The sequence below is a fragment of the Dyella sp. AtDHG13 genome, from assembly GCF_003201105.1.
GTDB classification, from domain to species: domain Bacteria; phylum Pseudomonadota; class Gammaproteobacteria; order Xanthomonadales; family Rhodanobacteraceae; genus Dyella; species Dyella jiangningensis_B.
Genome location: NZ_QICJ01000006.1, coordinates 230,687 through 288,078, shown reverse-complemented (window position 1 = coordinate 288,078; position 57,392 = coordinate 230,687). Strand labels below are relative to the sequence as shown.

The window sequence follows — 57,392 nt, the reverse complement described above, 5'->3', positions numbered from 1 at the left end:
ATCTTGCGCAGCACGCCGAAGGTCTTGTTCGCCTCGGTCGGCTTGTAGGCCAGTTTCTCCATCAGCCCGGCAATGTCGGGCCGCTTCACGTCATGCACCTTCTTGCGGCCCAGCAGCGGGATGATGTTGCGGTCTATGACGCCCTGATAGCCGTCCTGCGTGCTGGGCTTGTTGCGCTTCTTGGAGTAGTCCTCCATGAACTTCTTGCACAACTCGGCCATCGTGGGCGCCTTGCGCGCCTCGGCCTTGGCGCCGCCGGGGTCGCCGCCCCGGCGAACCTCGGCCAGCCAGTCCTGTGCCTTGACTCGTGCCTGTTCGACGGTCAGCTCCCCGTACAGCCCCAGCGAGGGCTTGCGGGGCTGGCCGGAGTTCGTGCGGTACTGGAGCATGAACACCCGGCGGCCGGTCGGGGTAATCTTGCACAGGAAGCCGGGCACCACGGTATCCCGCAGTTCAACATCCTTGGCCTGGGGTTGGGCCGACTCCACGGCGGTCTTGGTGAGCTTGATCTTTGCCATGATGACTCCTCGGAACAACCCGGATTCCAGGAGCCAGATAGGAGCGGCGCGAGGGAAAACCGGGTCAAGTTTCAGAAAGCACCGGCATATGATGGACGCGCGTAAGTTATTGATAAACCTGCTGTATCTAGCTACGGCGCAGTCCAGCGAACTACCGGGCTGGAGTCATCGTGAAACAAAAAAAGGGCCGGGTACATACCCGGCCCTTTTTTGTTGGGAAGGAGTGGGCGAGCAGAACACCGGCTCGCTCCATTCCACCCAATGCAAGGTTAGAAGCGGTATTCCGCGCCCAGCGAAATCACGCTGGCGCTGCCGTCGCCCTTGAACTTGCTGCCCAGGCTGAGGCCGTAGTAGTCGTAATTGAGGCTCACGCCGAAATTGCGATTGAAGTCATAGCCCACGCCCACGCCACCGTACCACGAGGTGCTGTTGTCGCTGCCGCGCACGGGATCAGTGGAGTTGCCCAGCGTATCGCTGAGCGTGATCGTGGCGCGCGACTTGGTGAACGCCAGACCGGTACGAGCCTGGATGTTCCAGTTGTTTTCGAACTGGTACAGGTAGTTCGCGCCGAGGGTCCAGCCGTGGGTGGCCGCCTTGCCGGAGGTGGCAATGCCGTAGCCCGACTCGTAGTCCACGTAGCTGTTGTTCAACTTGGCCTTGCCGAGGTCGACGTAGCCTGCATCGATACCCCAGTTGCCGGACGGGGTTGCCCAACGATAGCCCAAGCCCAGATCCCAGCCGAAGCCGGTGTTGCTGGAGAAGTACTGGTTGCTGACGCGATAGTCGGACTGGCCGGCATTACCGCGCACGAAAAAGCCGCCATCATTCTGGTCCGCCAGAGCGGCGGTCAGGGGCGACAGAAGGGCCGCGGACAGCGCGACGAGGGGAATGAGTTTCTTCATGGTTTTATTCCTTTAAGGACTGGGGCAAGCAGATACCCCCAAGGCGCTACCGAAACCTTCCGATGCACGTTGCACGCGGCAGCCGCGTGTAGGGCGTCGATGCCAGCTCCAACACCGGCGCCCCATGAATACCTGCCACGCGTATTGAGCCCGCAAGAAAGCGGCGTCCGCTATCGGAATGAACGGAGATTTGAAGGAAGGAATGAAGGGAATCGCGCGGTTTCCGCTCCCGCGCCTTTCAGATACATCCGGTATGTGCCCTGAAAGACCGAACCTAAGATTCCCGCTTTGCGCGAAGCTAGGCCCCGATGTTCAAGGCATTCACTTCCAGGCTGCTGCCTGTCGCCGTCGCCGCGTTGATGCTGGGGTGCCATTCCCCGTCGAGCCAGCCAGCCGCACCCACGCCCAACGCCGAGGCGGAAGGCGTGGTGCTGACCACGCCCGTCAACAAGTATGCGTTGACCATTCCCGTCGTCATTGCCGGGAAGAGCTATACCTTCCTGGTGGACACCGGCGCCGCCTTCACGGTCCTGGACAATCAGATCGCGGCCACGCTCACCGAAAAAGCGGCGGACAACGACGTGCCATCGTTCCTTCTGGAAAGCGACACGATCGACACCGCCAGCGGCGTCATGAGCAAGAACGACGTGACGTTCTGGCGCTCGCTCCCCATGCGCATCGGCCATCGCGATGTTCACGACGCCATGCCTTGGCATGGGCTCGATCTGACCCACGTGACACAGGCTCTCGGGCAGCGGATCGACGGCATCCTCGGCGCCGAGGTCATACGCCAGTTGAACTGGCAGGTGGACAACAAGGCAGGCACGTTGACGATACGGGACGGTAGCCCGTCGCTCGCCAGCTACGACACATGCATGCCCTACAACTCGTCTTTCGGCAATGGTCCCGAAATTGCGGTGGATCTGCCTGAGGGGCAGTGGGCTCTCATGCAGATCGACACCGGATCGATGGACCTGTATGCGTCGCCCGAGTTGCTGGCGGCGCTCCGTGACGGCCATTCGCCGGCCGAGGCCCTTCCTCCGGGGCCATCATCCGAAATAGACGGCGTCTCCGAAAGCGCCCTGTATCGCATCAGCGGCCTTACGCTGAACGGGACGCGGCTTGGTGCGATGACGGCGGCCACGTCGCTCACGGGGACGAACAACATGGGCATGAATTTCCTTTCCCGCCTTGATCGCTATGCGCTGTCACCCAACCTGATGGTGTTTTGCTATACCGCCGCCAACCTTTCCCGTGATGAACCGAAGGCGGTTCGATCCGTCGGCATCGCATTCATCCATGGGCGCCTCGAAGTCGCCTACAACAACCCGGCGAGGATCCGCGGTTACGGACTGGAGAATGGCGATGTCCTGCTCGAGGTCAACAAGCAGCGCGCCAGGCCGGAAGAGATCCAGGCGCTCCGCCAGCAGGTCAGCAACACCCCGGCAGGCCGGCTCAAGCTGGTGATCGAGCGGCAGGGAACCCGCAAGACGCTGACCCTCTGACCCAGGCGGAAAGAACAAGGCGCCCGCCTGAAAGGCGCGTGACAGGGACGTAACCGGAACGGCCTTCCAGGCGAATAATCCGCTGAACACCACAGCGGACTATTCGCCCACATGCTCGTCCTGTTTCTTGCCTACCTTGGCGGCGTATTGACCATCCTCAGCCCGTGCATCCTGCCCGTGCTGCCTTTCGTATTCGCCCGCGCGGACCGCCCTTTCGCACGCAACGGCCTGCCCATGCTGGTGGGCATGGCCCTGACGTTCGCGCTGGTCGCCACGCTGGCGGCCGTGGGCGGGGGCTGGGCGATCCGGGCCAACCAGTACGGCCGTATCGTGGCCCTGGTGGTACTGGCCATCTTGGGCTTGACCCTGCTGTCGACGCGGCTGGCCGAATGGATCAGCCGGCCGTTCGTGACGCTGGGCAACCGGCTTTCCCAGCGCTCGGGCGATGACGACTCGATCTGGTCGGCGGCCGGCCTGGGTGTCGCCACGGGCCTGCTGTGGGCGCCCTGCGCCGGGCCCATCCTGGGCCTTCTGCTGACCGGTGCGGCGCTCAACGGGGCGAGCGTGCAGACATCCCTGCTCCTGCTCACGTATGCGCTGGGCGCGGCCACCTCGCTGGCGCTGGCCCTGGTCATCGGCGGCAAGGTCTTTGCCATCATGAAGCGCTCGCTCGGCGCGGGCGAATGGGTGCGCAAGGCGCTGGGCGTGCTGGTGCTCGCGGGCGTGGCGGCGATTGCGCTGGGGCTGGATACCGGCGTGCTGACTCGCGTGTCATTGGCCAGCACCGGCGGTATCGAGCAGAAGCTGATCGACGCCGCACGCCCTGCCCCGGCGCCGCAACCGGCTGTGAAACAGGGCGAACCGCTGCCGGTCGAGGGCCAGCTGCCCTCGCTGGGCGGCGCCATGCAATGGTTCAACACGCCGCCGCTGTCGGCGACGTCGTTGCGTGGCAAGGTGGTGCTGGTCGACTTCTGGACCTACTCCTGCATCAACTGCATCCGCTCGTTGCCTTACGTGCGCGGCTGGGCCGACAAGTACAAGGACCACGGCCTGGTGGTGATCGGCGTGCACGCGCCGGAATTCGCCTTTGAAAAAGATCCGCGGAACGTCGGCAAGGCGATCAAGGATCTGGGCGTGGACTACCCCGTCGCGCTCGACAACGACTACGCCATCTGGAAGGGCTTCAGCAACGAATACTGGCCCGCGCATTACTTCATCGACACGCAGGGGCGCATCCGCCATCACCATTTTGGCGAAGGCGAGTACGAGCAGAGCGAAGACGTGATCCGCCAGTTGCTGACCGAGGCCGGACAGAAGAACCTTCCGGGCGGTTACGTGCAGCCGGGCGCCCAGGGCGCGGAGGCCGCCGGCTCGGGCGATGCCATGCGCTCGCCGGAAACCTATGTCGGCTATGCGCGCTCGGAGAACTTCGCCGGCGGCAAGGTCGCGCACGACGATGCCTGGACTTATCACGCGCCGGACACGCTGATGCTGAACCAATGGGCCCTAGATGGACGCTGGACGGTACGCGATGAAAACGCGCGGCTGGACAACGCCAACGGCCGCATCGTGTACCGGTTCCGCGGGCGCGACCTGCATCTGGTACTGGGCCCGGGCCATGACGGCAAGCCGGTGCGCTTCCGCGTCACCATCGATGGCAAGGCGCCGGGCATCGATCACGGCATGGATATCGACGCCGACGGCAACGGCGCGGTGACCTCGCAACGCCTCTATCAACTGATTCGCCAGGCCAGCAGCACCGGCGAGCGCACCTTTGAAATCACCTTCCTCGACCCCGGCGTCCAGGCCTACGCCTTCACCTTTGGCTGATCGACCTCATGGAGGTTGCCATGTCACGCACACAGGACATCGTCAAACTGGAGCGCCGCCGTTTTCTGTGCGCGGCACTGACCGGAGGAGCGGTCGCGGCTATCGGAGGCTTTGCACTGCCTGCCTTGCTGAAGCGTGGAGCCCTGAGCGGTGCGGCGATGGCCGCCACGCCAGCGGCGGCGGGCGCGGACGTGCTGCTGGTCTGTTTCGCCGACGATGGCCACAAGCTCGGCGTGTGCCATGTACGCAAGCTCGTGCTCAACGATGCGCAATGGCATGGGCGGCTCAGCGACGAGGCGTACTACGTGATGCGCCGCGCGGGCACGGAGCGCGCCTTCAGCGGCTCGCACGAGAAGACCGGGCCCGGCCTGTACCGTTGCCCCGCCTGCGACACCGCCTTGTTCGATGCCGCCACGCAATTCGATTCGGGTACGGGCTGGCCCAGCTTCTGGCAGCCCATCGCCAAGCAGAACGTGATCGAAACGCGCGACAGCACGTTCGGCATGGAGCGCATCGCCGTGAGCTGCGCCGGCTGCGACAGCCATCTGGGCCATGTGTTTGACGACGGCCCGCCGCCGACGGGATTGCGCTATTGCATGAACTCGGTGGCGCTGAGGTTTGTGGCGAGGACTTCGTAGGTCGCCGTTGCAACTCCTAAGCCGTTCAAAATCCCGGAGCAGTATCCATTTCCTCACCGTCATTCCGGCGAAAGCCGGAATCCAGCGATTTTACGTGCCGCGAAAAAGCAAAAAGGCACTGGATGACCAGCCATTCGGCTGTTGATGAAGCGCCTCCGGCCTTCGCCGGAATGACGGTGAGGAATATGAGCGCTCATGCAAGATGGTGAATAAGCGCCAAGGCGCAAGCGCGCTTCTACAGCACCAACTTCGTCCGGTAAGGCGCAAGCACCGACGGATCATCGAACAGCCCACAGGGAAGCAGATAACGCGGATCGCGGCCTTCGGCGAGCAGTTCACGGATGCGAGTGGCCGAAATCTCCAGCGGCGTTACCGACAACTCGATGACCTTGCCCGCTGGGTGCTCGTGCAAGAGCTTTGGATCCACCGTGCGGCGAGGAAGGATTTCCACGGCAAGGTCCACTGACCACGCCGCATCGATGCCGGGACGGCTGAGCACGCCGATGTGCGCATACTCGAACAGGTCGCGCCAGCTCTGCCAGCTCGGCAGGCCCGCGAAGGCATCCGCGCCCAGCAGCAGGATCAGCGGGCGCTCGCCCAGTTCGTCGCGCAGTTCGCGCAGGGTATCGATGGTGTAGGACGGACCTTCGCGGCGCAGCTCACGTGTGTCCAGGCTCAACCGGTTCTGCCCCTGCAGCGCGGCCGTCAGCATGGCCACGCGCTGGGCGGGCGTGGCGGTGGGTGCGTTGCGGTGCGGCGGTACGTTCGCCGGCATCAGGCGCACGTCGGCATCGAGCAGTTCGGAGGCCTCCCAGGCCACGCTGAGGTGCCCCAGGTGCACCGGATCGAAGGTGCCGCCAAAAAGCGCGAGTGGCTTCATGCCAGCGCGCCGGCCGCCCGCGGTTCGGCGATGGCGGCAATCAGGCGCTCGGCCTCCAGCCAGGCATCGCCCTGCTCGCGTCCCTTCGCCATGCGGTCGATGCGCGCGGCGCGTGCCAGGCACTGCAGCCAATGCTCGCGCGGCGCACGGCGCAATGCCTTGCGGAACAGCTGCTCGCGCGCAGGCCACAGGCGCTCCGCGCGCGCCTGCGCGGCGAAGTCGCGTGCATTGGCGAGGCGCAGCGCAAGCTGCAACTGGTTCACCAGCCAACCCATCAGGCCGATCAGTTCCTCGCCCTCCGCATGCAGGCCGGCGAGGATGCGCAGTGCACGCCCCCCCTCGCCCGCGAAAGCCGCGTCGGTGAGCTTGAAGGCGTCGTAGCGGGCGCTGTCGGCGACGAGGTTTTCCATCTCCTGCGCGTCGATCTTGCCCTGGCCGTGCAGCACGACCAGCTTGTCGATTTCCTGCGCGGCGGCCAGCAGGTTGCCCTCGACACGCTCGGCCAGCAGCATGGCCGCATCCGGCGTGGCCGATAGGCCGCGCGAGGCGAGCCGCGCGCCGATCCAGGAGCCCCACTCGTTCGGTCGCGGCGCGTTGAACACCACCAGCGCACCGGCCGCGTCGAGGTTCTTGGTCCAGGCGCCTTCGTGCTTGCTGCTCCACTCGGTCGCGGTGATCAGCAGGGTCACGTCCGGCGGCGGATTGGCGCAGAACTCGTTGATGGCCTTGGCGCCTTCCGTGCCGGGACGTCCGGTGGGCAGGCGCAGATCCAGCAGGCGGCGCGTGGCGAACAGCGACATGCCCGCCGCGGAACGCGCCAGCTCGTCCCAGTCGAAATGATGGCCCACGTCCAGCACCTCGCGCTCGGCGTAGCCCAGCTTGCGGGCCTGGGCACGCAGCGCATCTGCCGCCTCGAGCACCAGCAGCTCCTCACCTGCGAGGAGGTACGCCGGCAGCAGGCGATCGGCCGTCAGCGACTTCTGCCATTGCGCGGCATTGAGCGGCATGGTCGGGCGAGCTGCTCAGTGCGTGCTGCTGGAGGACGCCGGCGCGGGCTGCGCTTCCTGCGCCGCAGCCGCCGCGGCGGTCTGGCCGGGGTGGCGGCCGGCCGCCTGCAGTCGCAGCAGGATGGCGGTGATCATGTCGTCGTTGAGGCTGCTCTGGATGGCATCCACCTGCGCCGCCGTACCGATGGTATTGGTCGGGTCGTAGCTGAAGTCGCGCTGCAGGTCGATGCGCTGCCGCGGAATCAGCGGCTGGCCCGTGCCGTCATGCACCTCGAACTGCACCTGGTAGCGCACGGTGTATTCCGTGACGCGCGCGGCACCGTTGATCGTTAGCGTATCCGTGGTGAACTGCGCCACCGGAATATTGAGTTCGGCGATGTCGGGCGCCTTGTGGTCTTCCACGTTGATGCCCGACGCCACCAGCGAACGCTCGAGGCCGCGCTGCAGGTTGAGATTGCCGGTCACCACGTGCACGTGCTGCATGGCCGGCGGCAAGGCCACGTTCTGGCGCAGATGGAATCCGCACGCCGCCAACGTAAGAGTGGACATCAACAGCAGCGAAGCTTTGAACACACGGCTCATGGATTTCATCCTGCAACGATGTTGACGATCTTGCCCGGCACCACGATCACCTTGCGCACGGTCTGCCCTTCCAGGAAGGCCGCTACGTTCGGTTGTGCCAGCGCCAGCGCTTCGGCTTCTTCCTTCGATGCGTTCGCGGCCACCTCGATAGTACCGCGCAGCTTGCCGTTGACCTGAACCGCGAGCGTCAACGAATCGCGCACCAGCGCGGCGACGTCCACCTGCGGCCAGGGCTGGTCTTCCAGCACGGACTGCGGATGGCCGAGCACCTGCCACAGCGCGTGGCTCACGTGCGGCACGACCGGGTTGAGCAGCAGCACCATCGCTTCCAGCGCCTCGTGGCGCACGGCGCGGCCCTGCTCGCTCATGTCGTTGAACTTGTTGAGCGCGTTGAGCAGTTCCATCAGCGCGGCGATGGCGGTGTTGAAGGAATGGCGGCGGCCCAGGTCGTCGCTGACCTTCTGGATGGTTTCGTGCACCTGGCGGCGCAGCGTCTTCTGGCCCGCATCGAGCTTGGCCGGTTCGACCACCGGATGATCCGGCTGCGATGCGTGCGTGGTCACCTCGCGCCAGAAGCGGCGCAGGAAACGGGCCATGCCTTCCACGCCCGCCTCGCTCCATTCCAGCGACTGCTCCGGCGGCGCGGCGAACATGGAGAACAGGCGCACCGTATCGGCGCCGTACTTGTCCACCATGGCCTGCGGATCGATGCCGTTGTTCTTGGATTTGGACATCTTCTCGGTACCGCCGATCTTCACCGGCTGGCCGTCCTTCTTCGAACGTGCGCCGATGACGCGCGCCTTGTCGTCACGCTCGATTTCCACGTCGGCGGGGTTGAGCCAGTCCTTCGAGCCGTCGGCGTTGTCGCGGTAGAACGTCTCGGCGATCACCATGCCCTGGCACAGCAGGTTGGTGGCCGGTTCGTCGGCCTTCACCAGGCCCGCGTCGCGCATCAGCTTGTGATAGAAGCGGAAGTACAGCAGATGCAGGATGGCGTGCTCGATGCCACCGATGTACTGGTCCACCGGCAGCCAATAGTTGGCGCGCTCGTCGACCTGATCGTGCGCACCCGGGCTGGTGTAGCGCGCGTAATACCAGCTCGACTCCATGAAGGTGTCGAAGGTGTCGGTTTCGCGCTCGGCCGGGCCGCCGCACTGCGGGCAGGTGGTCTTGCGCCACTCGGGGTCGGCCTTGATCGGCGACTGCACGCCGGAGAAGGCGACGTCTTCCGGCAGCACCACCGGCAGCTGGTCTTCGGGCACCGGCACCGCGTCGCACTTGGCGCAGTAGATGACGGGGATCGGGCAACCCCAGTAGCGCTGGCGGCTCACGCCCCAGTCGCGCAGGCGCCAGTTCACGCGGCGCACGCCCTTGCCTTCGCGCTCGAAACGCGCAGCCATGGCCTCGAAAGCCTGGTTGTAATCCATGCCGTCGAATTCGCCGGAGTTCACCAGGTAGCCGCGCTCGGTGAAGGCGCTGTCCTCCTGGATGCTCTTCTCGAACGATTCGATCAGCTGCACCGCCGCCGAGGTTTCATAGGCATCGATGTTGCCACCACCCAGCGCGGCGCGCATCGGGTCGGCGCCCACGCCCTTGGACAGGTCGTGGTTGATCTCGGCCACAGCATCGAGCACGGCGCGATCGACCACCACCATCTTGATCGGCAGGCTGTATTTCTGCGCGAATTCCCAGTCGCGCTGGTCGTGGCCGGGCACCGCCATCACCGCGCCGGTGCCGTAGCCCCACAGCACGAAGTTGGCGACGAACACCGGGATCTTCTCGCCGGTGAGCGGATGCACGGCTTCGATGCCGGTATCCATGCCGCGCTTTTCCTGCGTTTCTAGCTCGGCTTCGGACACGCCGCCGTGCTTGAGTTCCTCAAGGAACGCGGCGAGCTTCGGGTTGTTCTGCGCGGCCTTGATGGCCAGCGGATGTTCGCCCGCGATGGACACGAAGGTCACGCCCATCAGCGTGTCGGGGCGCGTGGTGAACACGGTGAGCGGTTCGCTCTCGCCTTCCACCTCGAAGTGGATCTCCAGGCCCTCGGAGCGGCCGATCCAGTTGCGCTGCATGGTCTTCACCGCGTCGGGCCAGCCGGGCAGCGTATCCAGGCCGTCGAGCAGTTCCTGCGCGTAGTCGGTGATCTTGAGGAACCACTGCGGAATCTCGCGCTTTTCGACCAGCGCGCCGGAGCGCCAGCCGCGGCCGTCGACCACCTGCTCGTTGGCGAGCACGGTCTGGTCCACCGGATCCCAGTTCACCACGGCGTTCTTGCGGTAGGCCATGCCCTTCTTCGTCAACCGCGTGAACATCAGCTGTTCCCAACGGTAGTAGTCGGGGCGGCAGGTGGCGAACTCGCGGGTCCAGTCGTAGGCAAAGCCCATGCGCTGCAGCTGGCCGCGCATGTGGTCGATGTTCTGGTAGGTCCACTTGGCCGGCGCGGTGTTGTTCTTGATAGCGGCGTTCTCGGCGGGCAGGCCGAACGCGTCCCAGCCCATCGGCTGCAGCACGTTCTTGCCCTGCATGCGCTGGTAGCGGCTGATCACGTCGCCGATGGTGTAGTTGCGCACGTGGCCCATGTGCAGCGCGCCCGAGGGATACGGGAGCATGGAGAGGCAGTAGAACTTGGGCCGCGAGGGGTCTTCCTTCACCTCATAGGCGCGCTGGTCGCGCCAGAACGTCTGGGCGGCGGTTTCCACCGCCTGCGGCTGGTAGCCGTGCTCGTTGGCCTGGTCCTGGTTACCTACTTCCTGAATGTCCTGCATGTGTCCGGCGCCGTGGTTTTTTTGCGCCAACCCCGGCCTTTCCGGCGGTCAGCTGTGAACGGGGCAGACTAGCAGAATTGGGGTCCGTTCAGCGCCAAACGGTGGCAAAACCGCGCCGGAACGCGGCCTTCCGCGGGAGCGCCATCGCGCTCCCGCACGGCTGGCGCCTCAGCCTTCGGGGCAGCGGGCCGGCTGCCCCGCCGCCAGCGCACCGGCCACGGCGCCGATCTGGCCGGCGAGCCGGTTGATCGCCTGCTGATGGCCTTGCACCAGGGCGTCGTAGCCCTCGCCCACGGTTTCGCTGATGCGGCTGGCGCACGCCACCGGCTCGCCGCCCTTCAGCGGACGCACGCTCCAGGCGGCATCGATGAAGGCATAGCTGCCCGGCACGGAATCGAAACGGCGCAGATCGAGCTTGATGCGCACGGTGGCATGGCCTTCGCTGGGCAGGCCAGTGATGTCCTGGGCACGGAAGTCGCGGACGAGATCGGCCGACAGCGCCCCGCGCACCTCGTCGCCCAGCGGCGCGATCCAGCGCTGCCCCTGCAGCACGGCCACGCCCTGCCCGCCCTGCCGCACCACCATCTGCGGCTGATCGACCTGAGCCGGCACGGTGACCGGCAACAGTTCGAACTGGAACGATCGTGCCGCTGGCGCCGAGACCTCGCCGCCCGGGGCCGGCACCAGCGTGTAGTAGCGCACCGGCGGCACGGAACCGCAGGCGCCCAGCACCAGGGCCAGTGCGGCGATGGCCACGTTCAGCGTTCCCCAGCGGTTCATGGCTTGCTCCCTTGTGTCGGCGCGTCCTGCGGCGGAGGCGGCGTTGGTGCTTGCTGTTGCAGTGGCTTGTCGTCGGCGCGGCGGCCGCGCAGCAGCGCGTCCGGATGGTCGCCCAGGTAATCGGTGAGCACGCGCAGCGAGCGCGCGGCGCGCTGCAGTTCCTGCAGGCTGCCGCCCAGGTTCTGTTGCAGCTGCGAGTCGGGCGCGAAGGCGTTGTTGGCGTTACCCAGGGTCTTCTGCGCGCCCTGCAGCGTGGTCTTCACCTCGGGCAGCACGCTGCCGTTGACCTGCTGCAAGGTCTTGTGCAGTTCGCTCAGCGTGTCGTTGAGGTTGTTGCCTATGCTGTCGAACGGGACTTTCTGCACCTTGCCGACGATATCGGCGATCTGCTGCTGGATCTTGTCGAAGTCGCCCGGCGCCGTCGGGATTTCCAGCGGCTTGCTGCGCCCATCGAACTCGACCTTGGGCGCCTTGGGCAGGAAATCCATGGCGATGTAGAGCTGCCCCGTCAGCAGATTGCCGGTGCGCGCCTGCGCACGCAGGCCGTGCTCCACCAGGCGGCCCATCATCTGCGACATCTGCTCGTCGTCGCCCTGCGCCTTGGCCAGCGCCACCAGCTTGTCGTGGGCCTTGCCCAGCCGCGCGGGGTACACCACCGCGCCCACGATGGTGGGGAAGGTCTGGGTCTTCTCGTCGAAGTCGAGGTTGATCGACACCACGCGCCCGAACGGCACGCCCAGGAATTCCACCGGCGCATCCACCGCCAGGCCACGCAGCGACTGGCTGAAGCGCATGCGGATGTAGCGCGGCTCGCCATCCGGCGGCGCCATGGCCGTGGCCTTGTCGTTGAACAGGGTGAAGGCGTCGTTCTCCTGCGCGGGCGAGGCGTCGTGCGGCCCCGGCGGATCCTGGAATGCCACGCCGCCGGCCAGCACCGTGGCCAGCGATTGCGTGTTCACCTTCAGGCCGTCGGCGCCCAGCGACACGTCCACGCCGCTGGCGTTCCAGAAGCGCGACGAGGTGTTGACGAACTGGTCGTTCGGCGCGTCGATGAAGATCTGCAACGTGACGCCCTTGCCGTCCTTGTTGAGGTGATAGGAGGACACCCGGCCCACCTGGATGCGGCGGAAATAGATGGGCGAGCCGATGTCCAGCGAGCCGAGGTCGTCGGCATGCAGGTCGAAGGTCTTGCCCGGCGCGCCATGCGTCACCGTGGGCGGGGATTCCAGGCCGACGAAATCGTCCTTGGGCTCCTGCGACTGGCCCACGTCCGCGCCGATGAAGGCGCCGGACAGCAGCGTGTCGATGCCGGATACGCCGCCCAGGCCGATGCGCGGACGCACCACCCAGAAGCGCGAGTCGGCGGTGGCGAAGCTCTTGGCGCTCTTCTCCAGCGCCACCTTGGCCACCACGTGGGTGCGGTCTTCGCTCAGGCGCACGGTGGTGACCTTGCCGATCACCACGCTCTTGTACTTCACCGGCGTCTTGCCCGGATCCAGGCCCTCCGCGCTCTGGAAGCTGATGCTGATGGTGGGGCCGGCCTCGGACCAAGCATGGATCACCAGCGACAGGCCAACCAGCGCCGCGATGATCGGCACCAGCCACACCAGCGAGGCATTGATGCGCGGCCGCTGCACGACCGGCTCGGGCAGGCCTTCGGCGATCTTGTTTTCGTCAGTCATCGAAGTCCCTGCCATCCCAGATCAAGCGCGGATCGAACGTCATCGAGGCGACCATGGTAATCACCACGGTGAGGCCGAAGAACACCACGCCAGGCAGGGGTTCCACCTGGCTGAAGAAACCGAATTGCACCAGCGCTGTGAGCAGCGCCACCACGAACACGTCCAGCATCGACCAGTAGCCGATGAACTCCACCAGCCGGTAAAGCTTGGAGCGCTGCCGCTGGGCCCAGGTGCTGCCCCGCTGCGAGCTGATCAGCAGCAGGCCCAGCGCGAAGAACTTCAGCACCGGCACCATGATGCTCGCGGTGAACACGATAACGGCAAGATCGGGCGAACCCTTGACCCACAGCTCGATGATGCCGCTCAAGATGGTGTTGTCGTCGACGTCGCCCAGGCTCACCGTGCGCATGATGGGCAGCACATTGGCCGGCACATAGAACATGAAGGCCGCGATCAGCAGCGCCCAGGTGCGGGTATAGCTGCTGGACTTGCGCTTGTGCAGCGGCGAACCGCAGCGCGGGCACACGGCGTTTTCCGCCTTCACGTCGCGGCAGACCATGCGGCAGACATGGCAACCGATCAGGCCGAGGTCGCTGGCGCGGGGCAAGTCGGTCATGCCGGCGCCTCCTCGGTGAGGTCCCACAGGCGACGCACGTCGATGCTGGAGAACGCCGTGATGATCAGCATCAGCACGCCATAGGCGAAGATGCCCGGATTGGGCAGCACGTCGAAATACATGTGCGCCTTGACCACCGCCACCAGCGCGCCCAGCACGAACACCTCGCTCATCGTCCAGGGGCCGATGCGGTAGAGCAGCACCATCACCGCGCGGAAGCCGGGCGCACGGCGCCGCCTGCGGGCATACAGCAAGACCCAGAACAGCAGGCCCATCTTCATGATGGGAAAGAAGAACAGGGTCAGCGCGGCGATCACCGCCACCACCTGCGAGTGCTCCTGCCACATCATGGTGATGCAGCCCCACAGCGTGGTGCTGATCAGCTGGCCGTTGAGCCCCAGCGTCACGATGGGCCAGATATTGGCCTGCACGAAGGCGATCATCGCCGTGATCACCAGCGCCAGCATGCCGCTGACGCCAAGGCTGTGGTGGCGGGCGAGGATCGCGTCGCAGCGTGCACAGCGGGCCACTTCGCCACAGGCCAGCTGGCGACGGCGGTATACCGTGTCGCAATGCTCGCAGATCCACAGGGTGGGCGGCGCGATGGCGGGTTTGATGCCTTGCGATGGCATGGTCATGTGATGATTTTCGCAAATATCGGGGCTTTCGCCGATAGGGCCCGTTCCAGTGGCCTTTCCTGGGCCCACGGCGGGCCCCGCAACCTTGATATGCTGGACGACGCCCTGATGTGAAGGGCATCCGTCAACGGGAGTTTCCAGTGAGTGCCACGACCGCCGATACGCATGTTTTTGACGTGCGCGAGGACAACTTCGAAGCCGAGGTGCTGCAGGCCTCGCTGACCACGCCGATCCTGGTGGATTTCTGGGCGACCTGGTGCGGCCCGTGCAAGACGCTGGGCCCGATGCTGGAAAAGCTGGCCGGCGAGTTCAACGGCGCGTTCCGGCTGGCCAAGGTCGACGTGGACAAGTCGCAGCAGCTGGCGGCCATGTTCGGCATCCGCAGCATTCCCACCGTGATGCTGGTGAAGGACGGGCAGATCGTCGACGGCTTCGCCGGCGCCCTGCCCGAAGGCCAGCTGCGCGAATTCCTGCAGAAGCACGTACAGGCGCTCGACGGCGCGGCCAACGACGCGGACGTGGCGCCGGAATCCCCCGAGGAAGCGATCAACCGCCTGCAGCAGGCCATCGCCGCCGAGCCGGATCAACCCGAGCTGAAGCTGGATCTCGCACTGGCGCTGATGCGCGCCGGCCACGCCGACGCGGCCGAGGCCGAGCTGAGCTCGCTGCCCGCCAACCTCGCCACCGACGCCCGCGCCGTGCGCCTGCGCAGCCAGCTCGACCTTGCTCGTGCGCTGGCCGGCGCGCCGTCGCTGCCCGAGCTGCAGCAGCGCGTGCAGGCCGATGCCACCGACTGGGCCGCCCGCGACCTGCTCGGCGTGCGCCTGCTGCTGGAAGGCGACGCCACCGCCGGCCTGGACCAGTTCCTCGTCATCCTGGAAAAGGCACGCGACTGGAACGACGGCCAGGCCAAGAAGCGCCTGCTGGCCGCCTTCACCACGCTGGACGATGCCGAACTGGTTGGCCGCTATCGTCGGCGCATGGCGTCGCTGGTGTTCTGATGTCATCCGGGCGGCGCATGCCGCCCGATCACCAAGCCGCATCCGTCAAGCCCATTCCCGCGAGGGAATGGGCTTCGCGTTTCTTTACGGCGCGCTGGCCGTCGCACCGTTGCTGCCGATGTTCTGATCCAGGAAGCGGACAACACGCTCGAACAACTCGGCACGGTTCTGCTCGTCATAGAACCCATGCCCCTCGCCTGACTTGTACAGCCATTCGTGGGCGATGCCGCGCTTGAGCAGTGCCGCGTGCATCGATTCACCCTGGATCGGTGGCACGCGCTCGTCCTGCCCGCCGACGATCAGCATGACGTTTGCCTTCAACCGGTCCAACTGGTTGATGGGTGAATGGGCGGCCAGCTCCGCCGGGTCGGTACCGAGCGTCGTGCGCAGATAGTTTTTGCCGGACGTGCGATCGGAGATATCGCCGTCCGTATACATTTTCGCCAAGTCGTAGACGCCGACGTAGCCGATCGCGCAACGATAGAGGTCGGGCTCCTTCACCGCGCCCTCCAACGCCGCGTATCCACCGTAGCTGCCGCCGAAGATGCAGATGTGGCCCGGCATCGCAATGCCCTGCTCGATCGCCCAATGCGTGGCATCGGTAACGTCGTCTTGCATCTTGCCGCCCCATTCCCGATAGCCGGCATGCTCGAAGGCATGACCGTAACCGCCGGAGCCGCGGAAATTCACCTGCAGCACCGCGTAACCCCGCGTAGCCAGCGCCTGCACGGTGGGATCGAACTCCCAGTTGTCGCGTATGCCGAACGGGCCGCCATGCACCAGCACCACCATGGGCAGATGCTTTGCCTGCTCGCGCCCCGGAGGCATGCTGAGATAGCCATGGATGGCGAGCTGGTCGCGCGATTTGAATTCGACAGGCTCCATCTGCGCCATCCTGTCGGGCTTGATCCAGTCCGCACGCTGCAGCAGCGGCTCAGCCTTGCCTGTCGTCTTGTCCCACAGAAAATAGGTACCGGGATCCATGTCGGACGAAGCCAGCGCCACGGCCTTTTCGCCGTCGTCTGTGCTGGAAACGATACGGATGCTTTCGCCGGGCAGCGCCTTGGTCAACGCGCCGATCGCCTTCATCGTGTCCGACCCCGCCACGAAGGCCGAAGCCGACGGCCTCGCCGGCATGCCATACACGCCGACGACATCACGCCGATCGAGACTGCGCATGAGGTCGCTGCCATCGGAGTCCGGACTGGTCCACACGGGCTCCTTCATGGACCGTGTCGCCACGTCCCATGGACACAGCGCTCCGACGGCGCCTTTTGCCTGACACCACATGAAAACCTGTGAATCCTCGCGGTTGAAGGCCTCCGGCCAAGGCACGCTTCGCTCGGCCGAGCCCTGGAACAGGAGCTCCCACGACTGGCCCTCGCCACTGCGGTAATACACGACCGGGTAGGCATGGCTGTCGATGCCCTTGGCGAAGCGCGCGACGCCCTGGTTGTCCACCACGAAGGACGCGTTGCGAATCGGCGCGGTACCCACGGGGCGCTTGGTCCCGTTATTCACATCCATCTGGAATATCTGTGTGTACGCGCCATCCGCGCCACTGTCCCAGGGCGTCACCGCGATCAGCACGCGATTGCCGTCACCGTTGCGTAGCGTATCTACCAGTTCGGCCGATGCGCGCTCAGCCTGCGCCTGCTGGATGTGCGTCGCCTGATTCGAGTTGCCCGCGCGGTAGCCGAACAGAATCTGGGCACCCGTGCCATCCCCGTTCACGCCGAAGATTTCGCCGGTGGCGAAGGGCCGATCCCAACCGCTCACCTTGGTGCCTTCGGTATAGAGCACCCGGCGGTTGTTAACCCACCAGAAATCAACCACCTGGTTGCCTTCGCGGGGTTTGAGCATGGTGCCCTTGTGATTGACCAGATCCACCAGCGCCAGCATCGGCTTGCCTTTCACCACCGTGGTGGCAGCCAGGTAGTGACCGTCGCCAGAGATTTTCACGCTGTCGTATTGCTCATGCCGTGCGAGGTCATCCAATGACACGGTGTTGGCGGCAAACAACGGGTACGACAAGACGCTGAGCGCGCAGAAGGCTGCGCGCCGGATTCCGTTTTTCATCTTTCCCCCAAGTGCGGGCGCCCCTCGCGCCATCGCTGCGGCGGAGTATAGGCACGGAATGCGGCCTCCCCGAGGGCAGCATGCGGACAATCTGCACTTCCCTGCGGACAAATCAGCGAATACACACAAATCCATACGCATGCGTATGTTTAGGTTATATTGGGAGCCCTTGCCATTGCCCCGTCCCGCCCATGCGCGCCTCCACCTTCCGCCGCCTGATGAACCTGTGGCCGCCGTTCCTGTTCAACAGCATTCGCGTCCAGTACGTGTCCGAGGACTGGTCGGAACTGCGCGTAGTGCTGCGCCTGCGCCCCTGGAACCGCAACTACGTGCGCACACAGTTCGGCGGCAACCTGTTCGCCATGACCGACCCCTTCTGGATGCTGTTGGCCATACACCAGCTGGGCAACGACTACTTCGTATGGGACAAGGCGGGCGCCATCGAGTTTGTTGCACCGGGTCGCGAGGATGTCTACGCGCACTTCAAGCTGGAGGCTTCCGTGGTCGACGAACTGCGCGCGGCGGCAGCGGGCGGAGAGAAGGTGCTGCGCTGGTTCGACGTGGACGTCGTCACCCGCGGCGGTGAAGTCGTGGCGCGCGTGCGCAAGCAGCTGTATGTGCGGCTCAAGCCCAAGGCGCGCGCCGATGCCCCGGACAACGCGCAGTCGCGAGCTGCATAACCGGCGCTCCAAGGCGACCGCGGAAGCGAGGTAGCCATGGATCGCCTGCGGCGCAAAGCGGGTTGCCGTGGGACAATGGCGTGTCCCCTCCTTCTTCGGCCCCGCCATGAAACGCCTGCGCATCAAACGTTACCTGTTCACCGGCCTGCTCACCTTCATTCCGCTGTGGGTGACGTGGGTGGTGTTCAAGTTCGTGCTGAGCATGCTGGCTGGCATCGGCACGCCGCTGGCGTCCGCGCTGCTGACCACGCTGTCTTCCGCCACTCCGTGGGCGGGTATCGCGCTCAATAATGCATGGCTCACCTTTGTGGTGGCGCTGCTGCTGACGCTGGGCGTGCTCTATTTGCTTGGCTGGTTAGCCAATCGCGTGATCGGCCAGCGGCTGATCGACGGTTTCGACGCCTTGCTGGCGCGCATTCCGCTGGTGCAGACCATCTACGGCGGCACCAAGAAGCTCATGGCCGTGCTGCAGCAGAAGCCTTCGGGCGTGCAGCGCGTGGTGCTGATCGATTTCCCACGCCGTGGCATGAAGGTGGTGGGTTTCGTCACGCGCGTGATGATGGAAGAAGGCACCGGCCGTGAAATGGCGGCCGTCTATATCCCCACCACGCCCAATCCCACCGGCGGCTACCTGGAAGTGGTGCCGGTGGACGAACTGACGCCCACCGACTGGACCATGGACCAGGCCATGGCCTTCATCATTTCCGGCGGCGCGGTCGCGCCGGATACCTTGCCGCCACCGCCCGCCGCCCTGCGCGATGCGCCGCAGGACACCGAATGACGACATCCACCGAGGCGTTGAACTAGGCCAGCACCTCGAACGGCCGCATCATTTCGTTCGAGGCATGCTCCAGCAGGTGGCAGTGCCATACGTAGCGGCCGGTGTAGCCCTCGAAGGTGATGATGTAGCGCGTCACCATGCCGGGATAGACCTGCGCCGTGTCTTTCCAGCCGGCTTCGTGCGGCGGCGGCGGTTGCGCGGGGCCGGTGTAGCGCAGCGTCCTGGATTCCAGGTACTGATCCACGTCGAAGGGACGGCGGTCGAGAATCTGGAAGCGCACCAGATGCAGATGGATCGGATGCGTGTCCCCGGTCAGGTTGAGGAAGCTCCAGATTTCCGTGCTGCCCAGGCGTGGCTTTTCGCTCACCGGATCATGCCAATGCTTGCCGTCCAGCAGCATCAGCATGGGTTCGGCCACGCAATCGGCGTATTCGTCGATGGTCAGCACGCGGGTGTTGGTCGCGGCCGATTCGGGCATGCGCGGTACGTCGCGTAGTACCGCCGGCACGCGGCTGGTGTCGTCCACCTTCCCCGCCGCCACCTTGAACTGCATCAACGGCAGGGCATCGGTCATCAGTTCGATGGCGCTACCGCCGAGGCCGGCAAAATCCATCACCAGATCCGCCCGCTCGCCCGGCGCAAGAAACAAGCTGGTCTGCTGCACCGGTGCGGCGAGCAAGCCCTGATCGCTGCCAATCTGCAGGAACGGCCTCTGGCCGCGCAGGCTCAGACGGAAGAAACGGCCGTTCGCGGCGTTGAGTACACGGAAGCGATAACGGCGCGCCTGCACGTCGAGCCGGGGCATCAGTGCGCCGTTCACCAGCATCACGTTGCCGAACACCTCGGGCACCCAGGGCGAATCGCTCACGCCGGAGACCGGGTAGTAGAGCTGCCCGTCCTCGGTCAGCAGGCGATCGGTGAACACCAGCGGCAGTTCCTGCTCGCCGTGGGGCAAACCCAGCGACAGTTCATGCTCATCGCGCAGCAGGTACATGCCGAACAAGCCGGCATAGAGATTCAAGCGCTCGATGCCCATGGTGTGGTCGTGATACCACAGCGTCGCGGCATCCTGGCGATTGGGATAGGTCTGCTTGCGCGATTGTCCCGGCACGAACCAATCGGTGGGATAACCATCGTCCGTCGCGGGAACGCGCGCGCCATGCACGTGCACGACACCGCGTACTTCCGGTTTGTCCGGCTCGGCGCCGCAGACGTGGTGATCGATGGGCAGGAAGTGTTGCGATGGCAGGCTGTTGCTCCACTCGACGTGCGCCGCCTCGCCGCTGCGTGCCTCGATGGTCGGCCCCGGCATGGTGTTGCCGTAGGTCCACAACCGCGTGGGCGGCAGATCGCGATGAAGGCGCTGCGCGCTTTCGCGCATGGCGATGCGCAGTGGCGTTCCCGCCTTGGGATGCAGTACTTCGGGCACCGGCAACGTGTCGACAAACGGCGTCAGGCGCGCGGGATCGAGCAGCTTCGGCACGATGGTCTGGTCGGCCACGGCATGCTTGCAAAGGCTGCTCCCTTTCGTGGGATGCATGGCCATGTGCATGGGCACACCGAACGCGCGCAGCGCGCCCGCGCCGGCGATCCACCCCATGCCCTGAAGAAAACGACGACGCGAGGGATGCAAGGTTCACCGCCTCCGTGAGAAAAAGGAAACGCCCCGGGGCGACGCCCGGGGCGTTGGATCGCACTTTGCTTAGCCGCGCGGCGTGTGCGGCTGGCTGGCCCACGGCCACGGCTTGGGCTGCTTCACCGGCTTGCCGGTCTGCTCGTCCAGGATCAGCTTGCGATGCTCCGGGAACGGCTGGAAGAAGTCGAACATGTGCTCCAGCGAACCGGCCACGGCGTCGAACGAACCGCCGCCAAGGCGCTCGCCATGCAGCCAGTTGTCTTCGATGAAGCGCGTCACCGACGACTGATCGGTCAACGTGTGATCCACGTCGTTGCTGCGCGCCCACGGCGACACCACCAGCAGCGGCAGGCGCGGACCGTAGCCGCAGCGTCCCTGCACCGGCTGGCCCTTGCTGTTGGTGCCCGCCAGCGTACCGCGTGCCTTGCAGAGACCCGCGCCATCCAGGGCGTCTTCCGACGTGGCCGACGCATTCACGCGCGGCGCCGCCTGGTGGTCGTACCAGCCATCGGAGTCGTCATAGGCGATCACCACGGCCGTGTCGCGCCATTCCGGACGCTGCTGCAGGAAGTTGATCACGTGCACGATGAACTGCTGTTCGTCCAGCGGATCGGAGTAGCCGGCGTGGCCATCCTGATAGCCCGCCGCCTTGAGGAAGCTGACCGCGGGGAAGTTGCCCGCTTCCACGGCCGCGTAGAAGTCCGTCATGTCGTACTGATGGTTCGCCGCGTCGCCCTGGTGGCCGATCATGGCGACCGAGGTCGGGCGCACGTGCGTCGGGTTGGCGGTGGAGGCGTAGTACTGGAACGGCTGGTGATGCGGGATGTAATCCGCCTTCACCGTCTGTGTCACCGCCGACTTCGTGCTGCGCTTGCAGCCCGTGGTGCCGTTCGCATTCACCTGGGTAAGGTCGAAACCGCCCTCGAAAAGGCCCCAGGTCACGCCCTTCGCATTGAGCAGGTCACCGACGTTCTTGCCGCCGAGCTGCACCTGATTGCCGCTGGGCGACGAGCACACATCACCGATGGGATCGGCATCGCTGACCAGGGTCAGGCCGCCCTGGCCATCGTCCACCACGGCGCCGGTGCCGTTGAGCGTCTGCGTCACGCCGTTGGTCTGACCGGAAACAAGGTTGATCGCACCTGGCGTGGAAGGACCGAACGTGGTGCCGTAGCTGTTGTCGCTCATCGCGAACCACTGCGCGTAGTTCCACAGCGCGGTGACAGTGTTGCCGTCGTAATAGCCCATCACCTGGCCGTTGCCTTCCTCGTCGGCCGGCGCACCCGGCAGGGTTTCGCCCGAGCCGGTGTACTTCGGGAACAGGTCCATCGCGCCGCCATCGAAGGCCTGCTGTTCCGGACCGTAGTCATGGTCCTGGTCAGCAGTCGCGGCCTGCGCGCGCGACAGGCGGAACGGATTGATCGCACCGGTGCCATTCGCGGCGTTGTTCTTGTTCGGGTTGTTGGTGAGCAGCGCGTTGCTCAGGCCATTGACCTTCGGCGTGAACGGACGCGCGTAGAAGCTCGGCTCACCCACGCCGTTGGCCGCATTCGGATAGGTGCCGAAGTAGTGATCGAAGGAGACGTTCTCCTGAAAGATCACCACCAGATGCTTGATCGGCGTGGCCGTATGGACGTCCCCGCGATGCCAGCTGGCATCTTCGGCATGGACAGGAATCTGGGCCAGTGAAATGGCAGAAGCGCTTAGAACGCACGCGGCAAGACAGACTGCGAGTTTGTTTCGCATGGAGGGCTCCCTACGGTCGCGGTGGTGCGCTTCCCCTCAAGCGCTGATGCCGCGGACGATAGGCTTGCAAGGTGACAGGCGAGTAACAGAAGTCGCCGCATTTTCCTGCGATTGGCGCGATGAGACATGCAGCGCAAAAGTGCAGCCAAGGTCGGCACCGGCATACGTGGAGCAAGCCACCAACAGCGTCGCAAGACTGGCGACGCTGCCTTCTTCCTAAGCGACGTCGTACGCCTTCGCGGTACGTGCGCCATGCGCACCCACGCCGAACGACGCGCCGCATGCCGGCGAGGAACGCAACGGCATGAAGTGCAACGTCAGCTCGTCGGCCTTGCGCCCGTCGTGGTGTGATCCCGCGACAAACCGTGCGCGGTGCCCAGGTGGATTTCATCCTCGCGCTCGATGGTGCCGTCCTGCTCCCGCAACCGGCTGCAGAAGGGCGCTCACTGAGCGGCCTTGCCGCACTGGCGCCGGCCGGCCACGGCCTGCGCTGGGCAGAAGATGCCGGACGGGCGGCGCGGCAGCGTCTTGTCCCCACCGCCCGCCCTTGACTGGCCGGGTTGCAGGCAAGCCCCCTGACCTTTGACACTGTCTGTACCGTGACTTGCGGCCTAGCCTGAAAAGTCATCCATGCGATGCCGGGTAGCGTCAGGGGCCAGGCGATCGCTGCCACCTTGGCCGTCCCGCGGCCGCCGAACCTACAGAGGGAGTTCCATGACCAAACCGTATATGAAGCCCATCGCGCTCGCCGTGAGCCTCGCCCTGTCGCTCAGCGCCTGCGGCAAGCACGAGGACGCCACGAACGCACCGGCCGCCAGCAGCACCGCGCCTGCCCCGGCCAGCACCGCCGCCATGGCGGCCGCCGCGCCCAAGAGCGTGTTCGACATCGGCGAGCTGGACAGCAACATCCAGGCCTGCCAGGACTTCAACGGTTTCGTCAACAGCAAGTGGATCGCGGCCAACCCGATCCCGAACGACCGCACCCGCTGGGGCGCGTTCGACAAGCTGGCCGAGGACAGCCTGAACACCCAGCACGAGATCGTCGACGCCGCCGCCAAGGACGCCGCCAGCGCCAAGGCCGGCTCGATCGAGCAGAAGATCGGCTACCTGTACGCCTCGGGCATGGACGAGGCCGCCATCGAGAAGGCCGGCTTCGACCCGATCAAGCCCAAGCTCGACGCCATCGCCGCGCTGAAGTCGGGCAAGGACGTCGCCGGCTACCTCACCCAGAATTTCGCCACGGGCGACATGCAGGTGTTCCAGTTCGGCTCCGGCGCCGACTTCAAGGACGCCAAGATGCAGATCGGCTTCACCCAGCAGGCCGGCCTGGGCCTGCCGACCAAGGATTACTACAGCGACGCGAAGTACAAGGACATCCGCGACGCCTACGTTGAGCACATCACCAAGACGCTCGAGCTGACCGGCGTGCCGGAGGCCGACGCCAAGAAGCAGGCCGGCCAGGTGCTGGCGTTCGAAACCGAGCTGGCCAAGGCCTCGCTGGCGCCGGTGGAGCTGCGCACGCCGGAGAACCAGTACCACTTCGTCACCGTTGCCGAAGCCAACAAGATCACCCCGCACTTCAACTGGGAAGACTTCTTTAAGGCGCAGGGCGTGACCGTCGACAAGGGCTTCTCGCTGTCGCAGCCGAAGTTCTTCGCCGAGTTCGACAAGCTGCTGGCCAGCGCGCCGATCGACCAGTGGCAGGCCTACCTGCGCTTCCACACCATCGACGATGCCTCGCCGCTGCTCAGCAAGGCCTTCCAGGACAACCGCTTCGACTTCTACGGCAAGACGCTCTCTGGCCAGCCGGAACAGAAGCCGCGCTGGAAGCGCGTGCTCGGCGGCGTGAACGAGTCGATGGGCGAAGCGCTTGGCCAGCTGTACGTGGCCAAGGTGTTCACGCCCGAAGCCAAGGAGCGCGCGCAGGTGCTGGTGGACAACGTGCGCAACGCACTCAAGACGCGCATCCAGAACCTCGATTGGATGAGCGACGCCACCAAGGAAAAGGCCATCGCCAAGTGGAACACCTTCCTGCCGAAGATCGGCTACCCGGACAAGTGGCGTAGCTGGGACGGCCTGGACATCAAGCCGGGCGACTACTACGGCAACGTGATGGCCGCCGCCAAGTTCAACTACCAGTACGACCTCGCCAAGATCGGCAAGCCGACCGACCGCAAGGAATGGGGCATGACCCCGCAGACGGTCAACGCGTACTACAACCCAACCGACAACACCATCAACTTCCCGGCCGCGATCCTGCAGCCGCCGTTCTTCTATGCCAACGGCGACGACGCGATCAACTACGGCGGCATCGGCGCCGTGATCGGCCACGAAGCCAGCCACGGCTTCGACGACGAAGGCAGCCAGTTCGACGGCGAAGGCAACAACGCCAACTGGTGGACCAAGGAAGACCGCGAGAAGTTCGACCAGCGTACCGACCGCCTGGTGCAGCAGTTCAACGACTACACCCCGGTCAAGGACAAGCCGGATGCGCACGTCAACGGCAAGCTGACCCTGGGCGAGAACATCGCCGACCTGGGCGGCCTGAACGTGGCCTACGACGCCCTGCAGGAAGCGCTGAAGAAGAACCCGCAGGAAGCCAACGAGAAGATCGACGGCTACACCGAAGACCAGCGCTTCTTCCTCAGCTGGGCCCGCGTGTGGCGCAGCAATATCCGCGAGAAGGAAGCCCTGCTGCGCCTGAACACCGACCCGCACGCACCGGCCTCGCTGCGCGCGATCGGCGCTCCGTCCAACATGGAAGCCTTTGCCACGGCGTACCAGTGCAAGCCGGGCGACACCATGGTGCGTTCGGGCGACAAGCAGGTGAAGATCTGGTAATGCTTCGCTGACGTTTGGACGTCTGTAACAGGAAAGGGCGCTGCATGATGCAGCGCCCTTTTTTTGGCCGGGCATTAGGGGCTGTTCACGATTTCCGTGATGCTCATCCCCCTCACCGTCATTCCGGCGCAGGCCGGAATCCAGTGACGAAAGTGGTCGGTTATCGCGCGACGCCAAATCATTTGGCTCTTCCGCGAAAACCGCGCAACGAGGCCACTGAATTCCGGCCTGCGCCGGAATGACGGCGAGGGGGACTGAGCGCTCGCACGAGTTTTTGAATACGCCCTCACTGCCCTCGCATGCGCCGCGCCTCATACGCCTTCAAATGCGCATACGCCGTGCGCAGCATCGGCAACGCCGCAGACGCGCTCGAACGCGTCAGCAGATCACCCACCACGTGATCCGCTTCGATCGGCCCGCCCTGCTCCAGGTCACGCATCATCGATGCACTCAGCGCGGAACCCTGCTCGGTGAGCACGCCGCGCGCACGCGCCAGCACCGCTTCGCTCGGCGCATGCCCGTTGTGTTCCGCCACGCTGCGACAGTCTTCCAGCAATTGCAGCGTGGCCTGCTCACCGCCTGCGGCAGCCATGATGTCGCCCACCGGCGCGCGCATCAGGCAGGTGATGCCGGCGAGCGAGGCGAGGAACACCCACTTGTCCCACATGTCCTGCAGGATGGTGGGGCTCAGGCGCGGCTCGAACTTCGTTTTCGACATGGCCGCGAGAATGCGCTCCGCACGCTCCGAACGCGAACCGTCGCGCTCGCCGAAGGTGACGCTGTGCGACTGGTTGAGATGGCGCACCGTGCCCTGCGCATCCAGCGTGGCGGCAATGACGCATTGGCCGCCCAGCACACGCGCCTTGCCGAAGCGCGCATCCAGCAGATCCAGATGCCGCATGCCGTTGAGCACGGGAAGGATGGCCGTGTCGGAGCCCACCGCCGGCGCCATGTCCTCGATCACCTGCGGCAGGTGATAGGCCTTGCAGCTCAGCAGGATCAGGTCATAGGGCTCGCGCAGATCGCTGGCCTGCACGGTGGAAGGGTTTGGCCGCGTGACGTCGCCAAGAGCGCTGCGTATCACCAGGCCATGCTCGGCCAGTTGCGCGGCGCGCTTCTCTCGCACCAGAAAGGTCACGTCCTCGCCGGCCTCCAACAGGCGGCCGCCGAAGTAGCCGCCCGTGGCGCCCGCGCCGATCACAAGAATTCGCATCGTTCCGCTCTCCTCGACCACAAGCAGGCAAGCGTACGCCAGACCGGCCGGCCGCCCTAACGGCCAAGTTGGACGGCGCCGCATCGGCAAGAACTTTCGACTAATTGCAACTCATTCTCATTGCCAATAACATTTGCGGACCCGCTGGCGGGCTTCCGCTGGTGATGGATCACCGGATCACGCAACCCACTGACGAAAGTCGGTTTTTCTGATCTCCCCGCAATCGACGCCCGCCGCCGCCATTCGTCGATTCGCCTGGTCCCGCTTCGGCTGGGCCGGACAACTCACCCATACGACGAACCTTCATGGCCTACATCACCAGTCGCAAGCATGCTGTTACCCGTAACGCGCTGAACGCCGCCGCCACCACCTTGATGACCGGCCTGGCGCTCGCGCAACCGGCCCTGGCGGCCGACACGCCGGCTGGCAGCGGCGACGCCACGACCACACCCAAGACGCTCGACGGCGTGCAGGTGCAGGCATCGACCACCAGCGACTACAAGGTCGACAACCTCTCCTCGTCCAAGTACACGCAGCCCATCCTGGACACCACGCAGACCGTCAGCGTGATCAGCAAGGACCTGTTCCTGCAGCAGGGCGCAACCACGTTGACCGAAGCGCTGCGCAATACGCCGGGCGTGGGCACGTTCTATGTTGGCGAGAACGGCACTACCTCCACCGGCGACGCCATCTACATGCGTGGCTTCGATACTTCGGGCAGCATCTTCGTCGATGGCGTGCGCGACCTCGGCACCATTTCGCGCGATGTGTTCAACACCGAGTCGGTGGAAGTGATCAAGGGACCGGCCAGCACCGACAACGGCCGCACCGCGCCCACCGGCGCGATCAACATGGTGAGCAAGCAGCCGGAGCTGGGCAACGGCATCAGCGCCTCGCTCGCGTACGGCAGCGCCAATCAGCGCCGCATCACCGCGGACTGGAACCAGGCCGTGAGCAACACCGCGGCGTTCCGCCTCAACGTGATGGGCCAGGATTTCGGCGTACCGGGCCGCGACAAAGTGGAAAACAACCGCTGGGGCGTCGCACCGGAATTCGCCTTCGGCCTGGGCACCGCCACGCGCGTGTACCTGGACTACCTGCACATCAAGCAGAACAACGTGCCCGACGGCGGCGTGCCGACCATCGGCCTGCCCGGCTACAGCAGCCCCGACCCCACGCGCTCCTTCCTGGGCACGGCGCGCGAAGTCGATTCGTCCAACTTCTACGGCACCACCGCCGACCACGACCACGTCACGGCCGACATGTTCACTGCGCGCATCGAGCATGACGTCAACGACCAGCTCACCGTGCGCAACACGCTGCGCTGGGGCCGCACCTTCGAGGATTACCTGCTCACCTCGTTCATGGGTACCGCGGCGAACCTGCGGACGCCGAACCCGAATGATCCGTCCACGTGGACCATCGCGCGCAGCAACCCGACGTTCAAGCATCAGGCCAACACCATCCTCACCGACCAGGCCAACGTCACCTACAACTTCGACACCGGCGCGATCACGCACAACCTGAGCAGCGGCATCGAGCTGACCCGCGAAAAAGCCACCACCATCGGCTACGTCGCCCTCAACGGCACCACCTGGCCGGCCGCCAACCTGTACGACCCGAACTGGGACGTGAAGGGCCTGATCTACGGCCAGAACGGCGCCTACACCGATGGCAAGACGGATACCGCATCCGCCTATGTGTTCGACACGCTGAAGTTCGGCCCGCATTGGCAGGTGAACGCCGGCGTGCGCATGGACCACTACGACACCGACTACGCCAGCGCGGTGGCCTGCGGCGGCAAGAGCGGCCCCGCCTGCGGCACGCTGGCGACCGGCAGCGTCGTGCCGGGCCTGACCACCCAGGTGAGCGATAACCTGTGGAACTGGAAGCTCGGCGTGCTCTACAAGCCGGTGCCCAACGGCTCGGTCTACATCAACTACGCCGTGTCGGCCGAGCCGCCGGGCGGCAACACGCTCACCCTGTCCAGCTCCTCCAACAGCCTGGACAATCCCAACCTGCAACCCGAGCGCGCCCGCACGTATGAGGTGGGCACCAAGTGGGATCTGCTGGACGACAAGCTGCTGCTCACCGGCGCGCTCTACCAGACCACGGTGAGCAACGACCTGGTGCAGGATCCGGTCACCCTGCTCTACTACCAGATCGGCAAGAAGCGCGTGCAAGGCGTGGAACTGAGCGCCGTCGGCAAGCTCACCGAAAACTGGGCGGTGAGCGCGGGCTTCACCACGATGAACGCCAGCGTGCTTTCCGGTTCGGCCGTGGCCCAGGACGGCTCGTCCGATCTTGCCTATACGCCGAAGAAAGCCTTCACCAGCTGGACCAGCTACCTGCTGCCGTTCGGCCTGACCATCGGCGGTGGCGCGCGCTACAACGGCGAGATGCTGCGCGGCACCGACAGCGCCATCGGCACGCCCGCCTACACCAAGGCGTACTGGGTGTTCGATGCCATGGCGTCCTACCCGATCAACAAGAACATCGACGTGAGCCTCAACCTGTACAACCTGTTCGACAAGGACTATGTCGCGGCGATCAACAAGAGCGGCTACCGTTACACGCCGGGCACGCCGCGCTCCGCGATGATCACGGCGAACGTGCGGTTTTGAGGATATGCGAGGGCTTTTATGCTCGTCATCCCTGCGAAAGCAGGAGGCGTTTTTCAACAGCCGAAGGGCTGGTCATCCAGCGTCTTGCACTGATGACTGCGAGGAACAACGAGTGGATTGACAACATGCGCGTATCGACAAACAAACGCTATCAATGAGCACGCAACCCACGCGCTGACGCAGGCACCGAGAGCCCACCATGCTGCTGCACCTTCCCAACGTCCTCGATCACGCGCAGATCCGCGCCATGCGCCAGGCGCTGGATCAGGCCACATGGACCGACGGACGCGAAACCGTCGGGCCGCAGGGCGCGAAGGTGAAACGGAACCTGCAACTGCCCGACGCCTCGCCGCTGCGCGCGGAGCTAGGCAAGATCGTGCTCGACGCACTCGCCCGGCAACCGCTCTACCACGCCGCCACCCTTCCCCTGCGTACCCTCACGCCCCGCTTCAATCGCTACGAAGGCGGCGGCCAATACGGCTTCCACGTCGATGGCGCCGTGATGTCGCTACCCGGCGGCGAGCAACTGCGCAGCGACATCTCCTGCACGCTGTTCCTCGCAGAACCCGAGGAATACGATGGCGGCGAACTGATCGTCAGCGACACCTACGGCGAGCACGAAGTGAAACTACCCGCCGGCGACGCCATCCTCTACCCTTCCAGCAGCCTCCACCGCGTGGCGCCAGTGACACGCGGCGCGCGCATCGCGGCGTTCTTCTGGGTGCAGAGCCTGATTCAGGACGACAGCAAGCGGCGATTGCTGTTTGAGCTGGATGCGGCCATCCAGACACTCACCCGCACACAGGCCGACCCGCAGGCCCTGCTGCAACTGTTCGGCGTGTATCACAACCTGCTCAGGCAGTGGGCCGAAACCTGAAACACGCGCCTGCCTGAGCAGCGATGATTACCAGCAACCCGATGTCGTGGGCGAGCGGTTACCGGCCTGATCCAACGACAATGCGCTGCACTGCGTGTCGCGCTTAAGCTGCGCTCCAATCGGCGTCGCCCGGACGGTGAAAGCCGTCGCTGAAACCGCCGGCACGGTATAGGCGTAGCTGGTTCCGGTCTGCGACGCCGCCGCACAATCCAGCGTCACTGTCGGTGGCGTAGTGGTAACCGGGTTCTGCACCGCAGCCGCTGTTCCCGAACTGGCAGGAGCCTGGTCGTAACGCAGGTTGGTGGTGTAGTAGCGCTCCATGTAATTGGAGTACTCCGACAGGCAACCCTCGGCGGCAACACGGTTGGTCTTCGTGACGTAATTGATGTACGAGGGATAGGCGATAGCGGCAAGGATCGCAATGATCGCCACCACGATCATCAGCTCGATCAGGGTGAAGCCCGCCACCGAATGGCCTTCGATCCGCCCGTGACTGTTCATGCTGTCATTGCTCATGGATTCACCAATTCCTTCCAAGAAACGCGCTGCGGTATGCCAGCGGCGCCGTTGGTGCTGATGCTGGAGGTCGAACCGTTGTCGAAGCTCATCAACATGTCACCGCCGACGAAGATCGGATTGTTGGGCAATGCGCTGAAGCCTACGCCTGCCACCGGCAGCGTCTTTCCGCTGGGTAGCGTCACTGAGCCGGTGCCGCCGTTGACCATGAAGAAATTGCCGCTCGGGTTGGTGCCGGTGAATGGATCGACTGCCATGACCCAGCCATTGCCCGACGCATTGCAGATATCGGCGCTGGACGCGGCCGACGGAATGCGCGTGGTGCCCAACAACAGGTTCCCCTGGAACTGGCTGGGCGTCACCATGCGTTCGCCCTGCGCGTTGTACCCGGTCACCACGCCAGTTTTGCTATCGACGGTGGGCTGCTCCAGGTTCATGTACCAGCCGCGCTTGCCCGACATGTCATTGGGCACGGGGTACGATGTCACTGTACGAACTCCCAAGGTGGGCGGTGTGGCAGTGGAATCACCATCCACCTCGTAGGTGATAGAACGCTGCACCATAGGTTCTTTGGCCAAATCCGACGCACTGGTACTTCCTGCCTGCACGATCACGCCATACCAGCTTTGCACCTGTTTGCTGGTGGTATCGCCACTGCTCAAGTACTGGCCAGTGCCAAAGAACACCCACACGTAGCCCGACACGGGATCTCGGCCAGCGAGCATACCCGCCGTGATGGGTTGCGCGGTACCGCCAGAATCGGTAGCGGTAAACTCAATCGTGCCTGCCGTACTTAAATCAGCAGCAGCATTGGTTGTGTCGTACAGAGGGAACATCCAAACGCGCCCGTCCAGATCACCCGCATAGGCCTCGGTGCTGACACCAGTGGCCGGGTTATCCATCCATGTCACGGGCGCCGCGAGACCATTGGCTGCCGTCGAATCGGTGGTGTGTACGTTGAGCGTCCCATCGGCAAGGTTGAACTCCAGCAGCGCCGCTGTACCGTTGCTGCTGTTGTAACCATTGCCGATCAGTACCTGCCAGTCGGCAGTCGTACCCTTGTCCTGCACCTTGGCGATCACCGGCTTGCCCACCATCTGGCCGATATAGCCACTGTTGGTCATACCGTCGCCAGCGGAACGCTCCCACAGCGGCGTGATGTTGGCTGGATCGGTGATATCGAGCGCATATATCGCCTTGGCCAGGCCACGCCCCGTCGTGCCCACCAATACGGTGTGCCAGGCCGAGCTGAAGAACGCATCCGCAATGGTCAGCTCACCGTCGTTGAAATACTGATGCGGTACGGTGGTACTCGTCGTCGAGCCGTAGTTGGGATCGGACAGGTTCTTTATGTTTCCTGCCGTGATGACCGCACCCGGCAAGTAGGCAAACGTCTCCGCACCGGTGCTGGCATTGAACGCATGCAGCATGCCGTCGTTGGCAGCCACAAACACCAGCGCCGTACGGGTAGAGGCGGCACTTGGCGTGGAAACGCCATTAGTGGTCGTGCCAACCGCAAACGCCTGGAAGGAATTGTTACCAGTCGTCGCGGTGTTGCTTATCCCGGTGAACGACTGGTTCTCGAACTCGTTGGGGTTGGGCGCGCCCGAATACACCGGCTGCGAGTCCACGATATCCCCAAGCGGCGTAGTGCGGGTGCGATAGATACCGCTGTTCGCCTGTTCCAGTGTGTTGTCGCCGCGGAGGTAGTTCACCATCGCCGCCTGGGTTGCGGAGCTGCCCAGCGCCGCCAGTTGCGTACTGCTAAGCGAGGGCGGCGAGCCACTGCTGCTGTTGATGAACTTTACGAAGCTGCCGGCTGCGGCAGCTCCTGGCACGTACGTCCAGATGTTTCGATTGGGGTAGGTGCTGAACTTGCCGACCGCAGTGGCGCTGGCGAGTAACTTCGACGATGCAGACCAGCTGGCTGTCGAGCTGATGGCTCCCGTGCTTGAGTTGATCGACAACGCCAGCAGATCGCCGGTCCACTGCACCGTGTGGTACTGGGCCTGATAAGCCACAGTGCCGTTGGTGAGCTGGGTTGAGTTGGCCGCCAGGCTCGCGCCGCTGCCGACACGCGCGGCGGCGCGGTTCAGGGCGTCGGTCAAGCCGCTGGTGAACGTCGCGGGGCTGGTGGCGGAATAGAAACCGCCGTGGCCGTTCAAACCGGCGTGTTCCAGATCAGCGATATTGTTGATCGAGCCATTGTTGCTTGGCGAAGGCGTCGGCCAACTGAAGTTGGAAATTGCCGTTCCGCCATTGGCCCAGCTGAAGATCTGTGCCTGTGTAGCCGTGGACGGGCTGATGTTCGTGGGCGTGAAGCCCAGGCCCATGGTGAACGTCACCATATGCTGCCAGAACGCAGGGTCGGCCGAGTTGGTCGGTACCTCGTTGGGGAAGCCCGTGCCGGTCTGCAGGTCATGCTCCCAGTAGTACATCGCGACATCGGCGAGCGACGGGCCTTGACTACTCGTGCCACCACCGGAATAGGGTTGAACGGGCGAGCTGTTGGCGGTAGTGGGCCACGATTGGCCATTCGGACCGGAAATGGACGGCCACTTGGCGCCGCTCGCGCCACTTATGGCGGAACTATCCGATGAACTGTAGCTCTCGTTCCAGAAACCGTCGGTGGTCAGGATGGTGTAAGCCTGACGGCACGCAATGTTCGAAGGCTGGGTGCTGGTGCCGTAGTTCGGATCGCTCGACATGACTTCCCACGGCTGGGAGGTCTGGTAGTACTGACCCACCTGATCCAGCGCCATACGGAGCGGTGTGCCGCCGCTTGGGGACAATGCAGCCACCCAATTCCAGAAGCCATTCTTCCAGTCGGAACTGGAGGAGCCATCGCCGAATGGCTGTAGTGGGGCGATCGTATTGGTCGATGTTCCGCCACTGCCGCAGTTATAGGTATCCGTATACGTATAGGCAGTTGCGGACGAAGCCGGCAGATTGCCGGAATCACCATTGCAACCACCATCGATTGAACCAAAACCGACACGGAACTTTGGATCGACCGTAGAGAAGGCTGACATCAGGCCACTCTTGGCCATCTGGATGCGCGTTCGGTAGTACGAGAACCAATTGGCCACGTTCTGCTGCGTCGCTGCATCCTCGACGCACAGTGACTTGTCCACCGGTGTCGGGCTTGCCGTCGCCAGCAAGGCGCAGGTACCGGTCGCACCTACGTAATACTCGGTACTGTTGGAGCCGGTGGTGTAGGTGAAGTAACGCCTGGTGCCCTGGACGCTGCAGGTGGTTCCGTTCAGCACATCCCTGTTGTTACACGAATATGGAGCGCCCACAGACGTAGTGTAGGCCACGGTAACGCGAGATACGGTGCCTGGACTTGTGGTCTTCTTGCCATTTGTGCAGATATATGACGATGACTTGCCGCTAGTTTGCAGCGTCAGCGTATAACCCGACGGACATGTGTAGCACGTGGCCGGATTTTTGTTGTCTGATGTAGACCCACTCGGGCACGTATTCGTATAGCACGTTGGGGGCGTATTTCCATCCGAGGTGGAGCCGCTCGGGCAGGAATAAATTGTCGTTCCGTTGGCCGCATAGGTGGAAGTGGTCACCTTGAACGCCGTGTAGTACGGAAAGTTGCCAGTAAACCGCGTTATGTCCGTCGCGGTCTGGTTAGTAAAACCGTCGGCATAGGCATTGGTCAGACCGGGCGAGGCCGGATAGAGATCCGGAGAGGCTGCCGTACTGTCCGCCTTGGGCGGCGGCGAATATGTAATGGCCGGGTTGTAATACGCGCCGTTGATGGCCGAGTTGCGCGCTTGGTCATTGGTCGGGCTGCCATTGCCCGTGGATGACGTTAGGTAACCCCAGTCGGGCATGTAGTCCCACGCCATCGAACCTGAGTCATCGAGCATCAACACCACATCCGGCGGAATCGTCGGCTGCACGGTCAACGGTTGCTGGTCGACCGTCACCCCCGTGGAAGTCGCGGCCACGGCAGGCATGTAGACGACACCCAGCATCCATACGACCAGCATGGTGCCCAGCGCCCTGATGGCGGCGGAGCGCCTGCTGCGCGGTGTTTGCGGCTTCATGTTCATCGCGGTCAATCCTGAAATCGGTCGGTTTGTCGCTCGCTGCCCTCGGGCAGCGGTCGCGGTAAGGGATCAGCCTTGCTTGACGATGGCCTGGATGGTGACCACGGCGCGGTCGCCCACCACAGCGGGATCACCGCTGCGCGCGGTGATGCGGTAGAACACCGCCGTGCCGGAATTGCCCTGCACGCCGTAATTGCGCGAGTTGCCGGTCTGGCCGAAGCCTGTATTGGTGGTCTGGTCCACCCAGTTGCCCATGTTCTCCACCACGAACTGCGGCTGGCTAGCGGCGGTCGAAGTCGCGGTGTAGTTGCCAGCCGCCGTGCCCTTGCTCACCGTATTGATGCTAGCCGCGGTCAAGGTCGGATCGTTGAACGGGTTGGGCAAGCATGTGATGCCGCCGGCTTGGCAGTTGTGCCAGATCACCGGGGGCGTAGTCGCAAGTTGCGCGCTTGCTGCGCGTATTGCCGCCTCTGCACTCTGGAAAGCCTGCTCACGGTCGTACTGATTGGCCGACATCCTCTGCTGCATGATGGTGCTGTGCACGGAGGCGAGCCCCACCAGGGTAATCAGCACGAGCAGGATCAAGGCCACGACCAGCGCAACGCCACGCTGCGTGCGCGCGCCAGAAGATAACCGCTGGGTACGATGGGTATACAAAAGGTTTGGCGCGTTCATCTCATTGCACCCGGTTGCGCATGGTCGCGGTGTAAGTGAAATTGCGCACGAGCGGACCGGTGCCCGCATTCTCACTGGCGCGCGCATACGTGCTCTGCACCTGAAGCGCGACCTGCGCGGCATTGACCGCCGCCCAGCTGGTCACTCCTGCAGCGTTGGTCAGGGCCGTACCCGTCGACTGCAGGTAACTAATCTGCATGCTGTTGACGTTACGCACCATTTCCTGTGGCGTTGCCGCTGAGGCTCCAGCCGCGGTATATGTCACGGGCAACCGGTACAACGAATTGCCGCCCACGGCGTTCCTGCCGATATACCAGTCGACCGCCGTCAGCAGGTTCACGCGCGCATTGGGCAGGAAACTGTACGCATTGCCCGTGGCATTGCAGATCGTGGGATAGCCCAGGCCGGAAGAGCAGTTACCGGGCGTTGGCGTGGTGGCGGTGGCAACCCCCACGGACGTTCCGCTGTACGACGTGATCTGCAGCAGCGTGGCATGATCGAAATCGCACACCATGACGATGTCGCCAGCCGCCAACTGCGTGCTCGCGGCGTTGATATTGAGGCTCGTGGGGCTGCCCGACACAGCGCCGACCGATACATCCGTAATCGCCGTGCCAAGCACGCTTACCGAGCTTTGGCCCGCAACCGGTGCCCCGGCGCCCGTGAGCCCCGTCAGGGCGGGATCCTTGCTGGCATCGTCGTAGCCCTGCAAGGGCAGCGCCCAGTTGGCGTACCAAAGGGTCGTATTGTTGTTGACCACGTTGGCCACGCGGCCACTGGTGTTGTCGCAACCGTTGAAGCCCGCGTCGCGCAAGTCGCGCGCCATCATCTCGAAGGCGGTACGCGAGCTGCTTTCCACATCGCTCAATGCCTCATTGGAGCGATAGGTCTGCTGGCCGGCGAGGAACACACTCATGACGCCACCAATCACGATCAAGCCAAGCAGCATGGCCACCATCAGCTCGATCAAGGTGAAGCCGCGTGCGGACCCCACAAAACGCCGCGATTGGCCGCGGGGCATGAATTGCGCGCTCATAGCATGGCCTGCGTGACGACTTGCTGATTTGTGCTTCCGCCCAGGCCAGCACGGCTATCGTCGAACTGGACGGTGACGGTGCAATAAGCCGTGGTCGTGCCGGTAGCCGCGGTGCAGTTGATCGTGCCGACCGTGCTGGTGCCAAGCGGAACGAGTTGGGTCTTGCACCACTGGCTGACCTGAGCGTTGGCCAGGCCTCCCGATGCGGCCGGACAGGCACTTGCCTTGACGGGAGAAAGACCGTTGTAACTCCCGCCTACCGCATTGGTGAGGTCCGCGCGCATCGCATCGAGAATGGAGTAGCTCGCCACCGTTGCCAGGCTGCGCGACATCGCACTGTTGTTGGTGGACAGTGAGCGTGCCTGCAGCGCAGCCACACCAATAAAGCCGATGGACAGTACCAGCACCGCCACAAGCACCTCGATGAGCCCCACACCGGACTGATGGGCCGCCGCCTGACGTAGGCCCCTGCGCCGCCCAAATCGGACCGATTGCATGCGCTGTGTCATGGGCAAGTCACCGTGGCGGGAGAGGACGAGGTGATGATGCTGCCGGTGGCCATGTTGACCTTGATGTCGTTGTTGCTCTTGAGCGCTGTCGAGCAAAGCTCCACGACGGCGTTACCCGTCGTCGTGGTGTCGAAAGGTGTTGTCGAGCCTGGGGCATAGCCAAGACCGGTTCCATTGAAGCGGATCGCCGCGACGGTGCCACGCACCTGTATCGAGGGGATCGACAGCGCCGACGGCGCTGCAAGCAGCTGGGTAGCCGTGGTGCCGGTGAGCACGAAAACCGCACCGGCATTCGTGGCGCAAGCCGTACCCAAGGTGTCGGAGGTGTTGGTGGCGGCTGCGTTGCTGCAGAACTGGACGGAGCCGTTGCGTTTGATCGCTTCCATCCGGGCGCTGTTGAGCGCGCCGACCATGGCGTTGGTCGCGGTCGTCAGCCGGTTGCTATTAATCATGTTGCTGAAGCTCGGTACGGCAATCAGCGTCAGGATGGCCGCCACGGCAAGCGTGATCATCAATTCGACCAGACTGAATCCGCGCGCAGTCCCTTGGGGCACACGCGCCTGTAAAGGCATGCGCCAACGCCCGGCCATAATGCCGAATGGCATCCGATTCACGTTACCCCCTGATCAAAGAACCGCCAGCGCTGCATCCGCTGACGCGATAGGGCGGACCTGACAGCCCACCCTCTTGATGCGAACTCTAACCAGCCGCTTTCGCCCGACCAGCGGGCAGCCGACCATTGGAGGGATTTTCCCGACGAGCGGTCAGCGTTAGCCGCCCATTGGTGACGTTCATCACTGACGCCGGGGCAGCCAAACGGGGTTTCGCTAGGCATCCACAACCACAGAGCGGATAATTGGCGCCCCTTGCAACCTGCGGCCCCGCTTACCGATGTTTGTTCCTGGTCAACGTTGGATCTCCACCGCCGAGCCCGAGCTCGGCCTTGGCACCGTGCTTCGCGTCGAGGGACGCGGTGTGCAGGTGCTGTTTGCCAAGGCGGGGGTGCTGCGCCCTTATGCCATCGACTCGGCGCCGCTGGTGCGCGCGGAGTTTCGTCCCGGTCAGCGGGTGGCCGGCAAGGGCATTGCCTTTCTGGTGGAGCGCGTAGAAGTACGCGAGGACCTGCTGGTCTATCGCGGCGAGGGTCGTGAGCTGGAGGAAGGCCAGCTCGACGACGAACAGAGCGTGAGCCAGGCGGATGACCGCCTGATCGGCGGCCGTACCGACCCTGTCGCCCATTTCGAACTGCGCCTGGAAGGTCTCAAGCGCCGCGCCGAGGCGCGTCGCTCGCCGGCCTGGGGCCTGGGTGCCTCGCGCATCGGTCTGGTGCCGCACCAGTTGCGCGTAGCCGGCATCGCCGCCTCGCGCCGGCCGCCCCGCGTGTTGCTGGCGGACGAAGTGGGCCTGGGCAAGACCATCGAGGCCGGCATGATCATCGCCCGCCAGCTGGCCACCGGCCGCGCCGGGCGCGTGCTGGTGCTGCTGCCCGACACCCTGGTGTACCAGTGGTTCGTGGAGCTGCTGCGCCGCTTCAACCTGAGCTTCGCCATCTATGACGAGGAACGCTGCGAGGCGCTGGAACAGTCCGGCGACGGCGCCAACCCGTTCGAGGATGAGCAGCTCGTCATCGCCGATTTCACCTTCCTGGAGCAGTCGCCCAAGCGCGCGCAGCAACTGCTGGACGCCCGCTGGGACCTGCTGGTGGTGGACGAAGCCCATCACCTGGCCTGGACGCCCGAGGCCGCCAGCCCGCGTTATACCCTGGTGGATCGGCTCGCCGCCGCCACGCCGGGCGTGATCCTGCTCACCGCCACGCCGGAACAGCTGGGCCGCAGCGGCCACTTCGCCCGCCTGCGCCTGCTCGACCCACAGCGCTACCACGACCTGGATGTCTACCTGTCCGAGTCGGACCGGTTCCACAACCTGTCGAAGGTTGCCGACCGGCTGCTGGCGAATGAGCCTCTTGATGAGGCGCAGCTCGCCACGCTGCGCGACGCCTTCGCCGGTGATGACGCCCTGCTCGCCCGCCTCGCCGACGCCACCAAGCCGGACAACGCCCGCGAGATTCTCGCCGCACTGATCGACCGCCACGGCACCGGGCGCGCCATGTTCCGCAACCGGCGCGCCAGCATCGGCGGCTTCCCCAAGCGCGTGCCCGTATGGCACCTGATCGACCAGGACACGCTCAGCGAGGACGGCCGCCAGGCATTGCTGGCCGAGTTCCACGCCGACATCCAGCAGCCGCCGCCAGCCATCGAGGTCGACTACGCCAACGATGCGCGCATCGACGCCCTGGTCGCCCTGCTCGAAGCGCATCCACAGGACAAGTTCCTGCTGATCTGCCGCAGCCAGGCCAAGGTGCTTGCACTGGAAGAAGCCCTGCGCACGCGCACGGGCGCGGGCATCGCCCGGTTCCACGAAGGCCTGGGCATCGTGCAGCGCGATCGCAACGCGGCCTATTTCGCGCAGCCCGATGGCGCGCGCCTGCTGCTGTGCTCCGAGATCGGCTCCGAAGGCCGCAACTTCCAGTTCGCGCACCGCCTGGTGTTGTGGGACCTGCCGCTCGATCCAGATCTGCTGGAACAGCGCATTGGCCGTCTGGACCGCATCGGCCAGAAGCACGACATCAGCATCCACATCCTGGCCGTGGCCGACAGCGCGCAACACGTGCTGGCCCGCTGGTACGACGAGGGCATCGACGCGTTCCGCTTCAGCCCTGCCGATGGCCGCGAACTGCTGCGCCGCTTTGGTGACGCCTTGGCACGCCTCGCCGACCAGCACGCGCGCGGCGATGACAACCGCGACCAGGAACTGGACGTATTGCTCGCCGAAACGCGCGGCGCGCACGAGGAAATGGCCGCATTGATCCGCGATGGCCGCGATCACCTGCTCGAACTGGCCTCCAGCCGCGACCTGCACGCCGACGAGCTGCAACAGGCGTTCACGCGTGAGGACAACGACCCGGGCCGCGATGCCTTTATCCAGGGCCTGCTGGAACGCTTCGGCATCCATGCCGAGGAACTGGGCGGCAAGGTGATCCTGCTCGATCCGCAGTACCTGTCCACCGATGCCCTGCCTGGCTTCGCCGAAGGCCCGCAGGCCGTGACGTTCTCGCGCGACGTGGCGCTGGCCCGCGAAGAATTGCCGCTGCTGCGCTTGGATCACCCGATGGTGATGGGCGCACTGGATCTCACGCTATCCAACGAGCAGGGCAACGCCGCCTTCCTCGTCGACGATGCATTGCCGCCGCGCAGCGCGCTGTTGCAGGCCGTGTTCCTGATCGAATGCGTGGCCGATCGCAAGCTGGACGCGGAACGTTTCCTGCCGCCGCAGCCCATCGTGGTGACCATCGACACGCGATTGGCCGAGCGAGCAGATTTCCGTCCCAGCGACATCGCCTTGCGCAAGGCTGCCGATCGCACCATTGAAGTGGCGCGCTACCGCAAGTTCCTCGCCAAGCTGGTGCCGCCGATGCTGGAGAAGGCGGAGGGCATCGCCGCCGAGCGCGCCAAGGTGAACATGACCGAGGCCGTGGCGCAGGCCACCGACGTGCTCGACGCGGAACTATTCCGCCTGTTGGCCTTGCGTTCGGTGAACCCCGCCATCAGCGACACGGAAATCGCCGCCGTCGCCGACGAGCGCACCGCCCTGCTCAAGGCCCTGCCGGAAGCACGCCTGCGGCTGGACGCCGTGCGTTTCGTGGTAAGCCCGGACTTCCTGGCCCTGCGATAAGGGCCAGTCACCGGGCAAGTCATCGCCGGCATGCTCCATGGAAAGGAACTCGACGCAAACTGGTGCACGGCCGAAACCAGTTGGGCATGGCCGTCATGCCCAGCGCGCCTGACGACCTAGGCCACGTCGCCCAATGCAAATTCCACCGCGGCCTGCGCATGCAGCGCCGCCGTATCGAACAGCGGCAAGGGGCTGTCGTCCTGTCGTAGCAGCAGGCCGATTTCCGTGCAGCCGAGGATGACACCTTGCGCACCTTCGGCCTGCGCGGCGGCCACGATGCGGCGGTAGGTATCCCGGGATGTCTCCGTGGTGACGCCCGCGCAAAGCTCCTCGTAGATGATGCGATGCACCTGCGCCCTGTCCTGCTCGCCTGGCAGCAGGCAATGCACGCCGTGCTTTTCGCGCAGGCGCGAGCGATAGAAGTCTTCGTTCATCGTGAAAGCCGTACCCAGCAGCAGCACGTTGTCCATGCCTTGTCGCCGAATGGCGGCACCGGTGGGATCAGCAATATGGAGGAAGGGCAGATCGGTGGCCACCGTGATGGCCGCGGCCACCTTGTGCATAGTGTTCGTCGCCAGGACGATGCATTCGGCACCACCCGCTTCCAACCGCCTTGCCGATGCGGCAAGCGCCTCGCCTGCGGCATCCCAGTCGCCTTCGCGTTGCCAGTGGGCAATCTGGCTGAAATCCAGGCTATCGAGCAGAAGCCTTGCGGAATGGAGCGGACCGCAGCGATCCCGGACGCCACGATTGATCCACTGGTAATACAGCGCGCTGGATTCCCAGCTCATGCCGCCAATGACGCCGATGGTGCGCATGCGAATTTCCTTGATCGCGGACTGAGCAGATCCCTGCGAGTCTACCTTCGCGTCAATCCGTTGCACTTACCCGACGATCACGCCCCTTCGGCAACAGGCGGCTCCATGCGCAACATGCGCTGGTGAACACCGCAAAGGTGATACGCGATGCTCAGCAGGAAAATCCACGCCGCGCCCACGTAAAGCGCCACGCGCGTCTCCGAGTTCACGCCCAGCATCACCACCACGAAACCGAAGAACGCCAGGCACACGATGCCGCTGAATGGCCACCAGCGCAGGCGAAAGCCCGACGGCGCCTCGCCCCTCTCACGCAACTGCCGGCGAAAGCTGTAGTGGGCCAGCAGCACCATCGTCCATGTCCACACCGTGTTGAACGACAAGATGGACATCATCATGCCGAACACCTTGGCCGGCAGCAGGTAGTTCAGCAGCACCGCCAGCAGCAGCACCGCCAGCGTCGCCAGAATGGCGCGCACCGGCACGCCCTGCCCGTTCACCTGGCCCAGTGCCGCCGGCGCCTGCCCCTTGCAGGCCAGGCTGTAGAGCATGCGGCTGCCGCTGAAGGTGGTGCTGTTGAAACCGGACAATGCTGCCGTAATCACCACGAAGTTGATCAGGCCCGCCGCCTGCGGAATGCCCAGCTTGGCGAAGGTGGTGACGAAGGGGCTGCCGTGCTCGCCCAGTCCCGTCCACGGGTAGATCGCCATGATCACGAACAGCGCGCCGACGTAGAAGATCAGGATGCGCCACAGCACCGAGTTCACCGCCCGCGGGATGGTGCGCTCCGGCTGCGCCGCCTCGCCCGCCGCGATGCCCACGGTTTCCACGCCGCCAAAGGAGAACACCACCACGGGCAATGCCATCACCATGCCGAGCACGCCATGCGGAAACCAGCCGCCCTGCGACCACAGGTTGGACAACCCCGTCGGCTGGCCGCCATTGCCCCAACCCAGGAAGATGATGGCCAGGCCGCCGGCGATCATCGCCAGCACCGTGACCACCTTGATCAGGGTGAACCAGAATTCCATCTCGCCATAGATCTTCACGGTGAGCAGGTTCAGGCCGCCGATCATCACCACGCTGGCCAGCACCCAGATCCAGCGTGGCCAATCGGGGAACCACGTCTGCATGTAGGCGCCGACGGCGGTGGCCTCGGCCATGCCCACACCCACCATCAGCAGCCAGTAGTTCCAGCCGGTGGCGTATCCCGCGAACGGACCCAGGTAACGCTGCGCGTAGACGGCGAAGGAGCCGGGCACCGGGGCGCGCACGGTCATCTCGCCCAGCGCGCGCATGATGATGAAGATCATCACGCCGCCCACCATATAGGCGAACAGCACGGACGGGCCGGCCAGCTTGATCGCATCGGCCGAGCCCAGGAACAGGCCGGCGCCGATGGCCATGCCAAGCGCCATGAAGGTGATATGGCGCGGCGTCAGGCGGCGCTGGAGATGCTGGGTCATGGGAAACGGCCGAGAAGCGGAACGATCAGCGCCAGAGGCGACGCTGCGGCTTGATGGGGAGCTTGCCCCGCCAGTACTGGATCAGGATAAAACCACCCAGCATGCCGCCCAGATGGGCGAAGTGCGCGATGCCCGCCTGCGTGCCGGTCACGCCCATGTAGAGCTCCGCCAGCGCGTAGAGGGTGACGAACAGCCAGGCGGAGATCGGAATGGGCAGGAAGATCAGCATCATCTTCTCGTGCGGGAACAGCATGCCGAACGCCAGCAGGATGCCGAAGATGGCGCCCGAGGCGCCTAGCGTCGGGTAGAACCCGCCGGTGAACCAGTTCACCACCACCAGCTGCGCCAGCGCCGCAACGAGCAGGCAGACGAAGTAATAGAGAACGAAATTGCGCGCACCGAACACGCGCTCGATCTGGCCACCGAACATGAACAAGGCCAGCATGTTCGAGAACAGGTGCAAGGTGCTGCCGTGCATGAAGGCGTAGGTCACCAGCTGCCAAGGGCGGAAACCCACCGAGACCAGCCCGTTGGCGCCCTGCGCCACCTGGTCCGGGCCCCATGGCCACAAGGCGAAGTAGGTCAACAGCGTTTCGCCCATGAACTGCTGCAGCAGGAACACCGCCACGTTGGCGATCAACAGGTTACGGGTGACGGGAGGCAGGTCGAACGGCATGTCGGGCGCTATTCCACGAAGCGAATCCCGCCAAGCGTAGCTGCACCGGCCCCACGCCGCCACGCTTGGTTGCGGGTACGCCCGGCCGGCCACTGCGCGGACGCAGGCAGAACGATTCGCTGATCCTGGTCCATGGCACGCACTACGCCACGGCCTACGGAACACCTTCAGCGACCTCAACCCGCTCCTGCTTGTTGGATTCGAGCACATCGAAGTGCCGAAGGAAGACGCGTCGACGGCGCATGGCGAATGCCACTGCGGGCATGATCAACATCGCCAGAACCACCAGCGCGAGAAGGTCGTTTCGTGGCGCTTGGCATGCACGACAGGTTCCGGTCAGCAAGCGCATTTTTTTGCGTCCGCAGCGCACCAAAAGCTCTCTCTTGCGATACGCGTTCCGCCGCCATGGACACGCTAGAGTAAGTCACCGACTTGCCTTTCTCCTGCCATGCGTTACCCGTGGTTCCTCACTCTGCTGAGCCTCGCGCTATGCGCTTGCCAGCATCATCAAACGAATGCCGGCAACGATGGCGATGCAGGCGCATGGCCTTCGTACAACGATTTTTCGCCCGGCATCGTGGTGGACGACATCGCGCAGCACATGAAGGTGCTTTCTTCCGACACGTTGCTGGGGCGCACGGTGGGCGGCGCGTCCGAACAACGCACCATCGACTACATCATCCAGCAGTACAAGCGCATCGGACTGGAACCCGGCAACGACGGCCGCTGGCTGCAGACGGTGCCGTACGTATCGGCGACCCTGCTGCATGCCGACGAGACCACGCTCGACGTGCACAGCGAGAGCGGCTCGACCACGCTCGCGTTCGGCCAGGACGTGGTGGTCGGCACGCTGGACGAGCAGGCGCACAGCGCCTTCACGGCATCGCCCGTGGTTTTCGTGGGCTACGGCATCGATGCGCCGGGCGAGCACTGGAACGATTACGCCGATGCGGACGTCAAGGGCAAGACGGTCATCATCCTGGTGAACGATCCCGGCTGGGCCAACCAGGATCCCGCGCTATTCCACGGCCGCGAATACACCTATTTCGGACGCTGGAACTACAAGTTCGAAGAGGCCGCGCGCGAAGGCGCTGCCGCGGCCTTCATCGTGCACGACACCCAGGCGGCGGGCTACGGCTGGGACTCGGTGCGCACGAGCTGGAGCGGTGCGCGGCTCGATCTCCCCAAGCGCGAGGAAGGCACGCCGCGCCTACCCGTCGCCGGCTGGCTGACCACCGATGCGGCGCGACGCCTCTTCGCACAGGCCGGCGCCGACTTCGATGCACTCAAGCGACAGGCCGGCCAGCGCGGCTTTACTGCTGTGCCGCTGCACGCCACGCTCGACACGCGCTTTGATAGCAGCATCGCGCACGGGGAATCGCACAATGTGGTGGCGCGGATCACCGGCTCGCGACGTCCCGACGAAACCATCGTCTACTCCGCGCACTGGGATCACATCCCCGCGCCGGGCGAACCGCCGCACGGCACCGTCGACAACGCCACCGGCATCGCCGGCCTGCTGGAGATCGCCGAAGCCTTTGCCCACCGCGCACCGAAATCGCATCGCACGGTGCTCTTCATCGCCACCACGCTGGACGAGAACGGCCTGATCGGTTCGCGCTACTACGTGCAGCATCCGCTGGTGCCGCTGGCCCATACCGTGGCCGACATCAACCTGGACATGCTGCCGGTGAACGGTCCGGCCAGCGCGCTGGCCGTGATCGGCTTCGGGCAATCGCAGCTGGACGACTATCTGGCGGACGCGGCACACGCGCAGCGCCGACGCGTGACCGCCGACGTCGCACCGGAAAAAGGCTTCTTCTTCCGCTCCGACCAGTTGAGCTTTGCGCGCGCCGGCGTGCCCGTGCTCTATGCGCGCTCGGCGGCCACGCAACCGGACGCGGCCCCCAGCGCTGGCGACACCATCGCCGCGCACGGCAGATACGATCCCGACTGGGATCTCAGCGGCACCGTCGAAGACGTCCGCGCCCTCTTCATGGTGGGCAGCCGGCTGTCGATGGAAGACACCTTCCCGCAGTGGAAACCGGGCAGCGATTACCACCGCCCGGAGAGCATGCGGGGGCTGTAAGAGCCTGTTCAATTCTCACATGAGAGCGCATTTCTCGCGCGTCATTCCGGCGCAGGCCGGAATCCAGTAGCGAAAGTGACCGGTTATCGCGTGACGTCAAAACATGGAGTCGTCTGCGAAAACCGCGCCATGAAGCCACTGGATTCCGGCCTGCGCCGGAATGACGGCGAGGGAACGGGCGTTGCTCAGAAGATCTGAACAGGCGCCAAGAGCCTCAAGCGATACGCATCGCCGGCTGCAGGATTTCGATCCAGTAGTCGTCCGGGTCGCGGATAAAGGCGATGTGCTTCATCCGCCCGTCGGTCAGCCGCTTCTGGAAGGTCACGCCCATCGCCTCGAAACGGGCGCAGGCCTCTTTCACGTTGGGCACGGACACGCACAGATGGCCAAAACCACGCGGCTCGGCGTTGCCGTGGTGATAGTGGAACGCATCGTCATGCTCGGTGCCGTGGTTGTGCGTCAGCTCCAGCACGCCCGGCTGGCCGAGCACCCACTGCAGGCGGGCGGCATCGTCATCGGGAATGACGCTGCGGTCCGCGACCAGCACCAGATACACGATGGTGAACGCCGCCTCGTCGAAATCCTGGCGATGCACCGGGGTGAAACCCAGCACGCGCGTGTAGAAATCCAGCGAGCGAGCCAGATCCTTCACGCGGATCATGGTGTGGTTGAACACGTAGCCTTGGGTGGCGGGTTCGGGTGCCTGGACGCCCGGCATGTCGAGCAATGAGGAGAGCGACATCTATTTCGATTCCATGAAAACGATTTCTCAACATGGGGTTCATCCCCCACCAGGCAAGCCTTCCATTGGAATAACGCATCCCGCCCTAGAATGAGCCCATGAACGCCGCGCCACGCCACGCCCTGCTTGCCGGAGCCACCGGGTTGACCGGGCAGAAGCTGCTCGCGTTGCTGCTTGCCGACGAAACCGTCGCGCAGGTGCTCGCGCCGACGCGCCATGCCTTGCCCGCGCATCCCAAGCTCAGCAATCCCGTCGGCATGGTCAGCCATCTGATCGCCCAACTGCACGGGCAGGTCGATACGGTGTTCTGCTGCCTGGGCACCACCATCAGGCAAGCCGGCTCGCGCGAAGCGTTCCGTATGGTGGACTACGACCTGCCGGTATCGCTCGGCCGGCACGCACGCGCACTCGGCGCCAATCACTATCTGGTGATCAGCGCGCTGGGGGCCGATCCCGCATCGCGCCTGTTCTACAACCGCACCAAGGGCGAGTTGGAACTGGCCCTGCAGAAACAGGAATGGCCGCGCCTGACCATCGTGAGGCCCTCGTTGCTGCTTGGCGCTCGCCACAAGCCACGCATGGGCGAGATGCTGGCCGCCCCCTTCTCCCGCATCCTGCCGGGACGCTGGCGTGGCATCGAGGCCGGCACCGTGGCGAACGCCATGTGGCGGCTCGCGCGGGCGCCTGGCAACGGTTTGCGCATCGTGGAGTCGGACGAGCTCCAGCAACTGGGCGAATAAGCCCGCGCACAAAAAAAGGCCGCCCCGAGGGCGGCCTTTGACTGACGGTGACGTCCAAATCAGCTGCGGGCGAGTGCGCCCGGGCGCTTGGCGCCAGCGAAACGCTGGGCCCAGTACGACTCGTCCAGGCTGTCCACGCGCACAGTCTTGCCGCGCGAGGGCGAGTGGATGAACTGGCCGTTGGCGATATAGATGCCCACATGGGAAATGCGGCCCTGGCCGCGCTTGCCTGCGGTGCGGAAGAAGACGAGGTCGCCCGGCTTCATGTCGCCGCGGTTGACCTTCAGGCCAGCCAGGAACTGCGAAGCGGAGTTGGTCGGCAGCTCGAGGCCGACGGCATGGGCGAACACGTAGCGGACGAAGCCGCTGCAATCGAAACCGGTGGAGGGATCGCGCCCGCCGCGCACGTAACGGATGTCACGCAGCTGCATGGCCAGGCTGATCAGGGTCTTGCGCAGATCGGACGTGTCGTTGGCGAGGGCGGCAACGGCATTGTTGGAGACGCCGGAGTTCGGCATGTCCGCGCTGTCGGCGTCATCGTCATCGCCCCAGCCAGCCGATTTGTCGGCGGCGGCGGCCTTGGCAACGGCGGGGGCGGCGGACTGGGCAAGCATCGCTGCCGGCGAGAACACGGCCAGCTGGCCCATCAGGTTCGGTGCGACGGTGGAAGAAGCAGGCGTGGTGGCCGGGGTGGTCAGCGGTTCAGCGAAGAGCGGAAGGGACGTGAGCAGTGCACCAGCAAGCGCAGCAGCGGCGAAAATTCGCTTCGTTGGCATGTGGGACAAATCCCTTTGCGGTTCGTTAGTTACGCCGCCGTTACATGAGGCGGGCCGTGATGGAGCCGTGAACTTAGCAAAGGGATTCGTGAAGTTTGTTCGGATGGGGTTAACTGAACTCCGTCGTTTCGGAAACTGGCACAGCCTATGCATTCCACATAAGCGATTGATTTTCAATGGAATAGTGTTGCAAATTGGTTACATATTGATCAATTAGTGAACTAATTATTCAATTCGGTTCCGCATGTTTGAGATGTGTCTCACACCAAAAATGGCCGTGCCCACCCGTACTTCGGTCGCTCCCTCGGCGATGGCGAGGGGGAAATCCCCGCTCATGCCCATGGAAAGACGGGGCAATTCATGGCCCCGGCCCTGCTCCGCGTCGCGAAGCTGGCGCAACTGGCGGAAACAGGCGCGCACGGCTGCCGGATCGTCCGATTGCACGGCCAGCGTCATCAGGCCGCGCACACGCAGGCGGTCGTAGCCGCGCAGCGCATCCAGAAAGGCAGGCAAGCCTTCGGGCGCAAGGCCGTGCTTGCTTTCCTCCGGCGAGGTCTTGACCTCGATGAGCACGTCGATGGCGCGGTCCTCGATCTCCAGCCGCCGCTGCAGGGCCTCGGCCAGATCCAGGCGATCGAGCGACTGCACTTCGCTGGCCAACCGCGCCACGTCCTTCGCCTTGTTGGTCTGCAGGTGCCCGATCACCACCCACTCGATGCCCTCGCCCGCCAGCGCCTCCGATTTGCTGCGAATCTCCTGCACCTTGTTCTCGCCGAAGCGGCGCAGGCCCAGCCCCATGGCGGCCCGCACCACGTCGGGGCCGAAGGTCTTGCTGACCGGGAGAATCGACACCTCGCCCGGATCGCGCCCCGCGGCGCGGCATGCCTCATCCACGCGTTGGCGCACCGATGCCCAGTTCGCGGCGAGATAGGAGAAGTCGTTGGAGGAATCGGTCATCGCTGGCAAACCCTGCATGCACGCCCGGGCATCAGGCCAGTCGATACCGGCGCCCGGCGCGGGCGGATAGGCGTCGCCCCGGCGCTTGGCCGGAGCGACGATCACGTTCAGGCCTTGGCGCCCTGTTCGAAATGGCGGGCCACCACGTCGGCCACCACCATCGACACCTTCTTGCCGGTGGGAATGTGCAGGAACTCGTTCGGACCATGCGCATTGGAATGCGGGCCCAGCACGCCGGTGATCAGGAACTGCGCCTTGGGGAATTTCTCGCCCAGCATGCCCATGAAGGGAATGCTGCCGCCTTCGCCCATGTAGGCCGCCGGCGCGCCGAAATAGGTTTCCGACGCCTTGGCCACGGCCTCTTCCAGCCACGGTGACAGCTGCGGGGCGTTCCAGCCGCTGCCGTCCTTCTCCAGCTTGAAGGTGACCTTGGCGCCGTACGGCGGGTCCTTCTCCAGCAACTGCTTGAGGAACTGGCCGGCCTTGGCGCCGTTGAGCGTGGGCGGCACGCGCAGGCTCAGCTTCACCGAGGTCTTGGGACGCAGCACGTTGCCGGCGCTTTCCAGCGGCGGCATGCCGTCCACGCCGGTGACCGCCAGCTGCGGGCGCCAGGTGCGGTTGAGCACGAGTTCGGTGAGGTCCTCGGTGACCGGATGCATGCCTTCGACGAACGGGAACTTGTCGTACACCGCCGTGCCCAGCACCTGGGCGGACTTCTTCGCCTGCTCGATGCGCTGCGGCGGGATATCGACGTAGAGCTCCTTCGGCTTGATCGTGCCGGTTTCCTGGTCTTCCAGGCGGCTCAGCAGTTCGCGCAGGATGCGGAAGCTCGACGGCACCACGCCGGAGGCGTCGCCCGAATGCACGCCCTCTTCCAGCACCTGCACGGTGAGTTCGCCACCGGTCATGCCGCGCAGCGAGGTGGTGAGCCACAGCTGGTCGTAGTTGCCGCAACCGGAATCCAGGCACACCACCAGCGAGGGGTTGCCGATGCGATCGGCCAGGTGATCGACGTAGTACGGCAGGTCGTAGCTGCCCGATTCCTCGCAGGCCTCGATCAGCACGACGCAACGCGCGTGCGGCACGCCCTGCTCATGCAGCGCGAGCAGCGCGGCGAGCGAGCCGAAGATCGCATAGCCGTCGTCCGCGCCGCCGCGGCCGTAGAGCTTGTCGCCCTTGATCACCGGCGTCCACGGGCCCAGGCCGTCGGCCCAACCGGTCATTTCCGGCTGCTTGTCGAGGTGGCCGTAGAGCACCACGGTGTCGTCGCCCGTGCCCGGCACCTCGATATAGATGAGCGGCGTGCGGCCTTCCAGGCGCACCACTTCGAGCGTGGCGCCGGGCAGCGACGACAGCTTGCTGCGCGCCCAGGTCTCCATCAGCTTTACCGCGGCATCCATGTAGCCGTGTTCCACCCACTTGGGATCGAACATGGGCGACTTGTTGGGAATGCGGATGTACTCGACCAGCTGCGGCACGATCTCGTCATCCCACAGTCCGCTGATGAAACGGTTGAGGCGGGCGGTATCCATGGGGTGACTCCTGCAGCGTGGGAAAAGACCGTCATTGTATCAGCCCCCGGCGAGCGCTCCCGTAAGGACGCCCACGCCACCGCAGGCAGAAATCGCCATGCGCGCTTCCCTCTCGCCGACAGTTTTTGGCGCGACGCCCAGGCACAGTTTCCGGGCGGCCAAAAGGAGGCCGCGTCCATCGAGGGAGGATTCACCATGATCAAGCAAATCGCGGCCACGCTGCTGGCTTTCGTCTTGGCCTGGCCGGTCTTTGCGGCCACGCCCGTCAACGTCAACAAGGCCGATGCGGCCACGCTCGCCAGTTCGCTGGATGGCATCGGCCCGACCAAGGCGGCGGCCATCGTGGCGTACCGGGAGGAGCACGGCCCGTTCAAGAGCGCCGACGACCTGACCCACGTGAAGGGCATCGGCCCGGCCACGCTGGAACGCAACCGCAGCGCCATCCTGCTGGGCGACGGCGATACCCCGGTAAAGCCCGCCGTCAGCGCGCCCGCGCCGGCCAAGGCAGGCGCCAAGCCGGCCAAGTCCGCCAGCCAATAACCAAACCCATCAACCACTTGCGTTCAAGAATAGACGCCGGCGAGGGATGGAAACCCTCGCCGGATGCGCCTACACTCGGCCGCCTTGCCATCGGTTAGGGCTGCCATGATTGTTCCGCGTTACCGCATAGCCGCGTCGAACATCGCTGGTGCGGGTCAGGGGTTGTTTCTGCTTGAAGATGTCGCCGCCGGGCAGATCGTGACGGCGCCGGACGCCATTGACCGCACGTATCGCTACGACGAGCTCACCGGCTCGCCGGAGCTGTCGGCGCAGCTTTATGCCAGCGCCCGCTGGTTCGAGGACCGCTACACCGTGTCCCCGGACTGGCCGGACGAGTGCTACATCAACCACAGCTTTGCGCCCACGGGGCTGTGGCACCTGGGTTTCGTGTTCGCCGCGCGCGATTTGCCGGCCGGCACGGAAATGACGGTGGATTACCGCCACCTGTTGCCTCCGGGCGAGGAAGAGGCCTTTGTCGACGCCGCCACCGGGCAGCGCATCGTGGGCCTGCCATGGATCGAAAGCCTTCGGACGAGCACGCACGCCCTGGCGAGCCTGCTCGATGGCACCCGACTTGCTTGCTGAAGATCATGATCGACATACCCATCATTGAAACCGCGCGCCTGCGCCTGACCGCTCTCGCCGAGCGCCACTTCGACGACTACGCCGCCATGCTGGCCGACCCGGCCAGTACGCGCTGGATCGGCGATGGCCAGCCGCTGGATCGCACCAACGCATGGCGTTCGCTCGCCATGCTGATCGGCCACTGGCAACTGCGCGGCTACGGCATGTGGGCGCTGGAACTGAAGGACACCGGCGAATTCATCGGCCGCGCCGGCCTGATGTGCCCCGAAGGTTGGCCGGACCTGGAACTGGGCTGGATGCTCAAGCCGGAGTTCCGCCACCACGGCTATGCCACCGAAGCGGGCAGCGCCATCCTCGAGTTCGCCTGGCACACCATCGGCGCGCCGCGCGTGATCAGCCTGGTGCGCATCGGCAACGAAGCGTCCGACCGCGTGGCCGAACGCCTCGGCGGCGAGCACATCGAGGACATGGATTTCTTTGGCGCGCACAACCATGTGTTCGCCTACTACCCGCCCTGTCCCGAGAAGCGTCGCGCCTGGGCATGAACGAGCTCAGCCGCCTGCCGACCGAGCACCTGCAGGGCCCGCCCCGGCCCGAAGGCACGGTTTATGTCACGCCTATTGCCAGTGGACCGGACGATGAGGCGTGGCAGTGGCAGATGACCATGGTCGACCTGGACCAGGAAGCCGAATTCCCGGCGCATGATGACCTTCGGCGGCAGTTCGTGCCGCTCGACGCCGCCGTCGACATCGCTTTTCCCGACGGACGCACGCAGCATCTTTCGCGTTTCCAGATCGCCGAATTCCATCGCGCCAACGCGCCGCGCACCTGCGTGCCCAGCGACCGCACGCGCACCTTCAATCTCAAGTTGCGCGGCGACGCGCAAGGCGAACTGATGGCCCGCCCGCTCAACGGCACCATGGTTCTGCTGGCGCCGTCGGGCTGGCGCTGGTTCGTGCTGCTGCTGTCCGGACAAGCCAGCGTGATCGCCGATCACCGCTCCCAACAGCTGGAAGCCAACGACATGCTGTGGATCGATCCGGCGCCCGGCCATCCGATCCGCATCGAAGGCGGCGGCGAAATCGTACTGGTCCGTCTTCCCGCGATCTGAGCGGATCGTTCGTCAGTACACGTCGCGCCGGTAGCGCCCTTCCTCGCGCAAGCGCTCGACGGTTTCGGCACCCAGGGTTTCGCGCAGCACGGCATCCACGCCTGGCGCCATGCCGGCCAGGCTGCCGCACACGTAGATGGCCGCGCCCTGCTCCACCCATTGGCTCAGCACGTGGTGGTGGGTGCGCAGGCGGTCTTGCACATACTCGCGTGCATCGCCCTCGCGCGACCATACGAGATCGAGCCGCTCGATCAGGCCGCTCCGCTGCCAGCGCAGGATTTCATCGCCATGATAGAAATCGCTCGTCGATTCGCGCTCACCAAACAACAGCCAGTTCCGATACCTGCCCGCTTCGATGCGCGCCTTCAGCAGCGCGCGCAAGCCGGCAAGGCCGGTGCCGTTGCCGATCAGCAGCAGCGGACGCTCATCGTCGGGCGCATGAAACGCGGGGTTACTGCGGATACGCAAGGCGATCTCACCGCCCACGTCGGCGTGCATGGTCAACCATCCGGAGCCTATGCCCGGCGAGCCGTCCTCACGTTGCATCCGGCGAACGAGCAAATGCAACGCGCCGTCCGAAGGCACCGAGGCGATGGAATATTCGCGATGCGGCAAGGCTTGCAAAGAAGCCACGAGCGATTCGGGCGATGTGACTTGCTCGGCTCCGCGTTCCGGCAGATGGCTGGCGACCAACCAGTCGCGCAGCGACGCGCGATGACCGGCGCGTTCAACCACGGCGTCTCCATCGTATCCGTGCACCGCGAGCCAGCGATCGACCTCCGCTCCCGCATGGCGTGGCCCGACTTCTACCAAGTCGCCTGCCTGCCACGACGTTTCGCCGTCGAGCGGACGCAGCGCAAGATGAAAACACGGACCACCCACGCTGCCAGGATTGAGCAGCACGCGTTCGATCAATTGCCAACGTTGGTAGACCGGCGCCTGCCAGTCCGGCAACTCGGATGCGCCGGAAAGCAAGGCCAGATGATGTTGCCAATGGCGGAGTGCGGCGGGATCGCCGCTGTCCACTTCCACCGCATCGAACAGTGGCGTTGCGCCGCTCTGCTGCAACCAGTGCCGCAAGGCGCGGCCGAATCCGCAGAAGTCATCGTAGTCGCTGTCGCCCAGCGCCAGCAGGCCGTATTGCAATGACGCCAGCGCGAGCGGCGCGCGCATGCATTGCGTCACGAACCGCGCGGCGTGATCCGGCGCATCGCCTTCGCCCGTCGTACTCACCACGAACAAGACGCGGCGAGCGTCGCCCAGCGCCCTTGCATCAAGCTGTCCCAGTTCGAGCAGACGTACCGGTACGCCAGCCTGCTGCAGGTTCTGCGCGGTTTGCCGCGCCCATTGTTCGGCGGTGCCTGTCTGGCTCGCGTAGGCGACGATCAACGTGTCGCCGCTCGGCGAACGCTCCGATACCGCGAGCGCCGACTGCTGGCGCGATGCCTTGCGGCGATGCCAACCCAGCCACGCGGTAAAAGTGATCCACGACAACAGCACGATGCCCGCTGCCAGCCAACGCGATGCGCCCGGCGCGTGCCACTTTCCTTCGCGCATGTGCAGCACCATCAGCCCAAGCAGCAAGAGGCCAAGCAGACTGCAAAGCAGGACGTTGCCCCAGGCCGGACGTGGCGAGGCACCAGCTGACGGCGTGCTCATGATGCCAATGCGGCCTCGAACGCCGGTGACAGGCGTTCTTCGAGACCGTGCGCGCCGTGCAGGATGAACATCACCGCAAGGCCGCGCCCACGGGCGTAAGCCATGCCCTCATCCGGTCCGAGCACGGTCATCAGCGTGCCCATGGGATCGGCATGCATCGCTTCGCCGGCCAGCACGCTGACGGAAGCGACCGCGTGCGGCACGGGCCGGCCCGTGCGTGGATCGATATGGTGCGAATAGGTCACGCCATCGGCGTCGAAACGTCGGCGGTAATCGCCTGAAGTGGCAATGGCGCGGCCCGACAGGTTGACCACCTGGCTGAGCTGATCCATGTGCTGCACGGCGCCGACGGCGGCGCCTGGACGTTCGATGCCTATGCGCCATGGCGAACCACCGGGCTTCCTGCCCTTGCCTTTCATCTCGCCACCGACTTCGACCAGCCATGCGTCGATGCCCATGGCGTCGAGATGGCGACCGACCAGATCCACGCCGTATCCCTTGGCCACCGAGGACAGGTCGAGATAGATGCCGCCGGGCTGATAGAGGCTGTGCGTCGCGGCGTCGAGCCTGAGACGCGACCAGCCGATGCGCGCACGCTCGCGCTCGATCGCTTCGTCCGGTGGCGGCTCGCGACGCGAGGCGTCCGGACCGAAACCCCACAGGTTGACCAGGGGGCCGACCGTGGGGTCGTACGCACCACCGCTTTCAGCTGCGACCTGCAGCGCATGCCGCACGACCTCGAAGCATTCGGCCGGAAGCACGTGCCAGGTGCCGGCAGGCGCCGCGTTGAAAAGCGACAGCGCGGAGTCGGGCTTGTACGTGCTCATCTGGCCGTCCACCCGGTCGAGCACGGCCTGGATGCCGCGCGCGCGCGACACCAGCGACAGCTCCGCCGGCATCACCGCGCGCACCGACCAGAACGTGCCCATGGTCTCGCCTTGCACGGACTGCACGATGAGATCGCTCATGGACGCCACGCCAGCCTGCTACGTCGTGCGCTGCAAGAGGACATTACTGTGGCAGCACTTCCAGCGTGGCCGCATAGGAAAGGCGACGCACCTTGGCCTGCTTGATGCTCGACTTGTCGTCCTGCGTGCTCGCACTCACCCAGTACATGCCCGCATGCGGCCAGGTGATGCTGAACTTGCCGTCCTTGTCGGTGGTGACGTCGAGTTCGTCCTGCGCGTTGCGATAACGCGTTTCGCCGGCAATCGCCATCACCTTGAGGTTGGGCGCCGGCTTGCCGTCCAGCAGCAACTGGAAGGTGGCGGCCTCGCCCGAGGCGAGATCCGTCACGCGCGTCACCGGCACCAGCTCCAGCCCCTTGCCGCCCGGCTTCAGCGCGCCATCGCTGGGCTTGCCGTTGGTGACGAAGGTCTCCACGCGATTGATCGACTCGGACAGCTCGACGTTCTTCGCGCTCGACGGAATGGCCTTGGCGAGATCCGCCGCGTCGCCGCGCCAGCGCTTCTTCTGGCCATCCACCTCGTAGCTGGCGAACAGACCGCCGTTCACGGCGGCTATCTTGTACGTGCCCGGCTGGGTCAGGTGCACGTCGAACACGCTGCGGTATTGGCCGGTGATGGCGTTCTCCGGTTTGGCCGTCTGGCCGTCCGGTGTGGTGATGGCGATGCGGTCCAGCGCCACCGGCATATGGTCGGGATAGAACAGGTCGTTGGAGACGGCGGCGTCCACCGTCACCCATGGATCGGCGACGGACACGTTGGTGGCCGAGGGCACCATCCACATCTTGTGCGCCTGCGCGGTGAACGGCAGGGCCAGTGCCAGGGCCAGCGCGCCCCACTTCAGCGAATGCTTGATCATGTCGTCGTTCTCCTTCGATTATGGGGCCAGGTCGACCTTGACGGCGCCCAGCTCGCTGCTGCCCTGCGCGGCCAGCTGTTGCGGCGTGGCGGCGGGCCAGGTGAACGGCACGCGCACCACTTCGCGACCGCCCACTTCACGCGCGGCCTCCACCACTAGTTCGTACTTGCCCGGCGCCAGTTGCCCCAGCGGCGCCTTGCCGTCGTGGAAGCTCAGCTTCTGATCGCCCGCCGGACGCGTCGCGCCCGACACGCCGTCCACCGGCATCTGCAGGTCGCGACCGCCGCGGCGCCACCACTGGCGCAGTTCGGGCAGCCACTTGGTGCCCGCGCCTTCCTTCGACTCCTTCTGCGCGTACCACACGGCCAGCTGCGCCGCGACGGAATGATCCTCGCGCTCCACCCACACGGCGGTATACGGCCGGTGGTACTCCGCGACGTTGAGCTGCGGAATCTGCACGGTGACGTTGAGATCGGCCGCAGCAGCCGGAGCCGCCAGCAGGATGGCAGGAAGAGTCAGGGAAAGGCGGCGCATGATGGTTCCTTGGCTAAAGGGCGAGAAGTGAGTGAAGAGGAGTGAGAAAACAGAGAAAAGCACGAGTCTCGCTTCTCACTCCTCTTCACTCGTTTCTCGCCTCAATGGATGAAGATCAACGCGAGCACCAGCGGCAGCACCAGCCCGAATGCCACCAACGGCCAGGTGGCGCCGCGCTGGGTTGCATGCATCTTCAAGAGCAACAGGCCGGTGACGGAGAAGATGACGCAGGCCAGCGCGAAGACGTCGATGAACCAGCCCCAGGCCGGTCCCGCGTGGCGTCCCTTGTGCAGGTCGTTGAGATAGGCGATGACGCCGCGCGAGCTGCGCTCGGTTTCCACCTTGCCGGTTTCGCGGTCGATGCTGATCCATGCGTCGCCACCGGGGCGCGGCATGGAGATGTAGATTTCGTCGGACGACCAGTCGCCCGTGCGGCCGGCGACATCCACGTCGAGCGCGCCGGCGATCCAGTCCGCGACGGCGGCGGGCAGCGGCGCGCCCTTGCGTTCGTCGTCACCGCCGACCGCCTTGAGCAACTGCGGGGACAACTGGGCGTTGCGGTGCACGGTGGTCGCCTGTGCCTCGATCTGGCCCGCGTGGTTGAGGGTGAAGCCGGTGACCGCGAACAGCAGCATGCCGACCAGGCACAGCGCGGAGCTGATCCAGTGCCACTGATGAAGCTGCTTGAGCCAGAACGCACGGTTCGATCCCGTCGCGCTGCTATGCAACCGGTTGTTGTCGCGCGACCGCGCCACTGAGTCCATGCCTGCCTTTCAGAGCTTGTTGATGGTCGCCTGGAGCAGCCCAATATGGCACGGCAGGTCATGCAACCGAGTCGCTTGTTCGCTGTCTCATCGACTGTCGGAGCGCTAAGCTGCCCATCTGGGCGGCCCGTTCCTGACACCGAGCCGGGATCTTGCCACAAATGAGAATCACTCGCAATTCAACAACCCTGTGCCGCGCATGTCCCCCTGCGCCGGCGTACCGCCC

Annotated in this window: 48 protein-coding genes (1 of these 48 cut by a window edge); 16 read left to right on the top strand and 32 right to left on the bottom strand. The window is 64.9% G+C overall.

The genetic code is table 11. The features are described 5' to 3' along the window. Positions 1-518, bottom strand: the beginning of a protein-coding gene (locus BDW41_RS12620; protein WP_023114164.1) for a site-specific integrase. 682 nt of this gene lie to the left of the window's left edge; 518 of the gene's 1,200 nt are visible here — the first part of the coding sequence; its start codon is at positions 516-518; its stop codon lies off the left edge, out of view. Positions 519-787: 269 nt separating this feature from the next. Next, on the bottom strand, positions 788-1,420 hold the full coding sequence (locus BDW41_RS12615; RefSeq protein WP_074547709.1) for a porin family protein: 633 nt from the start codon (positions 1,418-1,420) through the stop codon (positions 788-790). Between the two features lie 308 nt (positions 1,421-1,728). Here BDW41_RS12615 and BDW41_RS12610 point away from each other — a divergent pair, with 308 nt between their 5' ends. The 3 genes from BDW41_RS12610 (at position 1,729) to msrB (ending at position 5,393) form a co-directional block, all read left to right on the top strand. Continuing rightward, positions 1,729-2,925 carry an aspartyl protease family protein gene (locus BDW41_RS12610; RefSeq protein ID WP_083337592.1) on the top strand — a complete coding sequence of 399 codons (1,197 nt, stop codon included), beginning with the start codon at positions 1,729-1,731 and terminating at the stop codon, positions 2,923-2,925. 111 nt (positions 2,926-3,036) lie between these two features. Then, positions 3,037-4,755 carry a cytochrome c biogenesis protein DipZ gene (locus BDW41_RS12605; protein ID WP_074547710.1) on the top strand — a complete coding sequence of 573 codons (1,719 nt, stop codon included), beginning with the start codon at positions 3,037-3,039 and terminating at the stop codon, positions 4,753-4,755. Between the two features lie 20 nt (positions 4,756-4,775). Next, positions 4,776-5,393 (top strand): peptide-methionine (R)-S-oxide reductase MsrB, encoded by a 618-nt coding sequence (gene msrB / locus BDW41_RS12600; RefSeq protein ID WP_074547711.1) that lies wholly within the window; start codon positions 4,776-4,778, stop codon positions 5,391-5,393. A 235-nt stretch (positions 5,394-5,628) separates the two neighbouring features. Here the strand turns inward: msrB and nadD are convergent, their stop codons facing one another. The 8 genes from nadD to BDW41_RS12560 form a co-directional block, all read right to left on the bottom strand. Continuing rightward, a complete protein-coding gene (nadD, locus tag BDW41_RS12595; protein ID WP_074547712.1) occupies positions 5,629-6,273 on the bottom strand; it encodes a nicotinate-nucleotide adenylyltransferase in 645 nt (214 codons plus the stop codon). Continuing rightward, positions 6,270-7,280: a DNA polymerase III subunit delta gene (gene holA, locus BDW41_RS12590; RefSeq protein WP_074547713.1), complete on the bottom strand. Its 1,011-nt coding sequence runs from the start codon at positions 7,278-7,280 to the stop codon at positions 6,270-6,272. The genes nadD and holA overlap by 4 nt, the downstream gene beginning before the upstream one ends. Before the next feature lie 15 nt (positions 7,281-7,295). Continuing rightward, the gene (gene lptE, locus BDW41_RS12585) at positions 7,296-7,862 is read right to left on the bottom strand and encodes an LPS assembly lipoprotein LptE (protein WP_074547714.1); all 567 of its coding nucleotides are present in this window, start codon (positions 7,860-7,862) and stop codon (positions 7,296-7,298) included. Positions 7,863-7,867: 5 nt separating this feature from the next. Continuing rightward, entirely contained in the window at positions 7,868-10,627 is a 2,760-nt protein-coding gene (gene leuS / locus BDW41_RS12580; RefSeq protein ID WP_074547715.1) for a leucine--tRNA ligase, read from the bottom strand. Between the two features lie 168 nt (positions 10,628-10,795). Further along, the gene (locus BDW41_RS12575; protein WP_074547716.1) at positions 10,796-11,407 is read right to left on the bottom strand and encodes a PqiC family protein; all 612 of its coding nucleotides are present in this window, start codon (positions 11,405-11,407) and stop codon (positions 10,796-10,798) included. Beyond that, on the bottom strand, positions 11,404-13,089 hold the full coding sequence (locus BDW41_RS12570; RefSeq protein ID WP_074547717.1) for an MlaD family protein: 1,686 nt from the start codon (positions 13,087-13,089) through the stop codon (positions 11,404-11,406). The genes BDW41_RS12575 and BDW41_RS12570 overlap by 4 nt, the downstream gene beginning before the upstream one ends. Continuing rightward, the gene (locus tag BDW41_RS12565; RefSeq protein WP_074547718.1) at positions 13,082-13,705 is read right to left on the bottom strand and encodes a paraquat-inducible protein A; all 624 of its coding nucleotides are present in this window, start codon (positions 13,703-13,705) and stop codon (positions 13,082-13,084) included. Before BDW41_RS12565 ends, BDW41_RS12570 begins: the two co-directional genes overlap by 8 nt. After that, a complete protein-coding gene (locus tag BDW41_RS12560) occupies positions 13,702-14,343 on the bottom strand; it encodes a paraquat-inducible protein A (RefSeq protein ID WP_074547719.1) in 642 nt (213 codons plus the stop codon). Before BDW41_RS12560 ends, BDW41_RS12565 begins: the two co-directional genes overlap by 4 nt. Positions 14,344-14,483: 140 nt before the next feature. Here BDW41_RS12560 and trxA point away from each other — a divergent pair, with 140 nt between their 5' ends. Beyond that, positions 14,484-15,344, top strand: coding sequence for a thioredoxin (trxA, locus tag BDW41_RS12555; RefSeq protein ID WP_074547720.1), 861 nt, complete (start codon positions 14,484-14,486; stop codon positions 15,342-15,344). An 84-nt stretch (positions 15,345-15,428) separates the two neighbouring features. On the opposite strand, the gene BDW41_RS12550 is transcribed toward trxA, so the two are convergent. Next, positions 15,429-17,423, bottom strand: a complete 1,995-nt coding sequence (locus tag BDW41_RS12550; protein ID WP_074547721.1) for a S9 family peptidase — start codon at positions 17,421-17,423, stop codon at positions 15,429-15,431. 191 nt (positions 17,424-17,614) lie between these two features. Between BDW41_RS12550 and BDW41_RS12545 the strand changes: the two genes are divergently transcribed. Together BDW41_RS12545 and BDW41_RS12540 are read left to right on the top strand one after the other, a co-directional pair. Further along, positions 17,615-18,103, top strand: coding sequence for a DUF4442 domain-containing protein (locus BDW41_RS12545; RefSeq protein WP_074547722.1), 489 nt, complete (start codon positions 17,615-17,617; stop codon positions 18,101-18,103). Positions 18,104-18,209: 106 nt separating this feature from the next. After that, complete coding sequence (locus tag BDW41_RS12540) at positions 18,210-18,884, top strand: DUF502 domain-containing protein (protein ID WP_074547723.1); 675 nt, start codon at positions 18,210-18,212, stop codon at positions 18,882-18,884. Positions 18,885-18,906: 22 nt separating this feature from the next. On the opposite strand, the gene BDW41_RS12535 is transcribed toward BDW41_RS12540, so the two are convergent. Together BDW41_RS12535 and BDW41_RS12530 are read right to left on the bottom strand one after the other, a co-directional pair. Beyond that, complete coding sequence (locus tag BDW41_RS12535; RefSeq protein ID WP_233496861.1) at positions 18,907-20,517, bottom strand: multicopper oxidase domain-containing protein; 1,611 nt, start codon at positions 20,515-20,517, stop codon at positions 18,907-18,909. 69 nt (positions 20,518-20,586) lie between these two features. After that, positions 20,587-22,266, bottom strand: coding sequence for an alkaline phosphatase family protein (locus BDW41_RS12530; protein WP_083337594.1), 1,680 nt, complete (start codon positions 22,264-22,266; stop codon positions 20,587-20,589). Between the two features lie 714 nt (positions 22,267-22,980). On the opposite strand from BDW41_RS12530, the gene BDW41_RS12525 reads away from it, so the two are divergent. Next, positions 22,981-25,107, top strand: a complete 2,127-nt coding sequence (locus BDW41_RS12525; RefSeq protein WP_074547725.1) for a M13 family metallopeptidase — start codon at positions 22,981-22,983, stop codon at positions 25,105-25,107. Positions 25,108-25,393: 286 nt separating this feature from the next. On the opposite strand, the gene panE is transcribed toward BDW41_RS12525, so the two are convergent. After that, positions 25,394-26,320, bottom strand: coding sequence for a 2-dehydropantoate 2-reductase (panE, locus tag BDW41_RS12520; protein WP_074547726.1), 927 nt, complete (start codon positions 26,318-26,320; stop codon positions 25,394-25,396). 305 nt (positions 26,321-26,625) lie between these two features. Here panE and BDW41_RS12515 point away from each other — a divergent pair, with 305 nt between their 5' ends. After that, entirely contained in the window at positions 26,626-28,944 is a 2,319-nt protein-coding gene (locus BDW41_RS12515; RefSeq protein WP_074547727.1) for a catecholate siderophore receptor Fiu, read from the top strand. A gap of 199 nt (positions 28,945-29,143) precedes the next feature. After that, the gene (locus BDW41_RS12510; RefSeq protein WP_074547728.1) at positions 29,144-29,821 is read left to right on the top strand and encodes a Fe2+-dependent dioxygenase; all 678 of its coding nucleotides are present in this window, start codon (positions 29,144-29,146) and stop codon (positions 29,819-29,821) included. Positions 29,822-29,848: 27 nt separating this feature from the next. Here BDW41_RS12510 and BDW41_RS12505 read toward each other — a convergent pair whose 3' ends face one another. The 6 genes from BDW41_RS12505 to BDW41_RS12480 all read right to left on the bottom strand — a co-directional run bounded on the left by BDW41_RS12505 (position 29,849) and on the right by BDW41_RS12480 (position 37,229). Beyond that, a complete protein-coding gene (locus tag BDW41_RS12505; protein WP_074547729.1) occupies positions 29,849-30,337 on the bottom strand; it encodes a type IV pilin protein in 489 nt (162 codons plus the stop codon). Next, the gene (locus BDW41_RS12500; RefSeq protein ID WP_233496860.1) at positions 30,334-34,407 is read right to left on the bottom strand and encodes a PilC/PilY family type IV pilus protein; all 4,074 of its coding nucleotides are present in this window, start codon (positions 34,405-34,407) and stop codon (positions 30,334-30,336) included. Before BDW41_RS12500 ends, BDW41_RS12505 begins: the two co-directional genes overlap by 4 nt. A gap of 66 nt (positions 34,408-34,473) precedes the next feature. Then, positions 34,474-35,079 (bottom strand): PilX N-terminal domain-containing pilus assembly protein, encoded by a 606-nt coding sequence (locus BDW41_RS12495; protein ID WP_083337595.1) that lies wholly within the window; start codon positions 35,077-35,079, stop codon positions 34,474-34,476. A 1-nt stretch (position 35,080) separates the two neighbouring features. Beyond that, on the bottom strand, positions 35,081-36,100 hold the full coding sequence (locus BDW41_RS12490) for a prepilin-type N-terminal cleavage/methylation domain-containing protein (protein WP_255412972.1): 1,020 nt from the start codon (positions 36,098-36,100) through the stop codon (positions 35,081-35,083). An 11-nt stretch (positions 36,101-36,111) separates the two neighbouring features. Then, the gene (gene pilV, locus BDW41_RS12485) at positions 36,112-36,624 is read right to left on the bottom strand and encodes a type IV pilus modification protein PilV (RefSeq protein ID WP_343125762.1); all 513 of its coding nucleotides are present in this window, start codon (positions 36,622-36,624) and stop codon (positions 36,112-36,114) included. Next, positions 36,621-37,229 carry a GspH/FimT family pseudopilin gene (locus BDW41_RS12480; protein WP_074547732.1) on the bottom strand — a complete coding sequence of 203 codons (609 nt, stop codon included), beginning with the start codon at positions 37,227-37,229 and terminating at the stop codon, positions 36,621-36,623. The genes pilV and BDW41_RS12480 overlap by 4 nt, the downstream gene beginning before the upstream one ends. Before the next feature lie 286 nt (positions 37,230-37,515). Between BDW41_RS12480 and rapA the strand changes: the two genes are divergently transcribed. Continuing rightward, the gene (gene rapA, locus BDW41_RS12475) at positions 37,516-40,356 is read left to right on the top strand and encodes an RNA polymerase-associated protein RapA (protein ID WP_074547733.1); all 2,841 of its coding nucleotides are present in this window, start codon (positions 37,516-37,518) and stop codon (positions 40,354-40,356) included. A gap of 116 nt (positions 40,357-40,472) precedes the next feature. On the opposite strand, the gene BDW41_RS12470 is transcribed toward rapA, so the two are convergent. From BDW41_RS12470 to BDW41_RS12460, 3 genes are all read right to left on the bottom strand, one after another. Beyond that, positions 40,473-41,174, bottom strand: coding sequence for an aspartate/glutamate racemase family protein (locus tag BDW41_RS12470; RefSeq protein ID WP_074547734.1), 702 nt, complete (start codon positions 41,172-41,174; stop codon positions 40,473-40,475). Between the two features lie 77 nt (positions 41,175-41,251). Next, entirely contained in the window at positions 41,252-42,637 is a 1,386-nt protein-coding gene (locus BDW41_RS12465) for an amino acid permease (RefSeq protein ID WP_074547735.1), read from the bottom strand. Positions 42,638-42,662: 25 nt separating this feature from the next. Further along, on the bottom strand, positions 42,663-43,313 hold the full coding sequence (locus BDW41_RS12460; protein WP_074547736.1) for a rhomboid family intramembrane serine protease: 651 nt from the start codon (positions 43,311-43,313) through the stop codon (positions 42,663-42,665). Between the two features lie 448 nt (positions 43,314-43,761). Between BDW41_RS12460 and BDW41_RS12455 the strand changes: the two genes are divergently transcribed. After that, positions 43,762-45,402, top strand: coding sequence for a M28 family peptidase (locus BDW41_RS12455; protein WP_074547737.1), 1,641 nt, complete (start codon positions 43,762-43,764; stop codon positions 45,400-45,402). Positions 45,403-45,616: 214 nt separating this feature from the next. Here BDW41_RS12455 and gloA read toward each other — a convergent pair whose 3' ends face one another. Further along, positions 45,617-46,144: a lactoylglutathione lyase gene (gene gloA, locus BDW41_RS12450; protein ID WP_074547738.1), complete on the bottom strand. Its 528-nt coding sequence runs from the start codon at positions 46,142-46,144 to the stop codon at positions 45,617-45,619. 98 nt (positions 46,145-46,242) lie between these two features. Here gloA and BDW41_RS12445 point away from each other — a divergent pair, with 98 nt between their 5' ends. Then, positions 46,243-46,884 carry an NAD(P)H-binding protein gene (locus tag BDW41_RS12445; protein ID WP_074547739.1) on the top strand — a complete coding sequence of 214 codons (642 nt, stop codon included), beginning with the start codon at positions 46,243-46,245 and terminating at the stop codon, positions 46,882-46,884. 59 nt (positions 46,885-46,943) lie between these two features. On the opposite strand, the gene BDW41_RS12440 is transcribed toward BDW41_RS12445, so the two are convergent. The 3 genes from BDW41_RS12440 to BDW41_RS12430 all read right to left on the bottom strand — a co-directional run bounded on the left by BDW41_RS12440 (position 46,944) and on the right by BDW41_RS12430 (position 50,149). Continuing rightward, a complete protein-coding gene (locus BDW41_RS12440; protein WP_074547740.1) occupies positions 46,944-47,660 on the bottom strand; it encodes a C40 family peptidase in 717 nt (238 codons plus the stop codon). Positions 47,661-47,885: 225 nt separating this feature from the next. Beyond that, positions 47,886-48,617 (bottom strand): YggS family pyridoxal phosphate-dependent enzyme, encoded by a 732-nt coding sequence (locus tag BDW41_RS12435; RefSeq protein ID WP_074548005.1) that lies wholly within the window; start codon positions 48,615-48,617, stop codon positions 47,886-47,888. A 107-nt stretch (positions 48,618-48,724) separates the two neighbouring features. Further along, positions 48,725-50,149, bottom strand: a complete 1,425-nt coding sequence (locus BDW41_RS12430) for a M20 family metallopeptidase (RefSeq protein ID WP_074547741.1) — start codon at positions 50,147-50,149, stop codon at positions 48,725-48,727. Between the two features lie 195 nt (positions 50,150-50,344). Here BDW41_RS12430 and BDW41_RS12425 point away from each other — a divergent pair, with 195 nt between their 5' ends. From BDW41_RS12425 to BDW41_RS12410, 4 genes are all read left to right on the top strand, one after another. Beyond that, a complete protein-coding gene (locus tag BDW41_RS12425) occupies positions 50,345-50,689 on the top strand; it encodes a helix-hairpin-helix domain-containing protein (RefSeq protein WP_074547742.1) in 345 nt (114 codons plus the stop codon). A 105-nt stretch (positions 50,690-50,794) separates the two neighbouring features. After that, a complete protein-coding gene (locus tag BDW41_RS12420) occupies positions 50,795-51,274 on the top strand; it encodes an SET domain-containing protein (protein WP_074547743.1) in 480 nt (159 codons plus the stop codon). Positions 51,275-51,279: 5 nt separating this feature from the next. After that, on the top strand, positions 51,280-51,819 hold the full coding sequence (locus tag BDW41_RS12415; RefSeq protein ID WP_074548008.1) for a GNAT family N-acetyltransferase: 540 nt from the start codon (positions 51,280-51,282) through the stop codon (positions 51,817-51,819). Beyond that, positions 51,816-52,385 carry a HutD family protein gene (locus BDW41_RS12410; protein ID WP_074547744.1) on the top strand — a complete coding sequence of 190 codons (570 nt, stop codon included), beginning with the start codon at positions 51,816-51,818 and terminating at the stop codon, positions 52,383-52,385. The genes BDW41_RS12415 and BDW41_RS12410 overlap by 4 nt, the downstream gene beginning before the upstream one ends. A 12-nt stretch (positions 52,386-52,397) precedes the next feature. On the opposite strand, the gene BDW41_RS12405 is transcribed toward BDW41_RS12410, so the two are convergent. The 5 genes from BDW41_RS12405 to BDW41_RS12385 all read right to left on the bottom strand — a co-directional run bounded on the left by BDW41_RS12405 (position 52,398) and on the right by BDW41_RS12385 (position 57,166). Next, positions 52,398-54,044, bottom strand: a complete 1,647-nt coding sequence (locus BDW41_RS12405) for a sulfite reductase flavoprotein subunit alpha (RefSeq protein WP_074547745.1) — start codon at positions 54,042-54,044, stop codon at positions 52,398-52,400. Next, positions 54,041-55,012: an FAD:protein FMN transferase gene (locus tag BDW41_RS12400; RefSeq protein WP_074547746.1), complete on the bottom strand. Its 972-nt coding sequence runs from the start codon at positions 55,010-55,012 to the stop codon at positions 54,041-54,043. Before BDW41_RS12400 ends, BDW41_RS12405 begins: the two co-directional genes overlap by 4 nt. Before the next feature lie 43 nt (positions 55,013-55,055). Next, positions 55,056-55,868, bottom strand: a complete 813-nt coding sequence (locus BDW41_RS12395) for a DUF4198 domain-containing protein (protein WP_074547747.1) — start codon at positions 55,866-55,868, stop codon at positions 55,056-55,058. 18 nt (positions 55,869-55,886) lie between these two features. Continuing rightward, positions 55,887-56,402 (bottom strand): DUF2271 domain-containing protein, encoded by a 516-nt coding sequence (locus BDW41_RS12390; RefSeq protein WP_074547748.1) that lies wholly within the window; start codon positions 56,400-56,402, stop codon positions 55,887-55,889. Positions 56,403-56,503: 101 nt separating this feature from the next. Beyond that, positions 56,504-57,166, bottom strand: a complete 663-nt coding sequence (locus tag BDW41_RS12385) for a PepSY-associated TM helix domain-containing protein (protein WP_083337596.1) — start codon at positions 57,164-57,166, stop codon at positions 56,504-56,506. Positions 57,167-57,392 lie beyond the last annotated feature (226 nt).

What these genes read in the sequence shown, in the direction of transcription:
- BDW41_RS12410 (WP_074547744.1), top strand. Translation starts at nt 51,816, where the DNA reads ATGAACGAGCTCAGCCGCCTGCCGACCGAGCACCTGCAGGGCCCGCCC.
- BDW41_RS12615 (WP_074547709.1), bottom strand. Translation starts at nt 1,420, where the DNA reads ATGAAGAAACTCATTCCCCTCGTCGCGCTGTCCGCGGCCCTTCTGTCG.
- BDW41_RS12425 (WP_074547742.1), top strand. Translation starts at nt 50,345, where the DNA reads ATGATCAAGCAAATCGCGGCCACGCTGCTGGCTTTCGTCTTGGCCTGG.
- BDW41_RS12545 (WP_074547722.1), top strand. Translation starts at nt 17,615, where the DNA reads ATGCGCGCCTCCACCTTCCGCCGCCTGATGAACCTGTGGCCGCCGTTC.
- BDW41_RS12420 (WP_074547743.1), top strand. Translation starts at nt 50,795, where the DNA reads ATGATTGTTCCGCGTTACCGCATAGCCGCGTCGAACATCGCTGGTGCG.
- rapA (WP_074547733.1), top strand. Translation starts at nt 37,516, where the DNA reads ATGTTTGTTCCTGGTCAACGTTGGATCTCCACCGCCGAGCCCGAGCTC.
- BDW41_RS12385 (WP_083337596.1), bottom strand. Translation starts at nt 57,166, where the DNA reads ATGGACTCAGTGGCGCGGTCGCGCGACAACAACCGGTTGCATAGCAGC.
- BDW41_RS12565 (WP_074547718.1), bottom strand. Translation starts at nt 13,705, where the DNA reads ATGACCGACTTGCCCCGCGCCAGCGACCTCGGCCTGATCGGTTGCCAT.
- BDW41_RS12610 (WP_083337592.1), top strand. Translation starts at nt 1,729, where the DNA reads ATGTTCAAGGCATTCACTTCCAGGCTGCTGCCTGTCGCCGTCGCCGCG.
- panE (WP_074547726.1), bottom strand. Translation starts at nt 26,320, where the DNA reads ATGCGAATTCTTGTGATCGGCGCGGGCGCCACGGGCGGCTACTTCGGC.
- BDW41_RS12500 (WP_233496860.1), bottom strand. Translation starts at nt 34,407, where the DNA reads ATGAACATGAAGCCGCAAACACCGCGCAGCAGGCGCTCCGCCGCCATC.
- BDW41_RS12430 (WP_074547741.1), bottom strand. Translation starts at nt 50,149, where the DNA reads ATGGATACCGCCCGCCTCAACCGTTTCATCAGCGGACTGTGGGATGAC.
- BDW41_RS12495 (WP_083337595.1), bottom strand. Translation starts at nt 35,079, where the DNA reads ATGAACGCGCCAAACCTTTTGTATACCCATCGTACCCAGCGGTTATCT.
- BDW41_RS12455 (WP_074547737.1), top strand. Translation starts at nt 43,762, where the DNA reads ATGCGTTACCCGTGGTTCCTCACTCTGCTGAGCCTCGCGCTATGCGCT.
- BDW41_RS12605 (WP_074547710.1), top strand. Translation starts at nt 3,037, where the DNA reads ATGCTCGTCCTGTTTCTTGCCTACCTTGGCGGCGTATTGACCATCCTC.
- lptE (WP_074547714.1), bottom strand. Translation starts at nt 7,862, where the DNA reads ATGAGCCGTGTGTTCAAAGCTTCGCTGCTGTTGATGTCCACTCTTACG.
- leuS (WP_074547715.1), bottom strand. Translation starts at nt 10,627, where the DNA reads ATGCAGGACATTCAGGAAGTAGGTAACCAGGACCAGGCCAACGAGCAC.
- BDW41_RS12465 (WP_074547735.1), bottom strand. Translation starts at nt 42,637, where the DNA reads ATGACCCAGCATCTCCAGCGCCGCCTGACGCCGCGCCATATCACCTTC.
- BDW41_RS12395 (WP_074547747.1), bottom strand. Translation starts at nt 55,868, where the DNA reads ATGATCAAGCATTCGCTGAAGTGGGGCGCGCTGGCCCTGGCACTGGCC.
- pilV (WP_343125762.1), bottom strand. Translation starts at nt 36,624, where the DNA reads ATGACACAGCGCATGCAATCGGTCCGATTTGGGCGGCGCAGGGGCCTA.
- BDW41_RS12515 (WP_074547727.1), top strand. Translation starts at nt 26,626, where the DNA reads ATGGCCTACATCACCAGTCGCAAGCATGCTGTTACCCGTAACGCGCTG.
- BDW41_RS12400 (WP_074547746.1), bottom strand. Translation starts at nt 55,012, where the DNA reads ATGAGCGATCTCATCGTGCAGTCCGTGCAAGGCGAGACCATGGGCACG.
- msrB (WP_074547711.1), top strand. Translation starts at nt 4,776, where the DNA reads ATGTCACGCACACAGGACATCGTCAAACTGGAGCGCCGCCGTTTTCTG.
- BDW41_RS12505 (WP_074547729.1), bottom strand. Translation starts at nt 30,337, where the DNA reads ATGAGCAATGACAGCATGAACAGTCACGGGCGGATCGAAGGCCATTCG.
- BDW41_RS12525 (WP_074547725.1), top strand. Translation starts at nt 22,981, where the DNA reads ATGACCAAACCGTATATGAAGCCCATCGCGCTCGCCGTGAGCCTCGCC.
- BDW41_RS12480 (WP_074547732.1), bottom strand. Translation starts at nt 37,229, where the DNA reads ATGCCATTCGGCATTATGGCCGGGCGTTGGCGCATGCCTTTACAGGCG.
- BDW41_RS12550 (WP_074547721.1), bottom strand. Translation starts at nt 17,423, where the DNA reads ATGAAAAACGGAATCCGGCGCGCAGCCTTCTGCGCGCTCAGCGTCTTG.
- holA (WP_074547713.1), bottom strand. Translation starts at nt 7,280, where the DNA reads ATGCCGCTCAATGCCGCGCAATGGCAGAAGTCGCTGACGGCCGATCGC.
- BDW41_RS12460 (WP_074547736.1), bottom strand. Translation starts at nt 43,313, where the DNA reads ATGCCGTTCGACCTGCCTCCCGTCACCCGTAACCTGTTGATCGCCAAC.
- BDW41_RS12530 (WP_083337594.1), bottom strand. Translation starts at nt 22,266, where the DNA reads ATGCGAAACAAACTCGCAGTCTGTCTTGCCGCGTGCGTTCTAAGCGCT.
- BDW41_RS12560 (WP_074547719.1), bottom strand. Translation starts at nt 14,343, where the DNA reads ATGACCATGCCATCGCAAGGCATCAAACCCGCCATCGCGCCGCCCACC.
- BDW41_RS12435 (WP_074548005.1), bottom strand. Translation starts at nt 48,617, where the DNA reads ATGACCGATTCCTCCAACGACTTCTCCTATCTCGCCGCGAACTGGGCA.
- BDW41_RS12445 (WP_074547739.1), top strand. Translation starts at nt 46,243, where the DNA reads ATGAACGCCGCGCCACGCCACGCCCTGCTTGCCGGAGCCACCGGGTTG.
- BDW41_RS12510 (WP_074547728.1), top strand. Translation starts at nt 29,144, where the DNA reads ATGCTGCTGCACCTTCCCAACGTCCTCGATCACGCGCAGATCCGCGCC.
- gloA (WP_074547738.1), bottom strand. Translation starts at nt 46,144, where the DNA reads ATGTCGCTCTCCTCATTGCTCGACATGCCGGGCGTCCAGGCACCCGAA.
- BDW41_RS12390 (WP_074547748.1), bottom strand. Translation starts at nt 56,402, where the DNA reads ATGCGCCGCCTTTCCCTGACTCTTCCTGCCATCCTGCTGGCGGCTCCG.
- BDW41_RS12470 (WP_074547734.1), bottom strand. Translation starts at nt 41,174, where the DNA reads ATGCGCACCATCGGCGTCATTGGCGGCATGAGCTGGGAATCCAGCGCG.
- BDW41_RS12540 (WP_074547723.1), top strand. Translation starts at nt 18,210, where the DNA reads ATGAAACGCCTGCGCATCAAACGTTACCTGTTCACCGGCCTGCTCACC.
- BDW41_RS12575 (WP_074547716.1), bottom strand. Translation starts at nt 11,407, where the DNA reads ATGAACCGCTGGGGAACGCTGAACGTGGCCATCGCCGCACTGGCCCTG.
- BDW41_RS12490 (WP_255412972.1), bottom strand. Translation starts at nt 36,100, where the DNA reads ATGCCCCGCGGCCAATCGCGGCGTTTTGTGGGGTCCGCACGCGGCTTC.
- BDW41_RS12415 (WP_074548008.1), top strand. Translation starts at nt 51,280, where the DNA reads ATGATCGACATACCCATCATTGAAACCGCGCGCCTGCGCCTGACCGCT.
- BDW41_RS12440 (WP_074547740.1), bottom strand. Translation starts at nt 47,660, where the DNA reads ATGCCAACGAAGCGAATTTTCGCCGCTGCTGCGCTTGCTGGTGCACTG.
- BDW41_RS12570 (WP_074547717.1), bottom strand. Translation starts at nt 13,089, where the DNA reads ATGACTGACGAAAACAAGATCGCCGAAGGCCTGCCCGAGCCGGTCGTG.
- BDW41_RS12405 (WP_074547745.1), bottom strand. Translation starts at nt 54,044, where the DNA reads ATGAGCACGCCGTCAGCTGGTGCCTCGCCACGTCCGGCCTGGGGCAAC.
- nadD (WP_074547712.1), bottom strand. Translation starts at nt 6,273, where the DNA reads ATGAAGCCACTCGCGCTTTTTGGCGGCACCTTCGATCCGGTGCACCTG.